This is a genomic window from Komarekiella delphini-convector SJRDD-AB1 (assembly GCF_014831675.1).
Classification (GTDB): domain Bacteria; phylum Cyanobacteriota; class Cyanobacteriia; order Cyanobacteriales; family Nostocaceae; genus Komarekiella.
Genome location: NZ_VJXY01000021.1, coordinates 57,672 through 115,342 on the forward strand (window position 1 = coordinate 57,672; position 57,671 = coordinate 115,342).

Below are 57,671 nucleotides of genomic sequence, written 5' to 3' on the forward strand. Positions count from 1 at the left end.
ACTGTCGCCTTTGAGCAAATGCGGCAGGTAATGTACCAAAATCATCCCTATGCTATGTCGGTGCTAGGAGATGAAACAACAATGGGCAGTATAACTCGTGCAGACTTAGTCCAGTATCATCAAACTTATTTCCGTCCAGATAATGTGGTAATAAGTATTGCTGGTCGAGTCACACTAACAGATGCAGTTGATTTGGTAAAAAAAGTTTTTGGGGATTGGCAAATTCCACCACAAACGCTACCTGTACTAAATTTGCCTGACATTAAGGTAGAACCGCAACCAAGGCTCAAGCCTATACATACACAACAATCAATTGTGATGCTAGGTTACTTAGGCCCATCAGTGAGTTCTCCTGACTATGCCCCACTGAAGTTACTTTCTACCTACTTGGGTAATGGGCTTTCTAGCCGCTTGTTTGTCGAATTGCGGGAAAAGCGAGGCTTAGCTTACGAGGTATCTGCATTTTACCCAACAAGACTGTTTCCAGCCTCATTTTTAGTTTACATGGGCACAGCAGCAGAGAATACCAGTATAGCTCTAGAAGGACTGCGGACAGAAGTAGATTTACTATTTACTACAGAAGTATCAGAAAGTGCACTGCAATCAGCTAAAAACAAGATATTGGGGCAGTACGCCTTGGGTAAACAAACGAACGGACAAATTGCTCAGATATACGGTTGGTATGAAATTTTAGGCTTAGGAATTGATTTTGATAAAAAGTTTCAAGAGTTGATTGCAGCTGTTAGTGTTAAAGATGCCATCGCCGCCGCTGGTAAATACTTAAAGGAACCTTATTTGTCTTTAGTTGGTCAAGAAGAAGCAATTAATAGTGCGATAGCTTAGGGTAAATTATATGCGATCGCAATATTATCAGCTGTTTTCTCAACCAAGCGGCTGTACCATATAGCATCAGAAGTTTCCGGTGGAAATTCCATGAAAGGCAGCCTGAAAGCAAGTATCGTGAACTACTTACGCACACTAGACCCCACTGTAATTTGCCGTAGAATGGAAAACGGGCAACAAAACAGGTGGACAAAGAGCTCTAAATTTCTATCAAAGATTGAAATAGTCCTGTTCTCCTGTACGCCTCTACTCATTGGCTCAACGGCAGTTGCTCTTGGAGAGCCACCCCCTTGCGGAGGTTCCCTCAGTTGTGGGGAGTGGCGTGGAAACCCCCTTGGCGTAGCCTCTCGTAAAGAAGACCGCACTGCCTCCTTTGCTGTAGTGTCAATTGCAGCGCCACAAAAAATTGCCCAAGTAAGTTCTGGAGATAGCATTAACCGCCCTACTCTGAAAGTTGGTAGCCAAGGAGAACGTGTGTCTGAACTTCAAGCCGCTCTTAAACTTTTGGGCTTTTACTCAGGTGCAGTAGATGGCATCTATAACGATAATACGGCTAACGCTGTTTCCCGGTTTAAGCAAGCAGCTGGCTTGAGTCCAGATGGTATAGTTGATGCCAGTACTTGGCAAAGACTTTTCCCTAACGAACCGATAGTGACATCAACCACCTCTTCACCTCAGCCAACATTTAACTCAGCAACTAATTTTCCCGTTCCAACCCAGCCTAGCAATGTCACTAGAGTTGTAAATTCCAGTCCAAACCCCCCCAGACAACCTGCAAGTCAACTTGTGAATTCCAGTTCGGAGCCAAAACCTACTAACCCCAGACAAAGTACAACTCCAAAACCACAGAAACCACCGCGTCGTACTACGTCTACTACTGCGAATTCTAGCTCAGAGCCAAGGCCTGCTAACCCCAGACAAAGTACAACTCCAAGGCCACAGAAACCCCCGTCTCGTACTGCATCTACTACCCGTCAGTCAGCCAGACGTACTGGGCAGACTACACCAATTCAGCCAACCCCAAGTAACAAGCGAACCCCAGGTATTCAATACACCTCAGAAGGATGGCCAATTTTGCGTGTAGGAATGCGTGGTTCTGAAGTTACTAAGTTGCAAGAAAGATTGCAAAAGCTTGGTTTTCTGGATGGAGGTATAGATGGAGATTTTGGCGAGACAACCGAGGCGGCGGTGAAAGCCGCACAAAAGCGCTATGGTTTAGAAGCTGATGGCGTAGTTGGTGGCTCCACCTGGGAAATTCTTTCGCGGCGTTAGCTGTTGGCGTAGTCTTAACCATAGAAGATGGTCAGCCTTTCATAGAAGAGTTATCGAAAGCGGCGTGAGAACCTTTCTTATGACATTCTCTTCAAGCTACTTTGCCGCATGGGACATAGGAGGGCATCGAAAAGAGTCTTCAAGAGCAGAGTGCTGCTCTTGCAGAGGAGAAAACTCTTCTCCCTTGCTCCTTTTTCATGCCCAAAAACGTAGTTTTTTATTTTAGGGTACATCCTACAATACGATAAAGATACACCGATTAAGAAGTATCACCCAGTGCCACTGCTGAAAAGTTACATTACTTTTGGGCTGACAAAAGAGAAAGGCAAATATCGGAGTCTTAAACGGTAATCTTTGTAAGACTTACGCATTAACAGAGACAATCAAGTACGCTATGTGGATTTATCAGATGTTAAAGTTTTATTTTTGCATTCTTAGCAAGCAATGTCTAAGAACAGGCTATTTATGTGATGGTAGTCGCCAATAGTTTTAACACACATAATGGTTGGTCTGTATAGTGCGTAAGTCTTAGCCTGAGAGTGTTTCACCCCACATCAGGCAATAATGAAAGTAATTAAACTATTGTTAATTTATCTAAAAATCTTATGCGGCACTTTTTATTCACTTGGCTCGGTACTGCGGTGGCGTTATTGATCACTGCTAATATCGTTCCAGGATTCATTGTCAAGACTTTTGTGGCTGCCCTTGTTGCCGCTATTGTTATAGGTCTAGTTAATGCATTTGTTCGACCAATTTTACGTATTTTAGCGTTTCCAATTACCTTACTCACCTTTGGTTTATTTACATTTGTACTCAACGCCTTGACTCTTTGGCTAGCGAGTGTTTTGACTCCTGGTTCTGGTTTTGAAATTAAGGGTTTTTTACCTGCTTTGTTGGGTTCCATCGTGCTAGCGATTGTCTCTAGCATCATCAACTATGTTTTGAGAGTGGTTGATTAGGAAAATAATAAAATGTAGTGGGACGCCAGAGTAAGAACGTAGACGCCATACTCGTCTCTACAAACTTCGTCCTTTATCTAATTGTTGGGCAACAGCTACCGTCACCGCGCCTAGTTGCTCTTGCAACCGGAAAATTTGTTTAGGAACTAAGCAAGCCACCCTCAATACCTCTGTATTTGCAAAGAAAGGAAATGTTAAGGACGGGGTAAGTTGAGAAGCCGCCAGAATAGCAGCTGCTTCTGCTACGCTAGGAGTTCCCACTGCTTGATCAATGATTGTGGCAGGGTTGGGGACAGAAACGGTGCAAAGGATTTCCGCAGAAAAGGTTTTTAAAGTCCAATTGCGTAGGCGGCAAATTTCTAATAAGCCAACTTCTGAGGCTTTAGTGTTTATGGTAGCAATACCTGCGATCGCACTTTGGGAAAGTTGGTTTTCTTGAAATATTTGCCCAATTGCTTTATCAATCAATTGTCCAGAGGTTCCCCGTTGACAACCAATTCCCACCCACAAAAGCTGCTGATGTAACTGCACTTGGTGCAATTTCTCATTCACTACAGCGTTTCTACCAAATTTAATTTTTTATTTATTGTTTCTTTGAATATTCGCAACAATCCTGGAAATAGCCTCAAATCAACGTTTTTTAAGGACTTGCTGATGTTTAGCGTTCAGTATGATACATAAAAACTGATCTTTAGAATACTTTTCCCTCCAAGTAAAAACTATATTTTGTACATAGCACAGTAGGAAACGCCAAGGGGGAGACAAGGCACAAGGTAAAAGGTAAAAGGTAATTTCCTTCTAAGTTTTTTATCCCTTTCTATCCTTGTGGCGCAAGCATTTTGCCTGCTCTCTTTTGGTATTCCAATTTTTATTCTCTCCGCCGCAGCAAGCTCACAACAGCTGCGACGGAGTTTTGCTCTCTTCATCTCTTACTTTTGGACTCAGATCTCTTTTACCTCCTTGGTATTTAAGTTAATAACTTTCATTTGATTATTTGTCAAGATATTTTTGAAAAAAATTCTCTAAAATTTTTCTTCAACAAACATGCCTGTATATTTTATACTTATTACCGCAAATTTATTTCAATTATACTACACAAAAGTTACAGAACTATTTTAGCCTCATCATCCCAAAATTGGCGTTTAGACTAAAACAGCTATATACACATTCTGCACTAAAGTGATAGGCGATCGCCGCGCCTAGATGTAGCTCACAAATTACTCGAATAGGTTTTAGGCATTACCTATTCAAGTAATTTGTCTAATCAGTCAAGCCTATCTTCGCAAGCTACGGGGGTCTAGCGCATCTCTTAATCCATCACCGAGTAAGTTAAATGCTAGTACTGTGAGGATAATTAGCACTGCTGGCGGCCAGATTAGCCAAGGTTGCAGTACCAAAATCGAAGCATTGCTTGCTAAAGAAAGCATATTACCCCAAGAGGGGTCTGGTTGCTGAATGCCCAAGCCGATTAGACTTAGTATTGCTTCTGCGCCAATAAAGCTGGGAATCGCAAGAGTAGCAGAGATAACTATATAAGTAGCTGTTTGCGGCAAAACGTGGCGGAGGATGATATAAAGTGGGTTTCCACCCATTGCACGCGCCGCTTGGACAAATTCTCGCTCTTTTATTGATAATACCTGTCCGCGAATTACTCTTGCTAAACCAGCCCAGCCAATAACCGAAGTAATCACGACAATCAGCAAAAAGCGCTGGGTACTACTTAAACCAGCTGGTAAGACTGCTCCCAAAGTAACCAAAAGATAAATACTAGGGAAAGTCATTAGCACTTCTGCCAAACGCATGATGATGCTATCGGTTACACCTCCAAAGTAGCCGGAAATTCCACCTATCAACAAACCGAGGGGATAGGTAATGATAATACCAAAAATCCCAATAAACATACTAATGCGACCACCATGCAGCAGGCGACTAAATTGGTCGCGGCCTTGATCATCAGTCCCTAAAAGGTTGAATTTTGCTGTGCCTATTGCGCCAAACAAATGCCAGTTCAAGGGAATACCGGGAATAATTGTGACTTCATCCCAGCTGGGAGGTAATGGCAAACTCACTTGCAACAAACGGTATTCTGGGCCAGAAACAAACAAACGCAAAGGTGAGGGTTTTGTGAAGTCTACAATCAGTTTGCGATCGCCTGTTTCTAGGTTTGTGTCTCCTTGAGTCGTCGGATAAATATGAGGCCCGATAAACTGCCCTGATTGAGAAGCCCAGTATACCCTAGTTGGTGGCAGCAGCGAACCATTGGGCTGAGAAGCATAAGGGTCGTAAGGGGCCACGAAATCAGCCGCAATTACTGCAAAATAGAAAACTAACAGTAAAATTGCTCCAAATCGTGCCAAAGGATTTTTCTTAAGTCGTCGCCACCAGTCCATAATTTGTTAATTGTCATTTGTCATCTCTTGCAAAATTCTGATCAGAGGAAGCCTCTGCTTAGACTTTGCGCTTTGTCATTTGTCAGTTGTCAAAGGACTAAGGACTAATGACAACTAACTAATGACTAATATTTAAGCATGTAGCTGCTCAACTAAATACCGCTGTTCTTCCTGTTGTTTTTCGTGTTCTACGACAAACACGTTTGAGTATAAATTAGCAAGAATTTGTTTTCCTTGCTGTGTTAGTGATAAGTAATGTAGTCCATCTTTGATATAAGGATAGACACCATGCCAGTAAAACTTGGCATAGTTATAGCGTAAATCGGCAGGCGTTTGATAACCCAAAACCTTATTCATACCTGTTTCTTCAAACTCGTAGAATAAAGAAGTAATTTTCTTTAAATAACGCGGATCACTTAATTGCCCAATTAAATCGGCAGCACGTACTAACCCTGCAAAACTATTTGTATCTTGATGATCCTCTGCTCTAGGTACGGGGAACCGAGTCCATTCAATATTGCTCTTAATTACCTCACCATCTATCAATTTGTGACCGCCAAAACGTTCATCAATAAATAGCTTAGCCCTATCTACATGATATGGTGTCAGACTGGCATCAGAAGCGCCGGGAGTTAGAGAAATCATTCTGTCATTTTTGCCTGTGGCATACAAGCCTGATGCTTCCCGGTCTTGTCGGCAAACTCCCTTAACATAGCCAATATCATGGCATACTAAGGAAATAATAAAGTGCAACCAGTCTTCACTAGATACACCACCTTCTCTAATGTGTTTGCCACGTAGAATTTCTTGACCTACAAGAGTGACTAGTACAGTGTGTTCAACATTATGATAAAGGGCGTCACTATTAGCAATGTTTTCCAAAGCCATGTTGCCAGCCCAAGCTATAATATCCTCATATTCGTTTTTTAAGCAGCCATAGGTGCGACGATAACCTTCACGAATTTGATTTACAAAGGCGTCAATTAAAATTTCAGTGGCATTGAACATATCTGGTTACTCAAGTAGATAGTAATTGTTTACTGATTTTATTGATTGATTTCAAAATTGCATAACTTAGGTTCGTCCTTGCTGGAGTTTAAGACAATACAGATTGCTCATTTGTAACTCAGGTATAGGTGTAGACGCTAGTTTTCTGTATACTTAGATTGCATGATAGACTTGTTTTCCTTGTGGCGCAAAGCTTTAAAAGGGATTGTGGAGTGAGTAAATTCAAGAAAAGGCTAGTATAGCAAAAGACATTACTGCTGTATTACTCCAATTGCATAAATGTACATTAGCTTAATCAGTTTTTCATATTTAATCAGTGGTTGACGGTGATCTAGATACACATGCTGTGTGACTTAGAAAGGGTAGGGTGAGCAGGTTATTTATATAAATAAATTATCGATTTTAGTATAAAAAAATACTTATAATTGAATTACAAACTCAGATTTGAATCATGGTATATACTGAAGAAAACTGTATAAAATATCATCTTTAAAGTACGAATGTATTAACTAAGCTCATTTATTAGCCCTCTTTTGTTACCTTCGGCAGAGAATAATCTGAAACACCCATGTTTAAATCTCTTTTCAACAGAGGAATGTAAATGACAAAGTTGGAATGCGATCGCATAATTCATTACTTTGTCTAGTTTTCAGAGTGGGGGCAGTATTTTTCTCTCCTCGTAGTAACAAAAGAGGGATTAAAGCGCGCTACTTAATTGAGTTTTTCCAGCTACCATCGTCAGCAAAATCAAGCCTTGGCAGTAAACTACCAAACTTATTGCTAACGAAAATGAAGTTATTAATCTGCCGCCTACCAGCGAAAAACCTGCTTCTTAAAATCAGTAAGTTCGCAAATCAGTGATATGATAACTATTGGTTTAAATAAAGCCAATAGCTATCTGCGGGTGTAATTCAGTGGTAGAATGTCACCTTCCCAAGGTGAACGTCGTGGGTTCGAGTCCCATCACCCGCTTTGACGAAAAGCTTTATCTAATGGGCGATTCAAGTTTTTTACCCGCTTTAGAAAGCTTTTAATCATTAAAATTGTTTTGTCCGTTACCAACAATACCTAAGACATTCATCGGGGAAATTTTCAGGTGATCTAAAGCTTGTTGTATTTTTGAAGAATCTGTTTTATCAATCCTTACTACTAATAAAATCCCATCAGTATTTGGTGCTAACAAGCTAGCATCAGCTAGTCCCAGCAGGGGGGGTGTGTCATAAATCACTAAGTCAAAGCTATTATGAAAATCTGCCATCAGGCGTTTCATTTTTTCAGACGAGAGCAACTTTGTGGGATCAGGGGGTATGGGCCCAGATGTGATCACAGATAATTGGCTCATGGAAGGAAACTTCCGAATTACTTCCTCTGGTGGCAAATTTGTAGAAATTAAATTACTCAATCCCCAGAGGTTATTTAACTCTGCAAGGGTGTGAATTACAGGTTGACGCAGATTTGCATCTATAAGTAGCACTCTTTGCCCCATTGTTGTAGCTATTTGAGCTAGATGGAAGGCAACTGTAGACTTGCCATCACCAGACACAGCTGAGCTAATAATGATAGAACGTATTTGGCGATCGCAACTGAGCAGTTGAATGTTTGTATAAAGTAACCGAAAAGCTTCTAGAAATTTTACAGAATGGTTGCTGTAGTCTTGCTCCGGTATGATCGCCAATCCCAGATTACTGTCATGTGGCAAATCTGAGATTCGTACTAGAGGAATATTTCCTTTGGAAGTAGAGGATTTACTAATCTGGAGCTGCTTTTCAAATGGAATATTTCCCAACAATGGTAGTTTCAGCTTGTCCTTGAAATCATTAGCACTATGGTATGTATTGTCAAGTTTTTCAATCAGTAAGGCGATACCAATTGCCAATACTAAACTTGTGACCAATCCTACTATTAAGTTTCGTTTAATATCAGAAGAAGTTACAGGTTTTTCAGGCTGAATCGGTTTCTTAAGCAACTGCCATCCTAGTTCTGTTTGGGATACTTGAATTTGGAGGTTTTCGCGGGTAGATAAAAACCTATTTAGGCTCTCTGTAGTAATCTGTAACCTTTGCTGTAGTGCTTTATATTGTCTTGCCAGTGCTGGTAATCTTTTGCGTTTTTGTTCAAGCCTTTGTATAGTTTTATCTATCTCTTGTATTTGCACTTCTAAAGTCTGAACTTGAGCACCTGTTTCTGAAAGTTTTACATCCAAAAAGCGCTGCGCTTCATTCTGTAGCAAAGGCAATAGGCTGGCGCGTTTTTCTTTCAATGTTTGGATAGTAGGATTGTCTTGTTGCAGACGTGTTGACTCCTGAGCAATCAGAGAATCTAACTGACGAATCTGGGTGAGTAACTGCTGATATAACAAAGCATTGTTCAGTACAGCAGCGGCTCCATCTTTTCCCTTTAAAATATCAACATTGGAGCGAGTTTGCCCCAACTGCATATCAACCTTTTCTCGTTGCTCAGACAAAGTTGCGATTTGCTCATCAATCTGTTTGGCCTCGGCTTCTGGATCGTTAAATTTATAATTTAGCCGAAAAGTTTGCAATTCTCTTTGGATTTGATCAACCCGACTTTGCACAAAAGGCAGTTGTTTTTCAATGTAATTAATCCCCTGACGTAATTTAGTTTGCCGTCTTTCCTGGCTATACTCTATGTATTCGCTAGAAATTTTGTCTAAAACTACTTTAATCTTCTTGGGATCGTTACTACGATACCTTACCTCTATAATCTTGGTTTCACCTAAACGATTAATCTGCAAAGCATTAATCAAATTATCATAACTGATGTCTGGATAAGATACTTGCAACTGTTGAATCAGGCTATCCATCAGTTCAGGACTTTTGAGAACCTGAATTTGACTATCATAATCTAGACCACTGGTTGTAGTTGAGTTAGTATCTTTGACGACATCCACCACTTTGCTGTCATCATTTACAGGTTCCACTAAGAGCTGAAAACTGCTTTCATATTCTGGTTGCTTTTGGTTAAACTTTAGACTAACGACAAAAGTTACCATTACAACAGTAGCTACCCCAGCAATTAGTAGCCCTCGTCGTCTCACAAGACCAAGAAATTCACGAAAGCTCCAATTATTTCCCGAATCTTCACTTCCCAGAAAAGGTTGTGGCTGGAGAGATGTCGGTACAGAGTTACTACTGCGGTCATAACCTGAAAATTGATAAGAATTATTCTCCATTATTTATTGATACTTATTAATTAGTATTAAAACTTGGTAATTAGTCATCTAGAATTCTGATCATTGCTTGAGAAAATATTTAATATCCAACAACTCAAAGCTTAGTTAAACATCATACTTCTAACGGTTGAGGCTTTCCTAAAACTGCAATAACTTTATCAAAGTATTGATTGTAACCTCATAACATTTAGTTTCTTCTCGTTATTAGTAAATATATGAAGCAACTCTTTTTAATGTATTGAGTAGTTAAAATTACTTACTATACTTAGAAGATTACTAGCGATGCCTACGTTATGCGTAGCCATTGGCATTCAGAAGAAACTTTTTGGCTTACTGTTTTATAGATAAATCATACTTCACTCTTATCTGAATTAATACATTAGTTTTATAAGTCTCATGACAAATGTCAGAAATATAGATGAGTTTGATAGATCGATTGTGATATTACGGTTATTACGAATTACTTATAAATAGTTTTAGTATTTAATGTTGCTAAAATATTCAGTATTATATTTAAATTTATGATAGCCTTTAAAAAAGGCAAGTTCCATCAAAGATAAATCAGTTGCATTAATAAGTGATTTTTTGTACAAAGTTATATTTTATTTTGTAAAGAAAATATATCAATAGGAGTATGAATTTTTTATAAAGATTATATGTAAATATGTTGATAGCACATGAATTTATAATGAAGTACGCAAGTAAATTAGAAACATGATATTCTAATCAAGTATTGGATGAAATAAGCAATTAAAAGCACAAAAACCTTAAGTTTTTGTGAAGGTTTGTTAATTGTTAATGACATCAAAAACGTAGTTTTACAACTGGAATTGTTGTTTGGAAACAATCTGGGAGTCGAAATTGCATTTACGAAAGGAGGTAAAAGTTTAAAGCCTTGCCCCCGTCTTGAAAAGTTTCCTACGGTAGGAAGCTCGTTTACATAACTTTTCGCTTGTGGGCAAAAAATCCTTATATTGGGGAGCAGATTGAAGCCTTGCCTCGTACTTGGCTTAGCTAAACTACTGCTACCATAAAGAAGGCAGAAAACAAGAGGCAGAAGGTTGCAATAAGTGTAAGCTGTCGTTTGTTGCTTGCCCGCTTTGTCAACAGTTCTATACTGATTGCAGGACTCTAAATTCAGAGATTTGGAGTCAGATTTCAACCCTTGTGTACAAGTAGTCACGGCAGAAGGTAGAGTGCAGTATTTCTCATGCCTCCTGCTCTCTTTACCTTTCTAACTAACGTGGGCGATCTACTATTACTTATCTTTCATGGGCAGGTTTTTAGAGCAGTGCCTACTTTTTGAGTTTTAGAATCACAATGCTCATCTGCAAACTTAAAACTACGTTCAATAATTGAGAATTTTCCCAATTATTTTTTGGCAACCTAAATATCTACCCCTGAAAGTTGTTCTCTGTTCCCTTTCATTCAAACATAATCAACAGAGACTAATGATGTAAATAAATAAAACAAAATTAAAATTTGATTTGCAATTACTGTATATATATTAATCTGATAAGTAATTGCCTTTAAAAGTCTAGAGAAGTAAGGAGCGAGATAGAGGAAACTGCATTCCTAGCAAAGATTTTTTGTGAATAAACAGAATTCTCCTACTCCAATTTATTCTTTGATTTAGGATTCGGTTTTTTGCTATGGGACTCTTATTTGATTTTTGAAAAAACTCAGTATGCATCTTTTCCCTTCTTTCGTGTTCCCTGTATCCTCACTACGTAAGTAATTTCATCAATCAAATCAGATTACTCATAGTAAATTTAGTAAATAATTTTCTCAACTTACCTCTTCGGAAACGTAGGTAGAGTTCAATTGTTTTCTTCGCATATTTTTTTGTGCTATCTGTGTGATTTCAATCACATGGCTTGAAGAGATACCTGTATGTATATGCATAAATATTTTTTACACCTGTTAATTAATACACTAACCTGGAGCGGATTGACGATAGTTATCAAACCAGGTGGGTTTGTACGTGAATTAATGGCTTCAGTAGCCCTCTCAAGTAAGATTTATACTGTAGGACACAACCGATGAGACTTAATGAATGGATTAATCAAAAATTGTTTCTATCCATTTCTACTCAATTAGAAGCGAGAGATCAACATTCTTTCAAGACTCAGAAGTCCTTGAAATTGTCTGTGATCACGCAGTTTTTTCCCCCGGACTATGCAGCTACGGGACAGTTAATAGAAGAACTAGTGAGGCATTTAGACCAACAAGGAATAGATGTTGAGGTTTTTACCAGTCAACCTGGGTATGCGTTTAAGTCAGCTAATGCTCCATCTATTGAACGTTTAGGTAGAGTCCGAATTCAGCGATCGCGCACAGCTCAACTTTGGCCTGGACGAATTCGTGGTAAAGCCATCAATGGTGTCTTATATACTTTGCGTGCAGCACTCTATCTGATTAGAGGCTGGCGTCGCAGTAATCTATTGTTGTTGACTACAGCTCCCCCATTTCTACCAGTCATTGGATATCTAGCTTATATCTTTTTCCGACTTCCCTATGTCTGTATACTCTATGATCTATATCCAGATATTGCGATCGCTCTAGGGGTCATCTCAAAACATAATTGGATGACGCGGTTCTGGCAAAAACTCAATCAACAGATTTGGCTTAACGCCAAGGGGATCATAGTTCTGAGTCCTGGTATGAAACAGCAAGTCGTGGCAAATTGTCCACAAATAGCTGATAAAGTATCTGTGATTCACAGTTGGGCAGACCCGGAATGGATTATGCCAATTGCCAAGCATAAAAACTGGTTTGCTTGGAAGTATAACCTTGTTAAAAAATTTACCGTACTATACTCCGGTAATATGGGTCGCTGTCATGACATTGGTACTATCCTGCAAGCGGCTCAATATCTGCAAGATGAGCCAATTCAGTTTGTGTGCATTGGCGGTGGAGCAAAGCGCAGCGAGCTGATTGAGCAAGTGAAGCTATTGGGATTGAGCAACTTCTTGTTTTTACCGTATCAAGATCAGCAAGTGCTTCCCTATTCCTTAACTGCTTGCGATCTATCGCTGGTGAGTGTGGATGCATCTACAGAGAGTTTGGTCGTTCCTAGCAAGCTGTACTCAGCTTTAGCATCAGGACGGCCAATAGCAGTGATTTGTTCACAAGATTCATACTTAAGAGAAATGATTGCAGAAGCCAACTGTGGCGGCACATTTGACAATGGAGATGGTCATAGTTTAGCTCAATTTATTCGCTTACTCCGTAATGATCGGCAGCTAGGGGATCGTATGGGTAGGGCGGGTCGTCAATATTTGCGATCGCATTTCACACCAAAAATTATTTCTAAACAATACCTTGATGTTTTGCATAAAGCGATATTGGCTGAAGGTACGGTAACTATGTCAGAAAGCCATACAAAGTAAAAGTTTGTATTTTCCAAAATTAGATAATTCAATCAACTTTTACTTATTAATAGCTGAATATAAAGATTTTCTGCTGTCGTGCTCACTCTATTTTTAACTGAAAATTGCAAATATGAGGTCTTTGCTTATGCCAGAACACTTTAAATAAAAGCTTACTACATACTAGGACGATCCAAAGGAGAGTAACTTATCATTAAAAATACCCAAAAAGCATAATTCATCAAATTTTTGACTTGCGTGTAACAGCATTAGCTATAGTTACGTTAAAGTCTTGATACAAAGGCGTTTTAAATGTCAGTTAAATTAAAATAAGGTTCTAAAATAAGCATTTTAGAGCTTATTTATGATTGGCAACATTTAATGCAATATTTTATGTTAAAAATCATGCATTAATATCGGCAAAATATGTTATATTGCTGTATGTTGTAAACAAGTAAATATCATTATGTTGTAAAAATAAAAAGTTATTTAGTTTCAACAACTAACATCTATTGAAAAAAGCCAATTAGAATTTGCTCAATTAATTTGATCAAGTTGATTTACATTTATCAACCAAGTAACTCTGATAACAGAGTAATTGAATAATTTATTTTTTATCCGGGAGATGGGCTTTGATGGTCTTATTGATCTCAGTCCCTCCGATACAACCTTTTTTCATCGTCTATTTGATGTGGGAGGTCAAATTGCAGAGAAGGTGTGAGCGAAATCGGAAACGTTCAAAACGACGTGATATCTACTGTCCATATCACAGTTGCTATATTGATAGCGTCAGTCAAAAATATCAACTGTTTGCCAATCAACCAGGACAGTTGCAGCAACGAGGTATAAGTCGGCGGAATGCTCTGATATTAGTATCCAATCAAAGTAGCGTGCCGCTAGAGGGAGAATGGTTAGAGGCTTTTTGGTGTGACGAGTGCCAGCAAACAAGATGGTATCACGTCCATAGGTGCGATGAGCGTACCTATAAACTTTCATTAGCCCCACGAGAGCTTTGGCAGCAAGTAACAGGAGTAATTAATCCTGAAGGAAACCCTTCTGTAGGAGAATTTACTCGCAGACAAGCCAGACTACTTGGCTATAAAAGTATTCAGGATTTCCATCTTCTGGGTCAAAATTAAAAGTCTTCAATCAATACTTAATAACTAGTCAAATGACAGATTCTCAGCCGGAATTACTGATTGAAGCTGGACGTACAGAGCAACAGTATTGGAAAGACCTGTGGCGCTATCGTGAGCTATTATATTTTCTTGCTTGGCGTGATATTCTGGTGCGTTACAAACAAACCTTTGTTGGTATAGCCTGGGCACTTATCCGACCATTTTTGACGATGGTGGTGTTCACAGTAGTGTTTGGTAATTTAGCGAAATTACCTTCGCAAGACGCACCATATCCAATTTTGGTGTTTGCTGCTATGCTACCTTGGCAATTTTTTTCCAATGCTTTGGGTGAGTGCAGTAACAGTCTGATTAGTAATGCCAATTTGATATCTAAGGTCTACTTCCCACGTCTGATTGTACCTATCAGTGCAGTAACCGTCAGTTTTGTTGACTTTATGATTTCTGGCATGATTCTGCTAGGGTTGATGATTTGGTATAATTTCGTGCCTAGTTGGCAGATATTAACGCTGCCGTTATTTATTATTATTGCCTTTGCTGCTTCTATGGCAGTAGGGCTGTGGCTAGCAGCATTAAATGTAGAATACCGAGATTTTCGCTATATCGTGCCATTTATTATGCAATTTGGGCTGTATATATCACCAGTAGGGTTTAGTAGTAGCGTTGTGCCAGAAAAGTGGCGTCTACTTTATTCTTTGAACCCAATGGTGGGGGTAATTGATGGTTTTCGCTGGGCTATTATAGGTGGGAATTCAAAAATTTACTGGCCGGGATTTATATTATCTATGGGATTGGTTATCTTTTTGCTGATCAGTGGTATCTGGTATTTTCGCAAAATGGAACGGACGTTTGCTGACGTAATTTAGGAAGGAGCAAAGCAAATGTCTGATACTGTCATTCATGTAGATAATCTGGGTAAAAAATATATTATTAGTCATCAGCAAGAAAGTTCTGGCTTCTATCGCTATAAGGCTCTGCGTGATGTAATTGCTGATGGAGCTAAATCTCTCACTCAAAAATTTATCAAGCCTGCGGGTAAAAAAGTGCCCAATCCCAGTCGGGAAGAATTCTGGGCACTGAATGATGTGTCTTTTGAGGTTAAACAAGGTGAAGCTATTGGTGTCATTGGACGTAATGGCGCTGGGAAATCAACACTATTAAAGGTTTTGAGCCGCATCACCGAACCAACGACTGGACGCATTGCCATTAAAGGGCGAGTGGCAAGCCTATTAGAAGTAGGTACGGGGTTTCACCCAGAACTAACTGGGCGAGAGAACATCTACCTCAACGGTTCTGTTCTAGGTATGAGTGGAGTTGAAATTCGGAAAAAATTTGATGAAATAGTTGCTTTTGCCGAAGTAGAGAAGTTTTTAGACACACCAGTAAAACGCTATTCTTCTGGAATGTATGTGCGCCTTGCTTTTTCTGTAGCAGCTCATTTAGAGCCAGAGATTTTAATTATCGATGAAGTTCTAGCTGTGGGCGATTCTGCTTTTCAAAAGAAGTGCTTGGGAAAAATGGAGGATGTAGCAACCAAAGAAGGACGCACAGTCTTATTCGTTAGTCATAGTATGCAAGCGATCGCCCAACTAACAAAACGTTGTATTCTACTTTCCAAAGGTCATATTCAGTTTGATGGCAATACCAGCAAAGCTGTGCAATTATATCTAGCTGGGCATAAAGATGATGCAGTACAATCTGCGTATTATCAAGCACCCACTAACAAAACTGGCAACTACATAGCTTGGGCAAAGGTAGATACCTCAGAGGGACAAGGTATTCACTGCTGGGGAAAACCAATTACGTTTGAGTTCGCTTTTCACATCGAAAAACCTCATGAAAGTCTGCGTTTTTCCTTTCAAATAGTCAGCGCTTTGCAACAGCCAATTGCTATTTTCTGGTTTTTTGAACAAGATGTGCCGTTTCAGCGAGAAGCAGGAACTCATATTCTCCGCTGTGAAATCCCTAAATTACGACTTTACATGGGTTCTTATACCTTAACAACATGGTTTGCCGAGCGTAGCAGCGAAACGCTATTAGAAAATCTCAGAGAAATTTGTCAGTTTGAAGTTAGTATGCACCAGATTGAGAGGCTAGATTATCCTTGGCAAGGTGATGAGTGTACTTACTTAGAAGATGCAATTTGGAAAACAATTCAATAATTGCATTAGCACTTCGATTATAAATGTAAGTTTCCTACAGGATTTGATCAAATATATTGATCAGCAAAAAAATATCAACAGGTTGATTATGCCAGTAAATGATGATGTAAAAATAGGCAGTAACGTCAAGATTTTCCATCCTAATTTAGTTAACCTCTACGACTGTGAAATTGGTGATGAGACAAAGGTTGGTACCTTTGTGGAAATTCAAAAAAATGTCATTGTTGGTAGTCGGTGTAAGATTTCATCACACAGCTTTCTTTGTGAAGGCGTCATCCTTGAAGATGAAGTTTTTATTGGTCATGGAGTGATGTTTACTAATGACCTTTACCCCCATGCCGCTAATGAAGATGGTAGTTTGAAAACCGATGCCGACTGGTATGTACTCAAAACACAAGTTAAACGCTGTGCCTCTATTGGTAGCAATGCTACCATCTTGCCAGGGGTGACTATTGGAGAAAAAGCCATTATTGGGGCTGGAGCAGTAGTTACTCGTGATATCCCTGATTATGCAATTGCAGTGGGCGTACCTGCTCGTGTGATTGGCGATGTCCGCGATGAAACAAAGCTCCCACACGAAGGAACACGCAATTCAATCTTAGAAATATCAACTACTAGTTTAAGTTAAACAACTAAAGCTACTTTCCTCTCAGCCAAAGTTAGGAACCTAAGTAAAGAATAAAAGATTGGAGATTTTTAGGCCATTTCAACTCATAAGCTGACTCAATAAAAGCTTGTAAAACCTCAATTTTTTTCAGGTTAAAGCCTAATATTATTAAACTCAAAAGCTACCGTTATTTTTTGAATAGCAGCACTTTGTAGTTCACAAAAAATAGATTCTGATTAGTTAAAACCAATGGAAAGTAATATTAATATCGGTGTAATCGGTTATGGTTACTGGGGGCCAAATTTAGTCAGAAATTTCTCGGAAATTCCAGGAGCGCAGGTCAAAACAGTCAGCGATTTTAAACCAGAATTGCTCGCAAAGGTGCAGGCAAGATATCCTAAAATTAATGTGACGACAGATTGTCGAGACATATTGACAGATCCGAAGATTGATGCAGTAGCGATCGCCACACCTGTTTCTACTCACTTTGATTTGGCCTTAGCTGCATTGCAGGCTGGCAAACACGTGCTCGTAGAAAAACCCATGACCACCACCTCAGAACAGGCGATGCGCTTGATTGAAGAGGCAGAAAAACGTAATTTAGTACTAATGGTGGATCATACCTTTGTCTATACGGGTGCTGTACGCAAAATGCACGACCTGATTGCCACTAATACTTTAGGGAATGTTTACTACTACGATTCTGTACGAGTCAACTTAGGACTTTTTCAGCATGATGTGAATGTCATCTGGGATTTGGCAGTTCACGACCTCGCAATCATGAACTATGTATTGCCATTTCAACCTTATGCTGTATCCGCTACAGGCATCAGCCACATACCTGGAGAACCAGAGAATATAGCTTACTTGACCTTATTCTTTGAAAATAACTTGATTGCTCATCTTCATGTCAATTGGCTAGCACCGGTAAAAGTTCGTCGCACACTGATTGGTGGTAGCCAACGCATGATTGTTTATGACGACTTAGAACCTAGCGAAAAAGTCAAGATTTACGACAAGGGAATTACTATTAATGGCAATTCTGAAAGTGTTTACCAGATGATGATTGGTTATCGCACAGGGGATATGTGGTCGCCCAAGTTAGATATGACAGAAGCGCTGCGGACAGAAGGATTGCATTTTATTAATTGTATTCAACAAAGCGATCGCCCGCTTACCGATGGAAAGGCAGGACTGCATGTAGTGAGAATTCTAGAAGCTGCAAGCCAGTCTTTGAAGAAGCAAGGTCGATTAATTGAACTGAATATAGCAGAGGTAGCGGCATGATTCCATTTGTAGACCTCAAAGCTCAGTACTTGAGTATCAAAGATGAAATTGATAGTGCTGTTTTACAATTACTGGCAAGTACACAATTTATCTTAGGGAATGAAGTTAAATCTTTAGAAGAGGAATTTGCAGATTACTGCAATGCTGATTATGGCATAGCTGTGAATACAGGTACTAGCGCCCTCCACTTAGCGTTACTAGCTGCTGGTATCGGTGCTGGTGACGAAGTAATTACCGTACCTTTTACTTTCGTAGCTACGGTAGCAGCAATTATTTATACCGGAGCCACCCCTGTTTTTGTAGATATTGACCCTATTTCTTACACCATAGATATCAACCAAATTGAAAAAGCTATAACTGATCGTACAAAAGCCATTCTGCCTGTACATTTGTACGGTCAATCAGCAGACATGGAACCTATTCTAGAAATTGCTCGCCGTTATAATTTGACTGTAATTGAAGATGCAGCCCAAGCTCATGGGGCTGAGTACAAAGGGCAGCGGTTAGGTAGTATCGGCGACATTGGTTGTTTTAGTTTTTATCCAGGTAAGAACTTAGGAGCCTACGGTGAGGGTGGGATGGCAATTACCAACAATCCTGAATATGCCCGTACTATGCAGATGTTACGCGACTGGGGACAAGAGCGCAGATATCATCATGTTCTAAAAGGCTATAACTATCGCATGGATGGCATCCAAGGAGCGATTTTACGGGTGAAATTACGCTACATTGAAGCGTGGACAGAAGCCAGAATCACACATGCAGCTAATTACGATCAACTCCTGGCAAAATCTAGTCTGACTTTACCTAGGGTGATGCCTTATAGCCGTCACGTTTACCATGTTTATGCAGTGCGAGTGCCCGTAGGGCACGCTACGCGAACGCCACAACGAGATGCTCTGCAACAGAGCTTACAAGAGCAAGAAATTCAGACAGGTATTCATTACCCAATTCCTGTCCACCTCCAGCCAGCTTATGCTGATCTGGGTTATAAACTCGGAGACTTTCCGCACTCAGAAGCAGCATCTAGGGAAGTGTTATCTCTACCGATGTATGCAGAACTGACAACAGAAGCACAAACTCAAGTCGCAAAGGCAGTAATTGCCTCATTATGATAGCTGAGGAAATTAATGTCTGAACCAGCTATGACTAAGATCATCAAAGCTGTCCACGGCTTAAAGGAATTGCAGTTAGACCCTGACTTTGAAATTCAACTAGCAGCATATCTCAATACTCAGTATGAACTCCAACCATTAATTGAATTGTATGCACGCTTTGCCATTAGTGATGGAGAATTTGATGCGCTGATGCGACGAACCATTTGGCGTGCAGTAGCACGTAAATTCGGTCATGGAGTTCGCATTGGCAGTGGTGTAGGTTTTAAACATCCTGAAACATTTGAGATTGGGAATCAAGTATTTATTGGTTCCCAAAGCTATATTCAAGGGCGGTTCGATGGTACTTGTATTATTGGTAACAACGTTTGGATTGGCCCGCAGAGCTACTTCGATGCCCGTGATTTAATTATTGAAGATTATGTGGGATGGGGCCCAGGAGCAAAAGTACTGGGTTCCACACATACCGGATTGCCAATTGATGTTCCTATCATTCAAACAGACCTAGAGATTAAATCAGTAAAAATTGCAACCGGAGCCGATATTGGCATGAACGCAGTTATCCTGCCTGGGGTAACAATTGGTCAAGGAAGCATTGTTGGCGCTGGAGCCGTTGTCACTAAAGATGTACCAGCATTTGCGATAGCAGCTGGTGTACCCGCCAAGTTTTTACGCTGGCGGGAAGGATATGAACCATCAAATAACACTTAATAAATATGCAAAATAAACGAATTTTAATCACAGGTGGTGCAGGCTTAGTTGGCTCCCATATTGCCGATTTATTAGTCAAGGAAGAAGTTTCTGAGATTATCATTCTTGACAACTTCACTCGTGGACAACTGAAAAACCTCGCTTGGGCAAAAGAACACGGCCCTTTAGTAGTTGTAGAAGGCGATATCCGGGATCAAAAACTTCTTGGAGAAGTCATGCAAGGAGTGGATATAGTCTTTCATCAAGCAGCAATTCGGATTACTCAATGTGCTGAAGAACCGCGTTTGGCATTGGAAGTTTTGGCTGATGGTACTTTCAATGTTTTAGAAGCAGCAGTAAAAGCTGAGGTAAAAAAGGTAGTTGCTGCTTCATCAGCATCAATATACGGTATGGCGGAGGAGTTCCCCACAACTGAAGCTCACCACCCTTATAACAACCGGACAATCTACGGTGCAGCCAAGATTTTTAATGAAGGCTTATTACGTAGTTTTTATGATATGTATGGGCTGGACTATGTAGGGTTGCGCTACTTCAATGTTTACGGCCCACGTATGGATATTTACGGTGTCTACACTGAGGTGTTAATTCGTTGGATGGAGCGCATCGTCGCTGGACAACCACCCTTGATTTTTGGTGATGGTAAACAGACAATGGACTTTGTATACATCGAAGACATTGCTAGAGCCAATATCTTGGCAGCCAAAACAGATGTCACTGATGAGATTTTTAATATTGCTAGTAGTGTAGAAACCAGTTTAAATGACTTAGCCTATAGTTTGGCTAAGGTGATGGAATCAGACTTGCAACCAGAATACGGGCCAGAGCGCAAAGTCAACCCCGTGCAGCGGCGACTTGCTAATGTGAGTAAAGCTAAGAAACTGCTGGGTTTTGAAGCACAGGTGTCGTTAGAAGAAGGATTGCGTCGGTTGGTTAATTGGTGGCGCGAACAAAAGCTGACAAAGGAAGCAAGCAATGTCTGAGAAAATCCATTATGTCCCGATCGCCAAACCGTGCATGGGTGAACCCGAAGCTGAAGCAGCTAGCCGTGCTATTATGTCCGGTTGGGTTACACAAGGGCCAGAAGTTGCTGCTTTTGAGCAGGAATTTGCAGCTTATGTAGGAGCCAACTATGCTTGCGCTGTCTCCAATTGCACCACAGCATTACACTTAGCGCTGTTAGCTGTAGGTGTGCAACCTGGGGATGAAGTAATTACTGTTAGCCATTCTTATATTGCTACCGCCAACAGTATCCGTTACTGTGGGGCGATACCTGTGTTTGTGGATATTGAACCTCAAACATATAATATTAACCCTTTGTTAATTGCAGATGTGATTAGCGATTCCCTTCGGGATAGCTCCGCTTCACGCACCCGCGCCATTCTCATCGTCCACCAAATGGGGATGCCTTGCGACCTCAAAGCCATTTTAGATGTTGCCCATCAACATAATCTACCAGTAATTGAAGATGCAGCTTGTGCGATCGGCAGTGAAATTCTCTGGAATGGTGAGTGGGAGAAAATCGGCAAGCCACACGGGGATATTGCTTGTTTTTCCTTTCATCCCCGCAAAGTGATTACCACTGGTGATGGTGGAATGCTTACTACCAACAACCCCGAATGGGACAAACAATTTCGCCTCTGGCGACAACATGGGATGAGCGTTCCCGACACCGTACGTCACGGGGCAAAACAAGTAATCTTCGAGTCATACCCGATGTTGGGCTACAACTACCGGATGACTGATATCCAAGCAGCAGTTGGACGAGAGCAACTCAAACGCCTATCGGAAATTACTGAACGTCGGCGTTATTTGGCACAGCAATATCAGCAAATGCTGGCAGATGTACCAGGCTTGAAATTGCCCACAGAGCCAGATTGGGCAAAAAGTAATTGGCAAAGTTACTGTGTACGCTTACCAGAAAAATGCGACCAACGGCAAGTCATGCAAGTGATGTTAGATGCTGGGGTGGCCACAAGACGAGGAATTATGTGCGCTCACCGCGAACCTGCTTATCAAATTGAAGCTTGGTTGTGTGGGAGCAGAGAATGCCAGTGTGAAAAAGCAAATTGCGATCGCCTTTGTGAGAGTGAACAAGCCCAAGATCGTACTATCTTACTACCCTTGTTTCATCAGATGACTCAACACGAACAGGACTATGTAGTAAAAGTTTTAAAAATGGCTTGTCAGGTTTAAAGAAAATAATTCCTTTCGTAGAAATTGCTTTTAGTCAAGTTCATCAAGTATTCGTCGAGCAGCTTACTCCAAGGCTGTTCAGTGTTCCTAATTAAGGAAGTGACTTTTTATGACCCGTAGTAATTAAATTTTATAGGCAATAGCTATGACTATCCTCTTTACCAATCAAGTACCGAGCATTGCAAATTTCACTGATAGCGTTCCCTACGAATTAGGCATGAAATTCCGCAGCGCTACTGGGGGACAGATTACCGCCATTCGCTTCTGGAAAGCTCCTAGCGAGACAGGAACTCATACTGGCAAGCTTTGGACGGCAACGGGAACCCTATTGGCAAGCGTTACCTTCTCTAATGAAACAGCTTCCGGCTGGCAGGAGCAGCTTCTAGCAACACCAGTTAACATTCAAGCTAATACGACCTATGTAGTCTCCGTTAACGTAAATGCTTATTATGTCGCCACTTACGATCAACTGGGCAGCCCCATAGTTAATAGCGATCTTAGCTCAGTGGCAGACGGTAATAATGGGGTGTTTAATGGAACACCTGGAGCTTTCCCAACCGGTTCTTACCGCAATACTAACTATTTTCGTGACATCAACTTTGTTGCTGTTGCCCTGCCGACTATTACTAAAGTTAGCGGCGACAATCAGACTGGTGCAGTCGCAACTACCTTACCTAACCCCTTGGTTGTTCAGGTCAAAGCCAGTGCTGGGAATCCCCAATCTGGGGTCACGGTAAACTTTGCCGTTATCAGTGGCGGGGGGTCAGTCTCGCCCGCTAGTGCAGTAACTAATGCTAGCGGTCAGGCTAGTACTACCTTAACGCTAGGAGCTAGTCCTGGTGCAACAAGTCCTGTAACTAATAATGTAAGTGCCACGGCAAGCGGAATAGGTAGCGTTACTTTCTCAGCCACAGCTAATCCATCAGGAAACGCACAAACAGTTTTGACGACTCAAGTACCGAGCCTTGCAAATTTCACTGATAGTGTTTCCTATGAATTAGGCATGAAATTCCGCAGTACTAGAGGGGGACAGATTACCGCCATTCGCTTCTGGAAAGCCGCTAGCGAGACAGGAACTCATATCGGTAAGCTTTGGACGGCAACGGGAACCCTATTAGAAAGTGTCACTTTTACTAACGAAACTGCTTCTGGTTGGCAAGAACAGCTTCTAGAAACGCCAGTAAACATCTTATCTAATACAACTTATGTAGTCTCTGTCAACGCAAATAGCCATTATGTGGCAACCCAAGATGAATTAGCCAGTTCTATCGTTCAGGGGGATCTTAGCTCAGTCGCAGACGGCAACAATGGGGTATATAATTTAAACCCCAATTCTTTCCCAACTGGTTCTTACCGGAATACTAACTATTATCGCGATATCGCCTTTGTCGTCGGTAGTAGCTTGGTTAAAGTTAGTGGAGACAATCAGATTGGCACAACGGGATCAGCGCTGCCCAATCCCTTAGTAGTGCGAGTTGTAAACGCTCAAAATAATCCTCAGTCAGGGGTAACGGTGAACTTTGTCGTTAGTAGCGGTGGGGGGTCAGTCTCACCCGTCAGTGTAGTAACTAATGGTAGCGGTCAAGCAAGTACTACCTTGACCCTAGGGCCAGTTCCTACCGCACCCGGAGGGGTAGTAGTAACCGCGACAGCAGATGGCATCGGCAATGTCACCTTCTCTGCTTCAGCAACTCCGGCGAACCCCAATCCAATCTATTTGGAAAACCTCAATCCCGGTACAACTAACTGGAAACTTGTTAACCGTGGTAGTGGTGAGATTGCTGGCTACGCCTCAGCAACCAGTGTCAATAAAGGGGAATCGCTAGACATCAAGGTTTCTCTTGGACAAGCTGGACAGTTTACCATTGACGTATATCGCTTGGGCTACTATAGTGGCACGGGCGGCAGGCTGATGGCGAGCAGCGGCTCACTCAATGGCACAACCCAATCCGCCGCTACCTTAGACCCTGATACCCGCTTGGTCGAGTGTAACTGGACAACATCCTACGTCTTACAGGTAGGCAATAACTGGACTAGTGGTATTTATATAGCAAAGCTCACTGATCAGGCGAGTGGCAAAGTAGCGCACGTGTGGTTTGTCGTCCGTGATGATAGCAGCACTGCCGATATCTTGTTCCAGAGCGCCGTTTCTTGTGTTCTGGCTTATAACACGGTCGGAGGTCACAGCTTGTACAACTTTAACAGCAACGGCCCAAGAGCTTTCAAGGTTTCCTATGACCGGCCCATATCCCAGGCAACTTCTCAAGAGTCCTACGAGGCCGACACACCCCTGCGATGGGAATACAATATGGTGCGCTGGCTGGAATCTCAAGGTTACGATGTTACCTACACCGACAACATGCAGGTTCACACCAACGGACAAAGTTTACTCGATCACAAAGTATTCTTGTCTGTGGGTCACGATGAGTATTGGTCTAAGGAAATGTACGATGCCGTTGAGGCTGCTCGTAATGGCGGAATTAATTTGGGATTTTTCTCTGCCAATACTTGCTATTGGCGAGTAAGGTTTGAAAATTCCACTCTCGCTGCTGGGCAAGTGAAGCCCAACCGGGTGATGGCATGCTACAAACAAGATTGGGCATCAGATCCAGTCGCCCAGCAGCAAGGGCCATCAGCAGCTACTAATAAATTCCGCAGCGTTCAGAACCAAAGGCCGGAAAACGCTTTGTTAGGAGTCATGTACGGTAGCGACCTGGATCTCTACGGTGGTTTTAATTTTGTTGTTACCAACAGCAGCGATCCTTACTATGCGAATACGGGACTTCAGAATGGGGATCAGCTGGCTCTGTTAGTAGGCTATGAATGGGATTTTATTGTTAATAATGGGTCAACTCCTCCCAACCTCGTCATGTTGTCCCAGTCACCAGTCCAGCCTGCTGCCTTATTGCCAAACTTTGACGAACCGCCTGGAGAACAAGCCCTCCCTGCCAACCAGGATTTTACCAAAGCCCACTCAACTCGCTACACCGCTAGTAGTGGGGCTAAAGTCTTTGCCTCTGGCACGATTCAGTGGGCATGGGGTTTAGACAGTGCCGATGTTAGCCCAGCGCGGGAAGATCTTCGCGTCAAGCAAATAACTGTCAACATCTTAGCAGACATGGGAGCTAGACCCCAGGCACCAAATGCAAACCTGATTGTTCCCTAAAGCATCCCACAAGGAGTAAAAGAATGACACCACTGCAACGCCGACAATTTGCCAAGTTAGTAGCAGCTAGTTTCACTACCACTGTTGTTGCCGACCTCTCTAGTAAGGCGCTTGCTCAGAAGAGTGAGCCGAGCAAGGAGGTTCTTTATGGAATAAATCTCCTTAAGACATCTAATAGTCGAAACCGGGAAGACCAAACTCCGCCAGTAGAATTAAACACTGCTGATCTGACGGTAGGAAAAGTTATTTCTGCTGAACTGCTAGATCTGAAGGTTCTTTCTAAGGTGAATTTGCCAGTTCTATCTGTTGAGAATCTGTCACCTGTACCGAAAAAACCTCGGGCTTTTTTCTTACCCGACTCTGATCGAGTTACGAAAGCGATAGTGCTTGGAGATAAAACTGTTGTAATTTCTACTGTCTCTAGTACAAGAAATGGTTATTTCAGTCATCTCATATCTGCTATCGGTGGTGCTACTAACCGTCAATTCAGAGCAAAAAAAATTCTCGGCTTAGAGAAATCTAATCAGACTGTTGAAAGTTTGGTCAGCCTTCCCAATAATCAAATTCTGTGCTTGGTTGGAAATGAAGGCATCCCACCTTTTGCTTTCAAAACACTCGATTACAGAACAGGTAAAATTATTTCTAAAGATGAACTGGCCCTACCTCCACTACCACTCACTCATCGATTCGCTAACCTATGCCAAGATCAGAAGGGAAATATTTTCGCAACTGAGATTGGCTCAGAAAATGTTCCCATTTTAATCACGATGAACTTGCAGGACAAAGCCATAGTTACCGGCAAAGTCAAAATCAAGAGACTGGCCCCACTGACCGTTGAAGGACGCCCTCTGTTCAACGATGTTAAAGACTTGGGCTTCTCTGCCTCTGGGCAATTGTATGCGCTTGCTGCTGACAAGAATGGCAAAAACAATGCCTTGTTTACCGTGGACGTGAAAACTGGCAAAATGGGTCTAGTTAAGAGCTTTGTCGCGGAAAAGTTTGCGTTCTCTCTCTAATGTTACAACGAAGCTTTGAATAATCTCCTGCTGTACATTCTTCCATGTTCATGTGGAAAATAGATGAAATTCAGAAGCATCAACTTTTGAATGAGAGATGTAACTAGATGCGATCGCGCGACGGTTTTGATTCGCGCGATCGCTTTAGTAATTGCTTTTTATTAAAGGAATAAAGCGCTCAGAGAATCTAATGCTAACTATTGAGATTAATGTTATTTTTTAGATCTAATTATCGTATCAAGCTTTACTGAATATAAGCATAAAGTTCTAAAGTGTAATAATTTAAATTCTTATACTCCCAGCTTTTACGTTCTTGTATGAAGCTCATTATATATGTTCACTCAGCAATGCCGATATCCATTACAGCTAAGCAGAATTTAGCAAACAATTGTATGCAAAAAATAGCTAACCATACACTCCAAACTTTGCATAAAGAAGGCTACCACCTAATTCAAAAACGTTTCGATGTGTTCCGCAGTCTTGTTTCACAGACAAAAGACTTAGTAGAACGCAATGATTACAGTGCAGCAGCCGTATATGCGGAAATTGCCGCTTTATACGCGACTTTTCAACATTGCGGTCTTTTTGTTAGCCCAGAATTAGAGCAACTTCTGCTCACAATTGGACGAAAGGTTATACCAAACAACATTTGTTCTTCCAATTCAACTGCTTTATTACCTGGAACACCAAATAGAGTACTGCATATCGCTACCCATCTTCCACCCATTGGTGGACATGCCAAAATGCTTTATCGTTGGATTCAGCAGGATAGTGAGCGGATACACTCCATTGCTATCACTCGACAGGGACTAGATGATGTGCCCAGTTTTCTGAAAGAAGTTGTAAATAATAGTCAAGGCAAGATATATTCATTAAGTGAAAGCATTGGCAGCATTATTTCTTGGGCAAAACGACTCCGAGAAATTGCCACATCAGCAGACTTGGTTGTACTACATACCCACCAAGAAGATGTTATTCCTATTATTGCCTTTGCTAATAGGGAGCAATCTCCACCAATTATCTACGTAAATCAAGCCGATCAATGCTTTTGGCTAGGATATAGTATTAGTGATGTTGTGGCTAATCTCCGCGAATCTGGTCAACGTCTCTCACAAGAGCGCAGAGGTATTGCAGTGGAGCGTAACTTACTACTTCCTATTATTTTAAATTCTATTCAGAGAAAGCTTTCTCGCACAGATGCAAAACAGCAGCTTGGTCTTGCTGAAGACAGCATTGTAGTGCTTACCATAGCTAGAGCACTTAAGTACAAAACAACAGATGGAATCAGTTATGCTGATGTACATCTTCCTGTGCTGCAAAAATACAAGCAAGTGATTGTGATTGCCATTGGTGCAGGTAACAACGACGAAGATTGGTCGGTAGCCATTGAGCAAACACAAGGAAGAATCAGAGCACTGAATGAGCGTCAAGATACCAGTATTTTTTATCAGGCTGCTGATATCTATGTTGACACGTTTCCCTTTGTCTCGAATACATCACTGTTGGAGGCTGGAAGCTATGGTTTGCCTTTGGTGAGCCGCTATCCATTTTCCGATGTATGTAGCATAATTGGCGCTGATTCGCCAGGACTGACTGGCAATCTTATCTATGCACGGGATCTTGAAGAGTACACAGCAATCTTGTCAAATTTAATTGAAGATCTGGAATTCAGGCTATCTGTTGGTGAAGCAACCAGAACAGACATAACAGAGATACACATGGGCATAAACTGGCAACAGTCCCTAGAAGATATGTACTTCCGTGCTGCCACTCTGCCTCGCGTATCTATGATGCCCACAACAGATCAGATGTCTAGCAATGAGCCGGACACCCTATTAACCCGTATTTTTTGCCAAAAAGACATTGATCTTGACAGGATAATTCAAAGCCGTATGAGGAAGATGCCATTCAATTACCGTTTGCACAACTTAATAAAGCTGATAAAAATACATGGTTTTAGTCGCTTTGACTCGTTTAAATGGTTTACCTTATTGCTACCTGAGTGGTTTTACTCTCGGATGAAAAACTTGTTGTTTTGAGCTTAATATTAAGCAGTAATATCAATTTTAGATTGATACTCAAAAACTTACAATTTTTCACATAATATAAAAACTGATAATTTAAACACAGTTAGTTTAGTTGATATATAAACTATTATGAAAATTGAGAAAATTATTACTCTGGCTAATAATAAGGTAAGACTGCGCTTTCTCGCAATGGAGCGTTCCTTACGTGCAACAGGTTGCCAACTGCCCCTTTTGGTAATTCCGTATGATGACAAGCTTTTCGATCTGCCAAATGGATCTACCTGGTGGGAAGTACCTGAAATTACGAGTTGGTTAAAAAGTGAAAAATCTCATTCGGTGATGCGAAAATATCAGTGTTTAACAGTAGCAAATTACCAGTTTGTAGATGCGGATGTATGTTTTTTAAAGAATCCAGAAGAAATATTAAAGCCTTATTCTGGCTTCATTACTTCTTGTGGACATTGGCATAATCCAGAACAGACAATAACACAAGAATCAAGAGAAATAATTACAAAAAAAAGCACTATTTGGCAGAAGAATGTATTTAATACCGGGCAATTTGCTTGCGATCGCACAATTTTTGAAATTGAACAACTGAAGTACACAGCGATGCGACCAGATTTTGTAAATACCTGTATTCGAGATCGTTTTCACGAACAACCCGGTCTTAACTTGCTTGTATTTGCATCTGGAGTAAAAGTTACAAATTTAACATTACCTCCCTTGAGCATGGAATCAACATGGGCGGGAGACTATCCAGATGAATTTGAACATTATTGGAGTGAAACATCACGCCAACCTTATTTAATTCACTGGGCAGGTATACGTATGGATGTACCTCGACCAATTCATCAAATTTTCTATAACTTTCTCACTCATGTAGAGAAAGCTGAATGGGATGAACAGGTTAGACAGTGGAGTTTGTCATATCAAAGAAATAATCGATCCGTAAGAGGAATAGCTCGTCGATTTAAACGCGCCTTTCAAACTGTTGTACAACAATGAAATTTAGTCCTTTATTTACAGTTATTATTCCAACTTATAATCGTAATGATTTGCTAGCAAAATGTTTGGATTGCCTAGTACCTGGAATTCAGACTTTACCAAAGGAGCAGTACGAGGTAATTGTGACAGATGATAGTCCTGAAACAACTGCTGAGGAGATGATTCAGCAACGCTATCCTTGGGCAAAATGGGTGGCGGGGCCGCACAAAGGGCCAGCTGCTAATCGTAATAATGGAGCAAGCTATGCTCAAGGAGAATGGCTGGCTTTCACAGATGATGACTGCTTGCCAGATCCTCAATGGTTAGAAGGGTATGCTCAAGCTCAAATTAATCAACCCTCTACTCTAGTTTTTGAGGGGAGAACTTATGTTGATCGTCCCAAAAATACTTTAGGTGAAACATCGCCTATTAATGAGTCAGGAGGATTTCTATGGTCATGTAACTTTGCTATTCAACGCCAACTTTTTGAGTCTTTAGGTGGTTTTGACGAGCGATTTCCCTACGCTGCTATGGAAGATGTAGATCTGAGACTAAGACTCATGAAAATGGGAAACAATTTTTTATTTATTCAATCTGCTTCTGTATGTCATCCGTGGAGATACAATGGAGGCTGGAAAAAGCTGAGACAGCATCAAGAATCAACAATAATTTACTTATCCATTCATCCAGAAGAATTAGCCACAATCAACTATAAAACTTACCTTATTTATACTCTGCGTGGTTTTATTAAAACTACAATTCCAGGATTATTAAAATTTAGATACTCTGGCTTTAAAGAAGCTTTCTTAGAGCATATATCATTTTTATATATGGCTTTAAAATTATATTTCATATTTAATTTTAGATAAATATGAAATATAACTTTTAAAAAAATTAATTTTGTATAAATCCAACTATGAAAAAAATTACACCAGAATTAACTTGGCATGAGAGTTGGCAATCTAGCTATCAATACGATCTGTTAGAAATCTATAAAGAAACGTCTTTTCCTAGATATCTTGGATATGTCTATGCCTATGCTTATCGTCGTAAGCATATATTAGATTTAATAAAAAAAGTTGCCAAGCCGGGAGCAAAAGTCTTAGACGTAGCTGCTGCTCAAGGAAACTTTAGTTTATCTTTGGCAGAAATAGGCTATGAAGTTACTTGGAATGATATGCGTGAGGAGTTAGCAGATTATGTCAAACTGAAATGGGAATATGGGAATATTAATTACATAGCGGGAGATGTATTTACACTTGGTTTTGACTCAGAGTTTGATGTTGTATTAATTGCTGAAATTATTGAACACGTTGCTCATCCTGATGAGTTTATAAAGAATATTGCCAAGATGGTTAAGCCTGGTGGACATATTGTTATGAGTACTCCTAATGGAGAGTATTTTCAAAATAATTTGCCTAAGTTTTCTGAATGCTCTGATCCCAGCCAGTTTGAAGTAATACAATTCCAGCCTAACTCAGATGGTCACATTTTTTTATTACATCTAGATGAAGTTGAATCTTTAGCTCAGCAAACTAATTTATCTATTGTGGAAACTCGGCTTTTTAGTAATACATTAACAAATGGCTATTTAAAGTTAGGAACTTTACTTGACTTACTGCCTAGTAATTGGATTGATAATTTAGAAAATTTTACTAACAAAACACCTTTATTTCTACAAAGGAAACTTCATACTAGTATGGTTGTTTTATTTTCTCGTTGTAATTAACTTATTAAATTCATCAAAAACCTAATAATTCTACTATGTTGAAATAATAACAATTTAAAAAAGTACGTGAAGCTAAAAAATAATTCTATTCAAGTTATTCAAATTGTTCCCCAACTACCGCCATCAATCAATGGGTTAGGCGACTATGCACTAAATTTGGCTCGTCAGTTGCGGAAACAGTACAATATCGAAACGCGGTTTATCGTAGGCGATCGCAACTGGCAAGGAGCTACTGAAATTGAAGATTTTCCGATACAACAAGTAACGGCTGATTCTGCGGAAGCATTGTTCTCTATTCTATCATTTGACAAGAACCAGTCAGTCTCAGTCTTACTACATTATGTAGGTTATGGTTATGCCGAAAGAGGCTGCCCAGTTTGGCTAGTTAAAGGTTTAAAACGCTGGAAAGCTAACAGTGCTGACTCATGCTTGGTAACAATGTTTCATGAAGTTTATGCTTATGGATATCCAATATGGACTAGTTCTTTCTGGTTATCACCTTTACAAAAACAATTGGCCGAGCACTTAGTGAATATGAGCGATCGCTGCATCACCAGTAAGCAGAGTTATGCTGAAATTCTGTACAAAATGAGTCGAAATAAAACTCAAATTACTCATCTACCTGTTTTTTCCAATATTGGGGAACCAGAGTGTAACCCACCTATAATAGAACGTACTCGACGACTAGTTTTATTTGGACATAAAAACAGTAAATTGCAAGTTTATCAGCAAGGCCGTCAAGCTTTGGAACTAGCTTGCAAAACTTTGGATATTAAAGAAATATACGATATTGGTACTCCTACTGGGTTACAAATATCTGAAATTAATGGCATTGTTGTTATGGAAACAGGAGTCATTAAAACAGTAGAAATTAGCAAAATAATGCTAGATTCTATTGCCGGGTTTTTAAATTTTCCTCCACCTGCATATCTAGCAAAATCAACTATTTTTGCGGCTTTCTGTGCCCATAGGCTAATTCCTTGTATGGTTACTCATAACGCAATGTTAACAGATGGTCTTCAAAGCGGTAAGCATTACTGGTCTGCTAGCGATAAAAACAGCCAGTTATCTCTAGAATTAGGACAAGTAATTGCTAACAATGCCTATACTTGGTATCAAACCCATAACCTATCTGCACAAGCAAAAATTTTTATTAATCACCTTAATTATTCAAATTCAATAATTATGAAAAATTAAGTTGAGAGTCGTTAGAGATTATTCTAACCTTAGTCAATATGAATACACGTAAGTATAGAGTCTTGGTTGTTACTGCAAATCCTGTGCAGTATTCAACCCCAATTTTTCAGTTAATGGCACAAAATCCCAGGCTAGATATCCTAGTAGCTTATTGTAGTTTGCAAGGTGCTGAATCTGGGTTTGACTCTGAGTTTGGTCTAGAAGTCCAATGGGATATTCCATTATTAGATGGCTATCCTTGGATTCAACTCTCCAATCAATCTCCTCAACCCAGGTTAGGTAAGTTCTTCGGTCTAATTAATTTAGAGTTATGGAAGCAAGTCCGCACTGGGAAGTTTGACGCTGTAATAGCATACACAGGCTATGCATATGCTAGTTTCTGGATTTTAGTAGCGGCTGCAAAAGCTAGTGGAACTGCGTTGTTATTTAGTACAGATGCTCACGATTTGACTCCTCGCAACGGCTCAGCTTGGAAAGTCCATCTGAAGAAGTTGTTATTGCCTTGGATCTTTGGCTTAGCAGATACCGTCATTGTCCCCTCGTCGCCAGGTGTGAAGTTTGTCAGTACTTTAGGAATTCCTGAGCAACGGATAGTATTGACACCTTTTGTTGTTAATAATGAGTGGTGGCTAGCTCATGCAAAGCAGGTGAATCGAGCCGCAGTACGACAACGGTGGCAGATTCCAGAGGATTCGCTAGTTGTCCTTTTCTGCGCCAAACTCCAACCCTGGAAGCGCCCACAAGATGCTCTACGAGCATTTGTCAAAGCTAATGTGCCAGATAGCTATCTCGTATTTGCTGGTGAAGGGCCATTGCGATCGCAACTTGAAGTTGAAGCTAAAGCTTTAGGAATAGTAGAACGAGTTAGGTTTCTGGGTTTTGTCAATCAATCGCAATTACCTTCAGTTTATTGCTCTGCTGATTTATTCGTTTTTCCATCAGAACATGAACCCTTCGGTGTTGTTGTCAATGAAGCAATGCTGTGTGGTTGTCCTGTAGTAGTAAGCGATCGCGTAGGCGCTCGCTACGATCTGGTTCAAGAGGGCAAAACTGGATTTGTTTATCCCTGCGGTGATATAGATGCTTTAGCACAAATCTTACAGACAGTCTTAGGCAATCAAGAACTTTTACACAAAATGGTTGCTGCTACTACTAAGCGGATGGAATCTTGGTCTGTGCGGGAGAACGTGGAAGCTTTAGTACAGGCTTTAGAAAAAGCTATTGTATACAAGTCTGAAAAAATTTCAGATAGATAAGAAATCAGATCTGAAATGTAGGAGAAGGATAGAAAACACCAGACAATGCCTATATCTTTTTATTCAGCAATAATATTCCTTTAACATAGATGATTAATATTTATTAAACTAGTCTTATTTCATAATATACATTGGTCAAAATAAAGTTTAGAAAATGATTTTTGAGGTAAATAGAATGGATTTATTTAAGCAATTGCATATAATGATTTCTCAAATGGGATTTTGGGCGGTTATAACTTATTATATGCAAAAAAAGTTTTTTGACCTATTGGAAAATAAATTTGAATTTTCTGCAAAAAATAAGTATATTCTTTTACACGTGAAAGGTTTTAAACATCCTATTTGGGCTAGATACGGAACAAGTGACTCTCAAGCATTTCATCAAATTTTTATTCGACAAGAATATTCTTCTTTAAGTGATTTAAAGTCTCCTAGTCTGATAGTAGACTGTGGTACCAATGTGGGTTATTCCGCCATTTATTTTCTCAATAAATATCCAAATGCCCATTTGACTGCTGTTGAGCCAGATGTTAATAACTTTAAAGTTTGTGAAAGGAACCTCTTAGCTTATAACAGTCGCGTTTCATTGCTTAATTCAGCTATTTGGTCTAATCAGGCAGGACTTATAATTTGTAAAGGTCAGTATAGGGATGGTCTTGAGTGGTCTACGCAAGTACGAGAAATTCAAGGAGACGAAGAACCAGATATATATGCGATAGATATCAGTAGCTTATTAGAAAAATCAGGTTTTGAAAGTATTGACATCCTTAAAATTGATGTAGAAAGAGCAGAAATTGAGATTTTCTCACGTAATTATCAGAATTGGCTTAATAAAGTCAAAAACATTATTATTGAACTGCATGATGAAGAATGTGAAAAAATATTTTTTGAGGCTTTGTCTATGTATAAATATGATTTATCCAGAGATGGTGATTTGACAGTATGTAAAAATATTTCATTCAAATCATAGCTAGGCTTTAACGTCACAAATTTTATTTGCATATTTCATTTACGGTGTGCTGCTAGCTAATTGCTTGCATTTTTTATATTTTACGCAAGAATTGACAAATGAAAAACAAATGTTCCACAACAGTATTAATACTGACCTGCAATCGAAGTAACTATTTGTCAAAAGCATTAGCTTCAGTATACGCTCAGACATACAAAGACTACAAAATTGTTATTTCAGATTGCTCAGATGATCTACAGGAACGGGGAAAAATCAAAGAAATTGTAAATGAATATAAAACTTCTTTTCCTAACAAAGAACTATTATTTATCCAACAACTTTCTCGTCTTCCTCAAGCATTACATTTAGAATTAGTAATGAAAGAGGTTTCAACTCCATATGTTGGATTATTAGATGATGACGATATATGGCAGTCTCATCATTTAGAGAGATCAATTGAATATTTAGATAACCATGAAAATATTGGAATTACTATTAGTAATGGTATCTCAATTAACGAAGAAGGGGAAATTATTGGATTTACAAATTCATTAGATCATGAACCTCCAAATTGGACAAATCGTAAGGAATGTTTTAATTTATTGATGAAAACCTACTATGGGTCTACAAGTGGCTATATTTTTAGGATAAAAGCTATTCAAAACCATAAATTTTACAATACTCCTTGTGTAGATGTACATTTAGCAATTACGATTATTTGCAATAATTTTGATGTCAAATTTTTTAAAGAAGCAAGCTATTTTTACCTAGTTCATAAATCATCTTATTATGGGCATAACCCTTTTAAGTATAAAATTCATAGACACACTTTACGTTTATGGTTATTCAAAAATCAAGGGCTGCAAATAATAACCAAGTATCCTAATTTTACGTTGCTTTTTTTTAAAAGTATTTTTGAATTAGCAATTCTCAGATATAAAAAACTATAGAAAAATCCATATGAAAATTTTGTTGTATTCTTCAGTATTCTGGCCATCTTTAGGTGGAATAGAAACTATTACTGCTACACTTGCCGAGAATATTGCTCAATTGGGACATGAATGTATAGTTGTCACTGAAACACCTTCAAACAGAGAAGAACCACGTCGTAGCTATCAGGTAGTTCGGCAACCAACATTTCAAGAGCGGTTGAGTCTTACTCGTGAATGCTCTTTAGTACACTCCAACGGAGCAAGCGTTGCAATGTACCCCTTTGCACGATTAGCAAATAAACCCTTTATATGGACGCATAACGGATATCAAGTTTCTTGTGTGGATGGCTTAGGCTGGTTTGATGGTGAACCAACTCCTATGACTCCTACAGCATCTTTAAGCTATTATCTGCGAAAAAAAGGTTTTATTTATTTTTTGAAAGAATCTTTAAAACTGGCTATCAGGAGATATGTTGCAGAAAATGTGGATTTGAATATTGCTGCTACTCATTGGGTTGCTAAAAGACAACCCTTAAGGAACCAAATTGTTGCATACACACCTTATCCCATTTCTCAATTTAAACAGGTAAAGCAAGTTTACCCAAGAAAATATGACTTTATATATGTTGGTCGATTAGTAAGTGAAAAAGGGCTTCCAGAACTTATACAAGCCTTTTATGCTTTAGTTTCAATATCTGATTATCAAAATATTAATCTAGCGATAGTAGGTGATGGCAATATGAGGAAGTCATTAGAAAAAATGGTTACAGATTTACAACTATCTGATAAGGTACATTTTTTAGGTTCCAAACATGGTACTGAATTGATGGAGGTGATAAGTCAAGCTGCAATTGGTGTTGTTCCCTCTGCCTGGGAAGAACCAATGGGAGGAGTATCTTTGGAGCTTTTAGCAGCGGGTAAAATTGTTATAACATCTGAGTTTGGTGGACATGCAGAATGCATAGGTGATGCCGGACTGAAATTTAAAAATAGAGATTATCAATCTTTATTTGAGTGTATGAATAATTTAATAAATAACCAAAATCTAGGTAAGAAGCTATTAAATAATTCTTCTAAGATAATAGAAAAGTTTGATGATATAAAGTTAACTACAAAATATATTGAAATTTATGAAAAAATTCTTAATCGCAAGTATGTAAAATGAACTGTACATAATGAATTAAGTATTCTATTGATATATGTTAAGGATAAATTCTAATTTTATGCAAATAAATTACTATTTTAATTAGATACTATAGAAAATAGTCAAATTGCATTTATATAGTCATTTAAATCAAGCCATTGATTGTTAAATATACTTAGCACCTTAAAGAGGATAATGGTTTAATGCAGCAGCCGCTCATTGCTTTAATAGCTGTGATAGTTTTAATCGGTATAGTTTGGTTATCTGCTCTCAATTGGCGACTTACTGTTAAAGTTACATTAATTATTGTCATTTTTGAAGGCGTGCTGCGAAAGTGGGTACTACCACAAGCTACTGAACAGATTTACTTTCTCAAAGACTTACTCCTTTTAGTAGCTTATTTAAGCTATTATTTTAGTCCGGAACCAAAATACCCATTTAAATGGAGTATTTTCAATATTGTTTTAATTATGGTATTAAGCTGGTCTGTATTTCAAGCTTTTAATCCCAGCTTAGGCTCACCAATAATTGGTATTTTTGGGCTTAAAGCCTATTTCTTTTATGTACCCTTAATGTGGATATTACCCAGCTTATTTCAGTCGGAAGAAGAACTATACAAATTTTTACGGAACTATTTGTTACTAGCAATTCCAGTCTGCCTTTTAGCTACAGTTCAATACTTCAGTCCACCATCAAGTCCAATTAACATTTATGCAGGCGGGAAAGGAGCAGATGCCCTTGCTGGTGGTGCTGTTAGGGTTACTGGTACTTTCCCCTACATTGCTGGTTATTCTACTTATCTGTCGTTTTGTTTCAGTATACTAATCCCTTTGTTAACTCTGCCACAAAAACCACTCTGGCGTTTGCTGACATTGATAGAAGCGTTTTTAGTTGTTGCTACTTCCTTTATGACAGGCGCTCGTGGTTTACTTGCGTTTGAAGTTTTGTTTTTACTGGGATATGTATGTATCTTGAGTTTTACACATTTGTCGGAATTTATCCGTTCTGTTAAGTCATTATTAATACCAATTATATTGATATCAGCTTTAGTGCCTAGATTCTTCGGTAAGGCAATAGAAACATTTTCCTCGCGCCTAAATGATGAAGGCGCTCAGCAAGAGTTTTCTAGCCGCGCTTTGTCTTCTTTTTCAACACCTGATAAAGCAATGCAAGAAAAGGGACTTGATGGCTATGGCATAGGAGCAACTCATCAAGGATCTGGTGCTTTGCGTAACGCTTTCAAACTACCGATTGGTGAGCCTCCTCCTGTAGGAGAAAAAGATGCAGAGAGGGTTTTAATAGAACTAGGGCCATTTGGGTTACTACTATGGTACGGACTACGCTTAATTATACTTTTTTCCACTTTTCAAGTTTTACTGAAGCTAAAAAATCCCTTTCTACAACAGTTAGGGACTGCCTCTTTATTGTTTCAAGCTATTAACTTCCCTGCTCAACTTGCCTTTAACAATACTTATGCAATTTACTACTGGTTCTTAACTGGTTTTATGCTCTTACTTCCAGAATTGGAATATAGAGAGTTTTTCTACTCCAAATACTGGACACAGCAACAACAAGATATCTAACTAATATAAAGTCTTTCAATAATTTTAACTCTTTAGATAATAGAGGAAGCAATAGGATGTCTAAACAAAGTGTTTCATTGGCTCATCAAATTAATCCTTCCTTTGCTCGGAACGCTGCCTTAGCTTTAGCAGAGGCTAATTTATTGAAAGAGGTAATTACCCCGATCGCCTATGATCCAGAAGCACCTATATGGAAGTCTTTAAGTTTGCTGCCTAAAAATCTAAAAACTACTATCGCTAATGAGTTGAGCAGACGGACTTGGATTTCTCCTAATGGTATACCAATTCAAACATATCCGTGGAAAGAAATCATCCGCATATTTTTATCTCTGACTAAGCTAACACCTAGATTAGGTTTCAGCGACATGCAGTTAGTGGATTGGGTATATGTATCTCTTGATCGCCAAATAGCCAAACACCACCTTGACGGCTTAGATGCAATCTACACCTATGAGGATCTGGCTGCAAACACCTTTGTCAAAGCTAAACAGCAAGGCATTCTTTGTTTGTACGATCTGCCTATTCCCTTTTATAAAATGACTCATCGCATTATGCGGCAAGAAGCTGAGTTATTTCCGACTTTAGCCACAGCAGTTCAGACTATTCAAGATCCTACATGGAAACTTGAGCGCAAAGACCAAGAAATCAAACTAGCAGATCATATCTTTGTCGCTTCTTCAGTAACAAAACAGTCATTGCTAGAAATTGATGTAGAACCAGAAAAAATCACTGTCATTCCCTATGGCGCACCTGTAGACATATTTCAACCCCAACCAAAAACTAGCGATCGCTTCCGTGCTATGTTTGTTGGTCGTCTTTCTCCCCGCAAAGGAGTTCATTACCTCATGCAAGCTTGGCAAGAATTAAAACTAAGCTATGCAGAGTTGGTATTAGTCGGGACTAACCTCTTCCCTTCAGGCTGGCTAGAACAGTACAAAGACATTTACCGTCATATCCCTTCTGTACCTCATCTCCTCCTCAATCAGTATTACAGTAGCGCTAGCGTTTTAGTTTTCCCTTCTTTGGTAGAAGGCTTTGGTTTGGTGATATTGGAAGCAATGGCCTGTGGAATTCCTGTGATTACTACACCTAACACAGGCGGATTAGATGTCTTAACTGACGGTGTAGAAGGATTTATAGTGCCTATCAGAGATGTAGAAACGCTTAAGGAAAAACTGGAGTGGTGCTACTCTCATCCTCAAGAATTAGCAGAAATGGGACGAGCAGCTAGACGCAAAGCTGAACAGTACAATTGGAGCTTATATCGTCAAACATTAACTAGTAAGGTCAAAGATATTTTAAATCACAGTTAAAGTTTATAAAAAGATTATGAAATGAACATGTTTCATTCCCTATGTGTAAAATAATAAACTAACTAAATTAATATTAAAAATATGCTCGCAAATAACAACAGCGGTTAAAAACCTTAAATAGCGAATACAAAGTAATTACAAAAAGTTCGGTTAGATTTTTGCAATCCGACCGAACAGATAAAAAACTTCGATACTCATTTAAAATGTCAAATATGTTTTATTTGATGGCTTGTTTTTGTTAAAAATTAAGCCCCGATTAAGCTTGTTTTGTTTTGTTTTGTTTTGTTTTGTTAATATTATATGTTGTATGACTTTTAGAGTCTAAGTGTAAGCTTAAAAAGTTTATAAATTAAACAAAACTGAGATTTCAAAATATCTAGTATAGTATTATTTTATTAATAGTAAAAAAATAATATTAGTCAAGTTTTTTATGTAATATTATATCCATTACACCATGAAAAAGTATGTTTAATTTATCATTTTTAAATAGCAGTACCAGTCAAATAGTTAGTGACTTAAAAATTAAGGGATATTTTATTTTTGACCAAGCTTTAACTGAACAGTGTGTAGAAGAACTACTTAAAGAAGTAGATTTCGATAATATATTGGTTAATATCAATGATGTTGGTACAGTTATTGCTTACAATCAGAGATTTTTAACTCATTGTTTGGCTAATTCAAAAAAATCTTTCGACATCATCACTTCCCAAAAGGTTTTAGATATTTGCAAAGAATACTTTAATGACAGATATAAACTTACAAATCATAGAATTTATCAAACCAGTAAAGTAGGAAACATGCCTTGGCATACTGATAACAATCTTCAAATTGGTAAAAAACTAGCAAGCAAGCATAATATGCCAGGTTTATTGTTTTTATTTTATCTGTCTGACGTAACCAAAAATGCTTTTCAGTTAGTCAAAGATTCTCATCTATGGTCGCCTCAATTCGATCACGAAATTTACTTGACTGAAAGTTTTATCGACAGTAAATATAAAAAAGATATATTAACATTTTCTATGAAGAAAGGAAGTCTGATTTTATGTGATATCCACGCAGTTCATCGAGCTGAACCTTTTCAAGATAAAACATATACTAGGAGAACATTACTCTTTCAAATCGATCAAGTTGGTAATGAATATATAGGTCATGGCGAAAAAAATATAGTAAATACAGAGTATCTAGATAATCTAAATCCAGAGATTATGGAATACCTGGGATTTGGTTTCAAAAGAAATTATCCTGCATTTCCTAGCACTTCAGTTGCCACTATGACACCTGAAGAGATATTAAGCTTACAAAAGCAATTGCTACCTCAAATATTAAACGCTTTTACGAAAAAGGTAGTAACAACTCTGATACCTAGTACAATGGTGCTTAATATAAAGCGCATGTTATGGCAGTTCAAAACTCACAGAAAAACACCTAAAAATAATTGAGATGTTTTTAGTTTAATGAAAGTTTTGTTAATAGGTAATTATCAACCAGATGCTATTCAAAGCATGGATCTATTTTCGGTCATGCTGGAAAATCACTTAACACAGTTGGGCCATCAAGTACGTGTCATTCGCCCCACGCCATATCTAGGCAGCCTTCATTTATTCCCAAATGTCTTTAAAAAATGGTTTGGTTACATTGATAAATTAATCATTTTCCCGTTAAATTGGCGTTCAGTAATTTCTTGGGCAGATGTAGTTCATATATGCGATCATGGCAATGCCATTTACGCTAGATATCTACAAAACATACCCCATGTTGTAACTTGTCATGATTTATTGGCAATTCGTTCTGGTTTGAGAGAATTTCCAGAATATAAAACAGGATGGACTGGTAAAATATTACAACAGACGATTGTGAAAGGACTTAATCAAGCTCAAAAAGTTGCTTGCGTTTCCGAACAGACTAGAAGCGATTTGACACGTTTAAGTACTCTTGATGAGAAGGCTGTAACTTTAGTTCCTGTGGGTTTGAACTATCCTTATACCCCTATGGCAGCCTTAGAAGCTAAACAACGCTTAAAAGCTTTAGGAATCTCTCAAGATTGTCGCTTTATTCTTCATGTGGGAGCAAATCACTGGTATAAAAATCGTTTAGGAGTTTTAGCTATCTTTTATCAACTAATGTTAAAACTTAATCAATCAGAATGGTATCTAGTGATGGCAGGTAAACCTATGACTGATGAAATGCATAAGTTTATTCAAAGTCATAACTTAGGTCAAAAGGTAATAGAACTAGTGGAAATAGAACATGAAAATTTGCGAGCTCTTTATTCTTCCGCAACTGCTTTGCTATTTCCTTCTTTACATGAGGGTTTTGGGTGGCCGATTATAGAAGCTCAAGCTTGTGGTTGTCCTGTTTTTACTTCAAATCGTCCTCCAATGAATGATGTAGGAGGAGAAGCAGCTGTATACATAGATCCAAACAATCATGAAGATACAGTAGAGAAGATTGTTTCATCTCTATCTAAACTAGAAATGTTGAAGTCTAAAGGATTTATTAATTCGCAAAGATTTACAGCACAGAACATGGTTTCTCAATATATTGAGCTTTATCAGTTAGCCATTGAGGAAAAATCTAAAATAAAAATTACAAACTAATTTATATTAATAAATTTTATAGTTAATTATACTTAATAAATGGGAAAAAATAGATTTTAACAAACATAATAGTTTACAGAATCTTTGTAAAAGCATCATCTTGAACTAATCAACATAATGTAAGGTAAAGTTTTCAAATATAATTCATATTAAAAGCAATTTTATATTATTTAATATAATGTGTAAATCATGTTAGTAAATATATAAAGGATTTTAAACATGCAAAAACTTCTAAAAAAAGGTACTTTAAATTTATGGTTTCCTAACTTATTTGAGTTCAAAGGTGGTATACAAGTTTACTTACAAAACATATTGGAAACCATCCAAGAAAGACTACCTAATTCCTCTCTCTGGATTTTAGATAAGCTCGATAAAGATAAGCCGAAAGATAAATTTAATTCTAATAATTATTCATTTTTTTTTAGCGGTCATTTACCCAAGTATTTACGAACACAACATTTTGCTTTTAACTTAATCAAAACAGCTATACTTAGTCAACCAAAGTTTATTTTATGTGGTCATATAAATTTTGCACCAGTAGCACTCTTAATTCGTAGGCTTACAGGTATTCCTTACGGAGTTATTGTTTATGGAGTTGATGCTTGGGAAATTCAAAATAAATGGCAAATTAAAGCACTACATGCAGCAGAAATAGTAATATCGATTAGCATGTATACACGCGATCGCCTAATTAATGAGCAGAATCTCCCTACCGATAAGATAAAAATATTACCAGTTACATTTGATGAGAATCGTTTTCAGCCTAGTTCTAAACCAAAATATTTACTAGAGCGTTATGGCTTGAGGTCTAATCAGCCGATTATTTTCACTGTGACTCGTTTATCAAGTGAAGACGGCTATAAGGGATACGACAAAATTATTCAAGCGCTACCGAAAATTAAGTCTCAGATTCCAGATGTTCACTACATACTAGGTGGTAAAGGCGATGACCAACCCCGGATTGAGCAATTGATTGCTCAACTCAACCTGCAAGACAGCGTTACCCTAGCAGGTTTTATTCCCGATAGCGAACTCTGCGATTTCTACAATCTTTGCGATGTGTTTGCCATGCCTAGTCGAGGCGAAGGATTCGGGATAGTCTACCTAGAAGCACTTGCATGTGGCAAACCCACAGTGGGTGGTAATCAGGATGGTGCAATTGATGCTCTTTGTCAGGGTGAACTAGGGGCCTTGGTCGATCCTTTGGATGTGAATGCGATCGCTCAAACTCTCATCCAAATTTTGCAAGGTACTTATCCAAATCCTTTAATTTATCAACCTGACGCTTTAAGGCAAAAGGCGATCGATAAATTTGGCTTTGAACAATTCAAACAAACTCTGACAAAACTCATGCATCATTTTTTTGCTATCCCTGAATAACTTTAATAATGACACTTAATCCTTTAGCAGTAAAATCGCTAAAAACATCTACAGATAGACCTCAAGTCTGTCATGTAATTGACAGTATTAATGAAAATACTGGTGGTACTGCTTTTTTAGTCGCAAGACTAGCATCAATTGTTGCAAATCAAGAAATTACATCTCATCTATTCACACTAGATTATCAACAACTTGGTAGCCAAATTGCAACTGAGAATGTCAAAATACATAGCTATCCTGCTAGTTTCTTGGCTCGACGGATGCAAGGATTTGCTCCCAAAGCTAATCATGCTCTGGAGTGCTTAGCATCAACAGAATTAGATTTGATTCATAATCATGGCTTATGGTTGTTTCCTAATATTTACGCTCGACAAGCCGCATTAAACAATCGCCTACCTTTAGTAGTTTCGCCACACGGAATGCTAGAGTCTTGGTCTTTAAAGCATAGTCGAATGAAGAAGTGGCTTGCCTGGTTAGTGTACGAACAGAAAAATTTGATGAGTGCTACTGTTTTTCATGTAACTTCGGCTGAAGAAGCAATGTCTGTTCGTCGTCTTGGTTTTCAACAACCGATCGCACTCATTCCAACTGGTGTAGATCTTGCTGATTTCAATGAACAACCAAAAAAAGAAGTATTAACACAATTATTTCCTCAACTTAGTGATCAAAAATGGTTACTTTTTCTGTCTAGACTGCATTCTAAAAAAGGTATAGATAATTTACTCCAGGTTTGGCAAAAATTAGAATCGCAATTTTCTGACTGGCATCTGATTTTAGCTGGGCCTGACTTAACAGGCTACCAAGCAAAGTTAGAACTACTAGTAGAACAATTAAATTTGAGCCAACGGGTGACTTTTACGGGTATGCTGTCTGGAAAGGCCAAGATATCTGCACTTTGTAATGCTGATTTATTTGTTTTGCCAACTCACTCAGAGAACTTTGGGATTGCAATAGCAGAGTCTCTTGCTTACGGTGTGCCTGTTATCACTACAAAAGGTACTCCTTGGCAGGATTTAGAACGCTATGAGTGTGGTTGGTGGATTGAGGACAATCAACAAGCACTTTTAATGGCTTTAGTTGAGGCAATGAAAATGCCTGCAAGTGAGCGGCAAGTAATGGGTTTGAGAGGGAAAAATCTGGTAGAAACTAAATACTCTTGGAACGCGATCGCTGAAAATATGGCAAGTGTTTACCACTGGATTCTTAGTGGAGGTGAACCGCCTAGTTGTGTTCAGTTTTATGGTTATTAATTAATTTACATTGAATGCTAGAAGAAATTACTCCACTGATTCTTACCTATAACGAAGCCTTTAATATTGAGCGCACCCTTCAGTATCTTACTTGGGCCAATAAAATTATTGTGATTGATAGTTATAGCACCGACGAAACTTTAGAAATTTTACATTCTTATTCTCAAGTTAAAGTATTTCAACGAAAATTTGATACCCACGGTAAGCAATGGAACTACGGCTTAGAGCAAGTTGAATCTAAATGGGTGCTTTCTTTAGATGCAGATTATGTTGTTACAGATAATTTAAGAACTGAAATTATAGATTTGCCAGCAGATGGCCAGATAAATGGTTACTTTGCCAGATTTAAATACTGTGTGTTTGGTAAACCGCTCAGAGGTACAATACTTCCCCCTCGTCAAGTTCTCTTTCGCAAAGATAAAGCTGTATACATAGATGATGGTCACACTCAACTTTTACAACTTGCTGGTAAGTCTGCAACGCTTACTGGTTATATCCATCATGACGATCGCAAACCTCTAAATCGCTGGTTGTGGGCACAGGATCGCTATATGGTGATTGAGGTAAAAAAATTATTAGAAACACCAATGAGTGAACTCAGTTGGGGCGATCGCATCCGTAGACAAAAAATTCTAGCTCCTTTCATCATTTTGGTCTACTGCCTCATCGTTAAAGGCGGTATTCTTGATGGTTGGCATGGTTGGTACTATACATTTCAGCGCGTTCTGGCAGAAATTCTTCTAGCTATTCGTTTAATAGAAGCTGAAAAAATTAAAGTTTAATTATTGTGGTATGAATAAATCATTTGCTTTTTGAATTTTCATTATCAAATCACTTCAAAGAGAATTATATTATTACAAGTATAGGTGTATGCTCCTTTGGAATTTACCTCATACATCACCTAATTCTCGAATTTATTCGACCTATTGTTATTAACATTTATCCCGCATCTGTAGATACTGTTCCAGTTTTAATCTGTAGTATATTGAGCTTTTCGCTGGCTTGGATAATTGTTTTTTACTTGAGAAAATCTCAAAAATATAGAAAATTATTGTTTGGAGGTTAAGTTATTACATTTTGCAAAATCAAAAAATATTGGATACTTTTTTTAGTAGGTTTTATCCTTTTCCTGCTGCTAATGATTCCTGTGCGTGTGGCGATCGCACTGTACCAAGCTCCCCAACCGCAAGCCATTCTCACCCTTGGCGGCGAATCATTAGGAGAGCGAGAAGCATTTACCGCCGAATTCGCTCACTGGTATCCAGCCTTAGAAATTTGGGTTTCTTCTGGTGTAGTTCCCAACGAAGGGCGTAGAATTTTTCGAGATGCAGGTATTTCAGATAGCCGTGTTCACTTAGACTATCGGGCTGTTGACACAGTTACTAACTTTACTACTCTCGTCACAGATTTTAGTCAACGCAAGATACAGCACATCTACCTGATTACTTCTGACTATCACATGCCTAGAGCCAAAGCGATCGCAACCCTGATTCTTAGTAGCCAAGGCATTGCTTTTACTCCACTCTCTGTACCATCTAACCATACCAAAGAATCCTTCCTCCCCATTATTCGTGACATTGCCCGCTCCCTGCTGTGGATTTTCACAGGCCATACAGGAGCAAGTCTTAAGCCTGCTGTTAATTCACCATAATATGCGTTTAGATAGCTATACTTTAGGTACTTATACCCCAGGTGCACCGTACTGGAAACAACTTGTGTGGTATTTTATCGGGTCGCCCTTAGTAGAAAGTTATTGGCTCCCGATATCAGCCTTAAAAATTTGGATACTCCGCTGCTTTGGAGCGCAAATTGGTCGAGGCGTCCGCGTTAAGCCAGGAGTAAAAGTGAAGTTTCCCTGGCGGTTAACTGTAGGCGATTACGTTTGGCTTGGGGAAGATACTTGGATTGATAACCTAGCTCCTGTCACCATAGAAAGTCATGTTTGCTTATCTCAAGGGGTCTATCTCTGCACTGGGAATCATGACTGGAATCATCCCAATTTTCAACTAATTACTGCCCCAATTCACATACAAGAAGGTAGTTGGATTGCGGCCAAGTCGATAATAGGCCCAGGTGTGACAGTAGGTAGAGGTGCAGTACTAACCCTCGGTGGAGTAACTGGGCGTTCTTTAGATCCAATGATTATTTATGCTGGTAATCCTGCTCAGCCCATCAAGAAAAGATTGAATTCTTAATATCTGACATACTCCTACACTGATGCTGACGCATATAGGTACTAAGTATTAAGCTCGACTTTATCCATTTTTGCTTTCCGCAATTTTATGCACTAAAACCCTTATGGAAGTTAGGTTTTGACTTTTTCGATTGCATCAAAACTAATCACTTATGGAAAAGTTTTTGCCACAAAGCTAAAACTTTTGCAAGATTTCAAGGGTTACATTTTTGGGTTTGGATAAAGTCGAGCAAAAGAGCGATCGCTAATCCCATCTATTAAGCAGCAGTAGTGTAGAACAGCGAATGCTGCAAAAGATTCTAGCAACTCTAAATTGGGTGTAACGTTTGTAAAAAGCCTATAAATATAGTCACGAGATAGTTATCACTTTTCCAAGGTAAACGTTGTGGGTTCAAGTCCCATCACCCTGTTTCAAAAAATTGGTGATTGCTATCTAAACTTAGATAGGGCATTTAACTCACTACTGCACTAACCCAGCACGTAAAGCAAGTACAGCAGCCTGCGTACGGTCAGCAACACAGAGTTTATTTAGAATACCTCGAACGTGAGTTTTTACAGTACCGACAGTTAAATAGAGCCTTTTAGCGATTTCTGCATTGTCACACCCAGCGACAATCAACTCTAAAACATCCATTTCTCGATGAGTTAAGGGGTAGCTCTCTATAGTTCTTTCTATTTCTGGGTCAATACCGTCAATCAGCACTCTTTTTCCAGCTGTTCCACTATTGCCATCAGGAAAATCCTGTCGTATTTGTCGCAGTACGAGATCGGCGATCGCTGGATCGATCCATGAGCTACCTGCATAGGTTGTTTGCACTGCCTCTACCAATTTCTCACTTTCGATATCCTTCATGCAATAAGAGTCTGCACCTGCTGCGAAAGCTGCTAAAACCGCCTGCTCACTACTCTGCATTGTTAAAATCAGCAGCTTTGTTGTGTAGTCTTCTGTTTCCGCCTGGTATTGCCTAAATGTGCGCGTCAGTTCTATACCATCCATGTCAGGCAAACCAATGTCAATGGTGGCGACATCTGGCTTGAGAGTTTTCAGAAGCTCTATTCCCTCTGCTGCATTAGCTGCTTCCCCAACAATGTTCATTTCTGACTGGGTTTGTAAAGCAGCCCGTAAGCCGATTCTGGTAAGGTTGTGATCTTCAATTACGAGGATCTTTATTTCACTCATGGATGGTTATCTTTACTGTTATCTATCTAAAAGTACAGATGAAAATAGCTTTGTTCTTCTATTCGGGATTTTATCCGAAAAGAAAGGCGTTTGGTATTGTTCACAAAACTTCATCTATCATCAGTCACAAACGACCTTATTTTCAAATTTTTTTTAAGAGGTTGTTTGAATATGAGAATTTAATTTCCTAAAAAAATCTTTTTATACATTATCTTGATGGGAAGCGATTAGAAATCGGTGACTATTAGTTATAGTTATAGTTAATTTTGCAGCTATCAGATCATGAATAAATAATCGTTTGCGCTTCTGTGCAACACAACTGATAGAGTTGGGGTAAAGGGGAAGGGCAAAAGGAGAAGTCAATTTATTTTATACTAAGCATTAAATTTTTGTAGTGTAATTACTGATAAAAACAATATCCTGAATTCCAAAAATTTTAAGCAAACATGTGAATCATGATGATCTTAACGCTGGTGAAGTAAGCTATTACTAGATTTGCTAGGGATAGCCAAGCACTTCTTTTTTATTAACCATGTCTTTAACTAAAACTTCCAAAAAAGATAGAATTCTCGTTGTAGATGACGTTTTTGATAATTTGCTGATATTAGAAGCAGTCCTAGAGGACAAGGACTATGAACTCAGCTTAGTGGAAGATAGCAAGACAGCTTTGACTATGGTAGAGCAATCGCCGCCAGACTTAATACTGTTAGATGTGATGATGCCTGAAATAGATGGCTATGAATTCACTCGACGCATCCGAAAGAATCAGACGTTACCTTTTATCCCCATTTTACTAATTACGGCTCACTATGAGTCTAGCGTTGTGGAAGGACTCGATGCTGGTGCAGATGACTTCATCCGTAAACCATTCGATCCAGATGAGCTACATGCACGGGTACGATCGCTCCTGCGCCTCAAGCATAGTATCGACGAACGAGATCAAATGGCTAACCTACGAGCCGATTTTGTCTCGCGTTTTACTCATGATTTACGTATACCTCTGGTAGCATCCAACCGGATCTTAAAATTATTGATAGAAGGTAGGTTTTGCGAAGTTTCACCACAATTGCAAGAAATCATTAGTACCATGATTGGCAGTAACCAAGACCTGCTGGAAATGGTAAACACCTTACTAGAAGTTTATCGTCATGAGGCTGGCTGTAAAACTTTAAAAATTTCTCCTTGTAATATTCAGGAGTTAGTTAGTGAAGTTGCTCAGGAGTTAACTCCCTTAGCAGAAGAAAAAGGATTAGCCCTAAATCTTAAATTGGCATCAGGAACAACCGGTAACAGCGAAACTGAAAGCATTGTTATGAGCGATCGCGTAGAGATGCGGCGAGTTCTGACAAATATTGTCGGCAATGCCATCAAATTTACAGATAAAGGTTCTGTAGATATTCACTGCCATCTCACTCCGGCCAATGTAACCATTGATGTTCAAGATACAGGGCCGGGAATTTCCAAACAAGACCAGGCAATATTATTCGAGCGATTTCGCCAGGGTAAACACCAGCGTTCCGGTAGTGGTTTAGGGTTATATTTATCTCGCTGCATTGTCGAAGCACATCAAGGCACAATTAATGTGATATCTGAGCCGGGACATGGTAGCACATTCACTATACGTCTACCTGTGACTACCAACAAATAGAAATATCCAAGTAAATATACACTGCACTGATGAATCAGTGTGGAAATAGTAATTTAAGCCCCAAGGTAGTGTGTGTCTTACCACAGAACAATTTAAGCTTGGCGTAGAAGTTTAGGGAAATAGTTATGAACAAGGAAACAGTTCCGAGTCAAGCTGAAAAGATGAACTCAGAAGGTGATGCATCGCAATTAAGCCCAGAGGTACTCGACAAAATCAAACATCCTCCAAAAATGGATGATGTTATCCGAGAGCAATCACCAGCAGAACGTAGGAGTAACCCAGCCTTAGTACCCGAAATGCTTGATGAACCAAATGATGAAATGACTGGATTAACCGAAGAATAGAGATACTAGTGAGGATACAATGGCATTCAGTATCCTGCTAGCAACCGTTTTCGCCCTATGCTACCAGTCATTTATTCTGATGAATTTCTGGATCACAAGACTGGAAAATACCATCCAGAAAACCCAGAACGCTTGACGGCGATCGCTAACGCCTTAAGAACATCTGTGTTTGCAAATAAAATTGAATGGCGATCGCCAACACCAGTAGCAGAAAGTCCGTCATTAATGCCTGTATTGGTCAAGGCTCACACCCCAGCATACATCAAGAAAGTTGGGGAAATTGCCTCTACTGGCGGTAGTTATTTGGATGGAGATACGCCTGTTTCCCCGCGCAGCTATGATGTGGCATTGTTAGCAGTAAGTGCTTGGCTGGATGGAGTTGAGACTGTGCTAGCAACAGCAAATCCGGCTTTTGCGCTGGCGCGTCCACCGGGACACCATGCTGAAAGTGATGCAGGGATGGGCTTTTGCTTATTTTCTAACGCAGCGATCGCTGCATTGTTTGCTTTAGAACAACCTGGAATTAATCGCGTCGCCGTTTTAGATTGGGATGTGCATCACGGTAATGGTACACAGGCGATCGTTGAAACTCATCCGCAAATTGCCTATTGTTCTCTACATCAATACCCTTGCTATCCTGGTACTGGGAGAGTTACAGAGCGCGGCTTTCATAATAATGTGTTAAATTTGCCCGTACCTCCTGGTAGTAATATCTCTGTATATCAGCCATTACTGGAAAAAAAGGTAATGCCATTTTTAGCAAATTTTCAACCAGATTTACTAATTGTGAGTGCGGGTTACGATGCCAATGCCGCAGATCCTTTGGCAAGCATCAATTTGCAACCAGCAGATTATGGTTTATTTACCGATTATTGTCTAGGACTAACTCGTAAAATTTTATTTGGTTTGGAAGGCGGTTACGATTTTGATACGCTTTCTCAATCAGTTGTTGCCACAATTGAACGCTGTTTACTTTAGGGCTTACCTGAGTTTGCAAGTTAGATCCGCATAACCCCACTTTGCAAGCAAGAATTATCAACGAATAAAGGTTATATGGTAACTTGTTGCAAATAATTACTGTTAATTTAATTTGTGCTAGTGCGATCGCTAGACAAATAAGCTGTCGCGCATATAATCTGCACATCTTTTCGTGTTGGCTGTTGACGGTTGACAGTTAACCGTCAGCGATTAACGAACTTCATGAGTGACTGTGCAATTTAAAAGCGTAATAGCTTATTTCATGTTCAGACGAATTTGGGAATTTGAGTATTTGCTTTTACTACTAGATACTTTGCTTTGCACGAGCACAAGCAATTCTATACTCTACTAAATGTAAAACTTTACCGCTCAAATTTGTCTGTTCATATTCCCTAAATATTTGTCCACCAAGTTTTTCTGGAATTCTACGACTGGCTATATTTGCTCGATCTACAGGATACAGAAGATACTCGTAATCTAAGTTACTCTGGGCCCAATCCTTAAGGGCTGCGATCGCCTCTATTCCATAGCCACTACCATGTGCTGATTTTTTCAGCCAAATACCTGCTTCTGGATATTTACTATTAATTTTGTGTATGCCACTACACCCTAGAAATTCTTGAGAATTTTTCTTTAAAATCACAAGTATCAAGTCATCCCCATTTTGGATTTTTAGTAACGATTCACTAATAAATAATTCTGTTTCAGAGATCGACTGAGGTGGACGAGGATGCATATAAGTAGTAATCTCCTCAGTAAATTCTCTAAAAATATTTTCTTTGTATTTTATCGATATAGGTTGCAACAATAAGCGATCGGTAAATATTTCTAAGAATAATAGTTTCATCATCTCTATTAGAGCTTATGTGTTAATACGGTTGTTTTAACTCTTGTAGTTGATAATTTTATCAATAAACTGAAAAGCCAATGACGAAATAATAAGATTTTCACCTCTTCCTCAGCTCTAGCTCATCAATAAATTAACCACATTAGGTTTTGCATAACTAGATACCAGCTTAATAGCTAAACTTGCGTAAGTTTTAGATAGTTAACTTTGATATTAATATCAGCCTCAGTACTTTCTTTTACAAATGACTGGTGAAATTCATTGAATCTTCAAAAATAAAAAGTTTAAGGAGTGTTCTGAAAGAGCTAAAGTTTTGTTAAGATGCAATTGCTAGCATTTTCTCAGCGAAATTCACCTATCGAGGTGTGGAGAAATAAAAAGTACTAGCAGCACAAACCTCAAAAGGTGAAGCCAATGACCACCTACATTTTCTTCGATGAAGCCCTACGGATGTTTGCCAACGCTTATTTGATATCAGCAGTACTGTTAATAGCCGCTTCTGGTATAGGTTTGGCAGTAATTGAAACAATGGAAAAGACAGGAGAACCCTAACTTCACAGATGGCAATATATTTATTGCCGAAAACCATTGGGTACAAGTGTTCGCCATAAAGAAATCCTGGGAACACTAGACTATGAAAGTCTCACAGCGTTGCAGCATTACCTGACATCACAGAATACACAGGTAGCTGTACCGCTATTGAGGCGCAAACCAAGGAGCTACTACTACAATGGGTCTATTCGACGCTGTTTTGGGCACTGAAATCCAAGCCCAAGCATCACTCAATCCAGCGGAAGCTTTTGCTGTGATAATTTTGGCTGCAACAGCCTCAGATGGTTATCTTTCTACCGAGCAAACAAATTGTATCACTTCTGTGCTGTCTCGGATGAAACTTTTTAAAAGTTATTCTAATGACCTGATGAACAGGCTGTTTGATAAAATTTTGAGCATTCTCCAGCGGGATGATTTTAATTTCTTATTTAATGCAGCTAAAGAATCTTTGTCTCAAGACTTGCGGGAAGCGGCTTTTGCAGTAGCCACCGATTTAGTCTTAGCTGAGGGCATAGTGAACGAAGAAGAAAAAAACTTTTTAAATGATTTATATCAAGCTTTAGGTGTTTCTAGTGAGATAGCAATACAAATTGTACAAGTAATCTTGATTAAAAACCGGGGATAGGTTAGCATTTTCCATGCTAGATCAAACTATATAAATAGTTTATAAACAAAGCGTGCCAAAAGAGTTAAACTCTTTTGGCACTACTTTTAATGTTCTTGTGACTGTGTGTAAAAAGATTAACTAGAATACTTTAATATTTCTTTGCTCACAAGAATTACCTATTACAATTCGGTTTTACTATTTTGAATTGCTTATGCCTTTTTCTGCCACCCTAACCCAACTGGTTGAAATTCTTTTGTCTAGACCTGTAAATTTATCTGAGGCTGCTTTAGCTCAAGTAAGCAGTGGTATACAAACAGATACCCGGATAATAGAGCCAGGTGAAGTATTTTTGGCTTTACGAGGTGAAAAGTTTGATGGACACCAGTTTGTGCCAACAGCGATCGCCAAGGGTGCGTTAGCAGCCATTGTGGATTTTGAATACGAAAATTCTGGGTTCCCCGTATTACAGGTAAAAGATACCCTCCAGGCATATCAAAAAATTGGCAGATGGTGGCGCGATCGCTTTGAGATTCCTGTGATTGGGGTAACGGGTTCTGTGGGCAAAACTACAACTAAGGAACTGATCACCGCAGTTTTGGCAACACAAGGAAGAGTTCACAAAACTTATGAGAATTACAACAACGAAATTGGTGTCCCAAAAACTCTCTTAGAACTTGGCGCAGAACATGAGTACGCGGTGATTGAAATGGCGATGCGAGGTAGAGGACAAATTGCCGAATTGACACAAATAGCGCGTCCGACGATCGGCGTGATTACTAATGTCGGGACGGCGCATATTGAGTTACTGGGTTCCGAAGCAGCGATCGCCGAGGCAAAGTGTGAGTTATTGGCTGAAATGCCTGCTGATAGTGTGGCGATTCTCAACCACGATAATCCTCTATTAATCGCCACAGCGGCGAAAGTTTGGGCTGGACAAGTTGTGACTTATGGCTTTTCTGGTGGCGATATCCAAGGGTTACTAATTGATAACGAGACTGTGGAAGTAGCAGGAATCCAACTACCCTTACCATTGCCTGGTCGTCACAATGCAACTAATTTCTTGGCGGCTTTAGCTGTGGCAAAGGTGTTAGGAATTGATTGGTCGTCGCTAAAAGCAGGTGTGATGGTGAATATGCCCACAGGGCGATCGCAGCGATTTGCTTTACCAAATGATGTTTTAATCTTAGATGAGACTTATAATGCTGCACCAGAAGCTATGTTAGCAGCATTGCAGTTGTTGGCAGACACCCCCGGAAAACGCAAGATTGCTGTGTTGGGTGCGATGAAGGAATTGGGAGAGCGATCGCAGCAGTTGCACTCCTCAGTCGGAGAAACAGTCAAAAAGTTGAATTTAGACGGTTTGCTGGTTTTGGTAGATGGACAAGACGCCGAAGCGATCGCTCTTAGTGCTGAGGGAATACCATCTGAGTGCTTTGCAACTCATGCTGATTTGGTGGCTAGGTTGAAGACATTTGTGCAAGCAGGCGATCGTTTATTGTTCAAAGCTGCTCATTCAGTGGGACTAGATCGGGTTGTCAATCAGTTGTGTGCAGAAATTTCAAGTTAAGCTTATCACACTCTTAAAAGGGGATGGATTTCACGTTGACAGTTGACTGTTAACCATCAACTGTCAACTGTCAGACGTGATATATCTCGTCTCTACAAAGGTTTTGACATCAAATAAAATCATTTTGATAACTCTAATATCCGCTTAAATAGTTGTCATTCTAAGCGAAACGTAGCCCTACTATTGCCTCAAGTTTAAATTGATGAATAAGCAAGTTAGTAGTCAGAACTAAAGTCCTAATTACAAACCCTCAAAACTAACTTGACAAAGTACTACTTTAAAGAAAGCTACGTCTTGGTCTTGCAGAGAATAATCTTATTAACAGATATTTTTTTATAAGTAATTAATCAGACGCAGCTAAGTAATCACCGTAGTCATGTATTGCTTGAGCAAAAAATCATACTTAATAATTGAAACTATTGCCTGTGATCAACAGGTGTACTCTATACCGTATAAATACAGAGCTTATAACTATGCTTTGGCATCATCATATGCTACTGTTCATTTAACCTTGTACTCTTGAAAGCAAGGTAATATCAGGAGCTAGGAGTCTGAATACAATAGCCTTCTGACGACTGATTGGCTTTGGAAGCTGACACATTTTTAATGTCTCAAATATGAATTCATGAGTGAAACCTGGGATATTTACGGGCTAGCTCTTGCTCAGAGATTTAAATTATTTTATGTATTTTTTCTAATGATAAGTAGATAAACTTATCAAAGGTAGCTGGGATATTTACGGACTAGCCTCTGCTCAGAGATTTAAATTATTTTATGTATTTGCTCTGACGGCAATTCGTTTTTAAAGTTTTTATGATAGGGCGTAACGTACATCAAGTGCTAAGTCATCCAGTGGGTTGTGAGCTAGATAGTTATCAAAAAATATTGGTAATTAACCAACTATAATTGGCAAGCTCAACCGTAAACTCTAACTTTTGACTTATTTAATACAGGAAAAGTTTGCAGCCAAATTCAACGACATATCCACCATTATTTGGTGAGAAAATGGACACGCAAAATCGTCGCTAATGGCGGCAAAAATCATCTATTAGAACCTTGATGGGGACATCAGGGGCAAGATTTGTTTGCGAAATATTTGCCAGATTGGTTTAGAAGACAAGTCAGCTGAGTTCCTTTAGAGGAGCAATGCTTGCTCAACTTTGTTATGGCAATTACAGCTTTGATGTGCTGTTGAAAAATTAGTTTTGAATCTTTCTCTCAGCAAACAGATAGGTTATGTCTGCGTGATTCCTGAGTAGCAAGAAACAGTTAACCAAGCATAATGTAGAGGAATTCTTGAATGTCTACTATCACCGTCAACAATACCAAAGATAGTGGTGCTGGTTCGTTGAGAGATGCGCTCGCCAAGGCTAAAACAGGTGACACGATCGCATTTGCACAAAATCTGGCGAACCAAAAGATTACTCTTACCAGTGGTGAATTGTCTGTTAAAAAGAGTATCACAATCGATGGTGCGGGAGCAGAGAACTTAATCATCAGTGGCAATAAAGCTAGTCGAATATTCTTCACAGCATACGGAACTGACGTTACTCTGAAAAATTTGAACCTTACCGATGGACATAACACAGGAAAAGGCGGTGCAGTTAGAGTCAGTTCCTACAGTAAAATAACTGTGGTCAATGTTCAGTTCAACAATAATGTTGGCGGTCAAGGTGGAGGAATTCACGTTGGTTATCGTAGTGATGCCACAGTAATTGATAGCATCTTCAACAATAACGATGGTACTATTACCAAAAATGGCTTTAGTGCAGGTGCGATCGCAAACGACAATAATGGATCACTAACTGTCAAAGGCAGTCGATTCACCAATAACCGTGGTCAAACAGGTGGTGCAATTTACACTCAACTAGGCCCCCTGACTGTAGAAAATTCCGTTTTCCTCAACAACCGCTCAAAAGATGGAGCTGCGGGAATTTTCGCAGATGGCGCCAGTAATGGTGGCCCTAGGGCAAGCGCTGACGCATCAGGTGGCACAATTAAAGTCAGTGGGAGCTGGTTTGAGGGAAATCAGGGAGCTGGTGCAGGCGGAGCACTTTATCTGTATACCTATGGCAAAGATAAGACAATTGTCGAAAACAGCACGATTCTTAACAATAAGGTAACAGCCAATTATAAAGGCCTTGCTATGGGAGGGGGAGCACGGCTTAATGGTAATGTGACGGTTCGCAATGTCACCTTTGCCAATAACACTTCTGAAAGACAAGGTGGTGGGTTGTGGTTAGATGGGGATACAACCTCAAAAAATGCAGTCATCAATATTGAGAACAGTACCTTTTCTGGGAACAAAGCAACTAGTGAGAAAGGTTATGGTGGCGCAATAACCATTAATCCCAGTGCATCTGCTAGCCTCAACGTTGTCAACTCTACACTTGTCAATAACTACGCCCAAAATAACGGAGGAGCGTTTTGGGTTGTTGGTAAGCAAACCGTGACACTCACCAATTCAATCGTTGCCAACAACACAGCAAACAATCTCTTGGGATCTGGTCAACAGAGCGCATTCCAGTTGCGTGATGGCGGTGGGAATATCGAGTTTCCAGCTCCACCAAATAGCAAGAGTCCTAGAGTTACGGCTAATTCCCTTATTGCTGACCCTAAACTGGGTTCTCTGCAAAACCTGAATGGTGTCTTAGTGCATCCACTGCTAGCGGGTAGTCCCGCCATTGATAAAGGTGTTGCCGATGCACCAACAATTGATGAGCGCGGTTTTAGCCGTGATAGCAAACCTGATATTGGGGCGTTTGAAGTTGGCGGTAAGAATATCGGCGGTGTCACGACGAATATAGACAAACTCAATGGCACTTCAGCGCGAGATGTGATAATTGGTACTTCTAACCACGAGCGTATCACTGGCTTACAAGGTGCAGATACACTCACAGGGGGTGGCGGTAATGACCAATTTATCTACACTAATGTACGCGATCGCGGTGACACAATTACTGACTTCGAGGTTGGCAAGGACA

General features: G+C 39.3%; 46 protein-coding genes and 1 tRNA gene (2 of these 47 cut by a window edge). 41 read left to right on the forward strand and 6 right to left on the reverse strand.

Annotation, left to right across the window (positions count from 1 at the left end; genetic code table 11):
• The 3 genes from FNW02_RS19310 to FNW02_RS19320 form a co-directional block, all read left to right on the forward strand.
• Positions 1-843: the 3' portion of a M16 family metallopeptidase gene (locus FNW02_RS19310; RefSeq protein WP_191759121.1), read on the forward strand. Its footprint begins 429 nt before the window's first position; 843 of the gene's 1,272 nt are visible here — the last part of the coding sequence; its start codon lies beyond the left edge, outside the window; it ends in the stop codon at positions 841-843.
• Between the two features lie 90 nt (positions 844-933).
• Positions 934-2,115, forward strand: a complete 1,182-nt coding sequence (locus FNW02_RS19315; protein WP_191759122.1) for a peptidoglycan-binding domain-containing protein — start codon at positions 934-936, stop codon at positions 2,113-2,115.
• A 605-nt stretch (positions 2,116-2,720) separates the two neighbouring features.
• On the forward strand, positions 2,721-3,074 hold the full coding sequence (locus FNW02_RS19320) for a phage holin family protein (RefSeq protein WP_191759123.1): 354 nt from the start codon (positions 2,721-2,723) through the stop codon (positions 3,072-3,074).
• 57 nt (positions 3,075-3,131) lie between these two features.
• Here the strand turns inward: FNW02_RS19320 and FNW02_RS19325 are convergent, their stop codons facing one another.
• From FNW02_RS19325 to FNW02_RS19335, 3 genes are all read right to left on the reverse strand, one after another.
• A complete protein-coding gene (locus FNW02_RS19325; RefSeq protein WP_191759124.1) occupies positions 3,132-3,626 on the reverse strand; it encodes a cobalamin biosynthesis protein in 495 nt (164 codons plus the stop codon).
• Between the two features lie 722 nt (positions 3,627-4,348).
• The gene (locus tag FNW02_RS19330) at positions 4,349-5,464 is read right to left on the reverse strand and encodes an ABC transporter permease (RefSeq protein ID WP_191759125.1); all 1,116 of its coding nucleotides are present in this window, start codon (positions 5,462-5,464) and stop codon (positions 4,349-4,351) included.
• A 132-nt stretch (positions 5,465-5,596) separates the two neighbouring features.
• Positions 5,597-6,472: an Npun_R2479 family HD domain-containing metalloprotein gene (locus tag FNW02_RS19335; RefSeq protein WP_191759126.1), complete on the reverse strand. Its 876-nt coding sequence runs from the start codon at positions 6,470-6,472 to the stop codon at positions 5,597-5,599.
• 900 nt (positions 6,473-7,372) lie between these two features.
• On the opposite strand from FNW02_RS19335, the gene FNW02_RS19340 reads away from it, so the two are divergent.
• Positions 7,373-7,444: transfer RNA gene (locus tag FNW02_RS19340), tRNA-Gly, on the forward strand.
• A 58-nt stretch (positions 7,445-7,502) separates the two neighbouring features.
• Here FNW02_RS19340 and FNW02_RS19345 read toward each other — a convergent pair.
• Complete coding sequence (locus FNW02_RS19345) at positions 7,503-9,665, reverse strand: GumC family protein (RefSeq protein ID WP_191759127.1); 2,163 nt, start codon at positions 9,663-9,665, stop codon at positions 7,503-7,505.
• Between the two features lie 2,042 nt (positions 9,666-11,707).
• Between FNW02_RS19345 and FNW02_RS19350 the strand changes: the two genes are divergently transcribed.
• The 30 genes from FNW02_RS19350 to FNW02_RS19495 all read left to right on the forward strand — a co-directional run bounded on the left by FNW02_RS19350 (position 11,708) and on the right by FNW02_RS19495 (position 46,965).
• Positions 11,708-13,057, forward strand: a complete 1,350-nt coding sequence (locus tag FNW02_RS19350; RefSeq protein WP_191759128.1) for a glycosyltransferase family 4 protein — start codon at positions 11,708-11,710, stop codon at positions 13,055-13,057.
• 683 nt (positions 13,058-13,740) lie between these two features.
• Complete coding sequence (locus FNW02_RS19355) at positions 13,741-14,175, forward strand: hypothetical protein (RefSeq protein ID WP_191759129.1); 435 nt, start codon at positions 13,741-13,743, stop codon at positions 14,173-14,175.
• A 32-nt stretch (positions 14,176-14,207) separates the two neighbouring features.
• On the forward strand, positions 14,208-15,038 hold the full coding sequence (locus FNW02_RS19360) for an ABC transporter permease (protein ID WP_225225772.1): 831 nt from the start codon (positions 14,208-14,210) through the stop codon (positions 15,036-15,038).
• Between the two features lie 15 nt (positions 15,039-15,053).
• Positions 15,054-16,334: an ABC transporter ATP-binding protein gene (locus FNW02_RS19365; RefSeq protein ID WP_191759130.1), complete on the forward strand. Its 1,281-nt coding sequence runs from the start codon at positions 15,054-15,056 to the stop codon at positions 16,332-16,334.
• A gap of 88 nt (positions 16,335-16,422) precedes the next feature.
• Entirely contained in the window at positions 16,423-16,962 is a 540-nt protein-coding gene (locus tag FNW02_RS19370) for an acyltransferase (protein WP_191759131.1), read from the forward strand.
• A 228-nt stretch (positions 16,963-17,190) separates the two neighbouring features.
• Positions 17,191-18,228, forward strand: coding sequence for a Gfo/Idh/MocA family protein (locus FNW02_RS19375; RefSeq protein WP_191759132.1), 1,038 nt, complete (start codon positions 17,191-17,193; stop codon positions 18,226-18,228).
• Positions 18,225-19,343: a DegT/DnrJ/EryC1/StrS family aminotransferase gene (locus tag FNW02_RS19380; protein WP_191759133.1), complete on the forward strand. Its 1,119-nt coding sequence runs from the start codon at positions 18,225-18,227 to the stop codon at positions 19,341-19,343. Before FNW02_RS19375 ends, FNW02_RS19380 begins: the two co-directional genes overlap by 4 nt.
• Positions 19,344-19,358: 15 nt before the next feature.
• Complete coding sequence (locus FNW02_RS19385) at positions 19,359-20,054, forward strand: acyltransferase (RefSeq protein ID WP_191759134.1); 696 nt, start codon at positions 19,359-19,361, stop codon at positions 20,052-20,054.
• Between the two features lie 5 nt (positions 20,055-20,059).
• Complete coding sequence (locus FNW02_RS19390) at positions 20,060-21,034, forward strand: NAD-dependent epimerase/dehydratase family protein (protein WP_191759135.1); 975 nt, start codon at positions 20,060-20,062, stop codon at positions 21,032-21,034.
• The gene (locus tag FNW02_RS19395) at positions 21,027-22,247 is read left to right on the forward strand and encodes a DegT/DnrJ/EryC1/StrS family aminotransferase (protein ID WP_191759136.1); all 1,221 of its coding nucleotides are present in this window, start codon (positions 21,027-21,029) and stop codon (positions 22,245-22,247) included. The genes FNW02_RS19390 and FNW02_RS19395 overlap by 8 nt, the downstream gene beginning before the upstream one ends.
• 145 nt (positions 22,248-22,392) lie before the next feature.
• Complete coding sequence (locus tag FNW02_RS19400; RefSeq protein ID WP_191759137.1) at positions 22,393-25,413, forward strand: N,N-dimethylformamidase beta subunit family domain-containing protein; 3,021 nt, start codon at positions 22,393-22,395, stop codon at positions 25,411-25,413.
• Between the two features lie 23 nt (positions 25,414-25,436).
• Positions 25,437-26,429 (forward strand): hypothetical protein, encoded by a 993-nt coding sequence (locus FNW02_RS19405; RefSeq protein ID WP_191759138.1) that lies wholly within the window; start codon positions 25,437-25,439, stop codon positions 26,427-26,429.
• A 392-nt stretch (positions 26,430-26,821) separates the two neighbouring features.
• Complete coding sequence (locus FNW02_RS19410) at positions 26,822-28,468, forward strand: glycosyltransferase family 4 protein (protein ID WP_191759190.1); 1,647 nt, start codon at positions 26,822-26,824, stop codon at positions 28,466-28,468.
• A gap of 117 nt (positions 28,469-28,585) precedes the next feature.
• Positions 28,586-29,461: a hypothetical protein gene (locus FNW02_RS19415; RefSeq protein WP_191759139.1), complete on the forward strand. Its 876-nt coding sequence runs from the start codon at positions 28,586-28,588 to the stop codon at positions 29,459-29,461.
• Positions 29,458-30,309, forward strand: a complete 852-nt coding sequence (locus FNW02_RS19420) for a glycosyltransferase family 2 protein (protein ID WP_191759140.1) — start codon at positions 29,458-29,460, stop codon at positions 30,307-30,309. Before FNW02_RS19415 ends, FNW02_RS19420 begins: the two co-directional genes overlap by 4 nt.
• 47 nt (positions 30,310-30,356) lie before the next feature.
• Positions 30,357-31,169 (forward strand): class I SAM-dependent methyltransferase, encoded by an 813-nt coding sequence (locus FNW02_RS19425; protein ID WP_191759141.1) that lies wholly within the window; start codon positions 30,357-30,359, stop codon positions 31,167-31,169.
• 66 nt (positions 31,170-31,235) lie between these two features.
• A complete protein-coding gene (locus FNW02_RS19430) occupies positions 31,236-32,366 on the forward strand; it encodes a glycosyltransferase family 1 protein (protein WP_225225773.1) in 1,131 nt (376 codons plus the stop codon).
• Positions 32,367-32,404: 38 nt separating this feature from the next.
• Positions 32,405-33,622 carry a glycosyltransferase family 4 protein gene (locus FNW02_RS19435; RefSeq protein ID WP_191759142.1) on the forward strand — a complete coding sequence of 406 codons (1,218 nt, stop codon included), beginning with the start codon at positions 32,405-32,407 and terminating at the stop codon, positions 33,620-33,622.
• 175 nt (positions 33,623-33,797) lie between these two features.
• On the forward strand, positions 33,798-34,592 hold the full coding sequence (locus tag FNW02_RS19440; RefSeq protein ID WP_191759143.1) for an FkbM family methyltransferase: 795 nt from the start codon (positions 33,798-33,800) through the stop codon (positions 34,590-34,592).
• 98 nt (positions 34,593-34,690) lie between these two features.
• The gene (locus tag FNW02_RS19445; RefSeq protein ID WP_225225774.1) at positions 34,691-35,521 is read left to right on the forward strand and encodes a glycosyltransferase family A protein; all 831 of its coding nucleotides are present in this window, start codon (positions 34,691-34,693) and stop codon (positions 35,519-35,521) included.
• Between the two features lie 10 nt (positions 35,522-35,531).
• Entirely contained in the window at positions 35,532-36,668 is a 1,137-nt protein-coding gene (locus FNW02_RS19450) for a glycosyltransferase family 4 protein (protein WP_191759145.1), read from the forward strand.
• Positions 36,669-36,850: 182 nt separating this feature from the next.
• On the forward strand, positions 36,851-38,230 hold the full coding sequence (locus FNW02_RS19455) for a hypothetical protein (protein ID WP_191759146.1): 1,380 nt from the start codon (positions 36,851-36,853) through the stop codon (positions 38,228-38,230).
• A gap of 56 nt (positions 38,231-38,286) precedes the next feature.
• Positions 38,287-39,543 (forward strand): glycosyltransferase family 4 protein, encoded by a 1,257-nt coding sequence (locus FNW02_RS19460; RefSeq protein ID WP_191759147.1) that lies wholly within the window; start codon positions 38,287-38,289, stop codon positions 39,541-39,543.
• A 464-nt stretch (positions 39,544-40,007) separates the two neighbouring features.
• Positions 40,008-40,982 carry a phytanoyl-CoA dioxygenase family protein gene (locus FNW02_RS19465; RefSeq protein WP_191759148.1) on the forward strand — a complete coding sequence of 325 codons (975 nt, stop codon included), beginning with the start codon at positions 40,008-40,010 and terminating at the stop codon, positions 40,980-40,982.
• Between the two features lie 15 nt (positions 40,983-40,997).
• A complete protein-coding gene (locus tag FNW02_RS19470; protein WP_191759149.1) occupies positions 40,998-42,140 on the forward strand; it encodes a glycosyltransferase family 4 protein in 1,143 nt (380 codons plus the stop codon).
• 219 nt (positions 42,141-42,359) lie between these two features.
• A complete protein-coding gene (locus FNW02_RS19475) occupies positions 42,360-43,520 on the forward strand; it encodes a glycosyltransferase (RefSeq protein ID WP_191759150.1) in 1,161 nt (386 codons plus the stop codon).
• An 8-nt stretch (positions 43,521-43,528) separates the two neighbouring features.
• On the forward strand, positions 43,529-44,770 hold the full coding sequence (locus tag FNW02_RS19480) for a glycosyltransferase (protein WP_191759151.1): 1,242 nt from the start codon (positions 43,529-43,531) through the stop codon (positions 44,768-44,770).
• A gap of 14 nt (positions 44,771-44,784) precedes the next feature.
• Positions 44,785-45,552 (forward strand): glycosyltransferase family 2 protein, encoded by a 768-nt coding sequence (locus FNW02_RS19485; protein WP_191759152.1) that lies wholly within the window; start codon positions 44,785-44,787, stop codon positions 45,550-45,552.
• Between the two features lie 356 nt (positions 45,553-45,908).
• Complete coding sequence (locus FNW02_RS19490) at positions 45,909-46,421, forward strand: YdcF family protein (protein ID WP_191759153.1); 513 nt, start codon at positions 45,909-45,911, stop codon at positions 46,419-46,421.
• Between the two features lies 1 nt (position 46,422).
• On the forward strand, positions 46,423-46,965 hold the full coding sequence (locus FNW02_RS19495; RefSeq protein ID WP_191759154.1) for a WcaF family extracellular polysaccharide biosynthesis acetyltransferase: 543 nt from the start codon (positions 46,423-46,425) through the stop codon (positions 46,963-46,965).
• Positions 46,966-47,424: 459 nt separating this feature from the next.
• On the opposite strand, the gene FNW02_RS19500 is transcribed toward FNW02_RS19495, so the two are convergent.
• Positions 47,425-48,144, reverse strand: a complete 720-nt coding sequence (locus FNW02_RS19500) for a response regulator (protein WP_191759155.1) — start codon at positions 48,142-48,144, stop codon at positions 47,425-47,427.
• A 532-nt stretch (positions 48,145-48,676) separates the two neighbouring features.
• On the opposite strand from FNW02_RS19500, the gene FNW02_RS19505 reads away from it, so the two are divergent.
• From FNW02_RS19505 to FNW02_RS19515, 3 genes are all read left to right on the forward strand, one after another.
• Positions 48,677-49,792: a hybrid sensor histidine kinase/response regulator gene (locus FNW02_RS19505; protein WP_191759156.1), complete on the forward strand. Its 1,116-nt coding sequence runs from the start codon at positions 48,677-48,679 to the stop codon at positions 49,790-49,792.
• A 125-nt stretch (positions 49,793-49,917) separates the two neighbouring features.
• Complete coding sequence (locus tag FNW02_RS19510; protein WP_191759157.1) at positions 49,918-50,136, forward strand: hypothetical protein; 219 nt, start codon at positions 49,918-49,920, stop codon at positions 50,134-50,136.
• 57 nt (positions 50,137-50,193) lie between these two features.
• Entirely contained in the window at positions 50,194-51,114 is a 921-nt protein-coding gene (locus FNW02_RS19515; protein ID WP_191759158.1) for a histone deacetylase family protein, read from the forward strand.
• A gap of 304 nt (positions 51,115-51,418) precedes the next feature.
• Here FNW02_RS19515 and FNW02_RS19520 read toward each other — a convergent pair whose 3' ends face one another.
• Positions 51,419-51,964, reverse strand: coding sequence for a GNAT family N-acetyltransferase (locus FNW02_RS19520; RefSeq protein WP_225225775.1), 546 nt, complete (start codon positions 51,962-51,964; stop codon positions 51,419-51,421).
• A 411-nt stretch (positions 51,965-52,375) separates the two neighbouring features.
• Between FNW02_RS19520 and FNW02_RS19525 the strand changes: the two genes are divergently transcribed.
• The 4 genes from FNW02_RS19525 to FNW02_RS19540 all read left to right on the forward strand — a co-directional run.
• Positions 52,376-52,513 carry a hypothetical protein gene (locus FNW02_RS19525; RefSeq protein ID WP_191759159.1) on the forward strand — a complete coding sequence of 46 codons (138 nt, stop codon included), beginning with the start codon at positions 52,376-52,378 and terminating at the stop codon, positions 52,511-52,513.
• Between the two features lie 178 nt (positions 52,514-52,691).
• The gene (locus tag FNW02_RS19530; protein ID WP_191759160.1) at positions 52,692-53,138 is read left to right on the forward strand and encodes a tellurite resistance TerB family protein; all 447 of its coding nucleotides are present in this window, start codon (positions 52,692-52,694) and stop codon (positions 53,136-53,138) included.
• A 193-nt stretch (positions 53,139-53,331) separates the two neighbouring features.
• The gene (locus tag FNW02_RS19535; RefSeq protein ID WP_191759161.1) at positions 53,332-54,687 is read left to right on the forward strand and encodes a UDP-N-acetylmuramoyl-tripeptide--D-alanyl-D-alanine ligase; all 1,356 of its coding nucleotides are present in this window, start codon (positions 53,332-53,334) and stop codon (positions 54,685-54,687) included.
• A gap of 1,300 nt (positions 54,688-55,987) precedes the next feature.
• Positions 55,988-57,671, forward strand: partial view of a choice-of-anchor Q domain-containing protein gene (locus FNW02_RS19540; protein WP_191759162.1) — the 5' portion only. Its footprint extends 227 nt past the window's final position; only the first 1,684 of its 1,911 coding nucleotides appear in the window; it begins with the start codon at positions 55,988-55,990; the stop codon falls past the right edge of the window.

Bases quoted from the DNA above. Each gene is read 5' to 3' on its own strand.
- FNW02_RS19315 (WP_191759122.1), top strand. From the start codon at position 934: ATGAAAGGCAGCCTGAAAGCAAGTATCGTGAACTACTTACGCACACTA.
- FNW02_RS19320 (WP_191759123.1), top strand. From the start codon at position 2,721: ATGCGGCACTTTTTATTCACTTGGCTCGGTACTGCGGTGGCGTTATTG.
- FNW02_RS19330 (WP_191759125.1), bottom strand. From the start codon at position 5,464: ATGGACTGGTGGCGACGACTTAAGAAAAATCCTTTGGCACGATTTGGA.
- FNW02_RS19335 (WP_191759126.1), bottom strand. From the start codon at position 6,472: ATGTTCAATGCCACTGAAATTTTAATTGACGCCTTTGTAAATCAAATT.
- FNW02_RS19345 (WP_191759127.1), bottom strand. From the start codon at position 9,665: ATGGAGAATAATTCTTATCAATTTTCAGGTTATGACCGCAGTAGTAAC.
- FNW02_RS19350 (WP_191759128.1), top strand. From the start codon at position 11,708: ATGAGACTTAATGAATGGATTAATCAAAAATTGTTTCTATCCATTTCT.
- FNW02_RS19360 (WP_225225772.1), top strand. From the start codon at position 14,208: ATGACAGATTCTCAGCCGGAATTACTGATTGAAGCTGGACGTACAGAG.
- FNW02_RS19365 (WP_191759130.1), top strand. From the start codon at position 15,054: ATGTCTGATACTGTCATTCATGTAGATAATCTGGGTAAAAAATATATT.
- FNW02_RS19370 (WP_191759131.1), top strand. From the start codon at position 16,423: ATGCCAGTAAATGATGATGTAAAAATAGGCAGTAACGTCAAGATTTTC.
- FNW02_RS19375 (WP_191759132.1), top strand. From the start codon at position 17,191: ATGGAAAGTAATATTAATATCGGTGTAATCGGTTATGGTTACTGGGGG.
- FNW02_RS19380 (WP_191759133.1), top strand. From the start codon at position 18,225: ATGATTCCATTTGTAGACCTCAAAGCTCAGTACTTGAGTATCAAAGAT.
- FNW02_RS19385 (WP_191759134.1), top strand. From the start codon at position 19,359: ATGTCTGAACCAGCTATGACTAAGATCATCAAAGCTGTCCACGGCTTA.
- FNW02_RS19390 (WP_191759135.1), top strand. From the start codon at position 20,060: ATGCAAAATAAACGAATTTTAATCACAGGTGGTGCAGGCTTAGTTGGC.
- FNW02_RS19395 (WP_191759136.1), top strand. From the start codon at position 21,027: ATGTCTGAGAAAATCCATTATGTCCCGATCGCCAAACCGTGCATGGGT.
- FNW02_RS19400 (WP_191759137.1), top strand. From the start codon at position 22,393: ATGACTATCCTCTTTACCAATCAAGTACCGAGCATTGCAAATTTCACT.
- FNW02_RS19405 (WP_191759138.1), top strand. From the start codon at position 25,437: ATGACACCACTGCAACGCCGACAATTTGCCAAGTTAGTAGCAGCTAGT.
- FNW02_RS19410 (WP_191759190.1), top strand. From the start codon at position 26,822: ATGCAAAAAATAGCTAACCATACACTCCAAACTTTGCATAAAGAAGGC.
- FNW02_RS19415 (WP_191759139.1), top strand. From the start codon at position 28,586: ATGAAAATTGAGAAAATTATTACTCTGGCTAATAATAAGGTAAGACTG.
- FNW02_RS19420 (WP_191759140.1), top strand. From the start codon at position 29,458: ATGAAATTTAGTCCTTTATTTACAGTTATTATTCCAACTTATAATCGT.
- FNW02_RS19425 (WP_191759141.1), top strand. From the start codon at position 30,357: ATGAAAAAAATTACACCAGAATTAACTTGGCATGAGAGTTGGCAATCT.
- FNW02_RS19435 (WP_191759142.1), top strand. From the start codon at position 32,405: ATGAATACACGTAAGTATAGAGTCTTGGTTGTTACTGCAAATCCTGTG.
- FNW02_RS19440 (WP_191759143.1), top strand. From the start codon at position 33,798: ATGGATTTATTTAAGCAATTGCATATAATGATTTCTCAAATGGGATTT.
- FNW02_RS19445 (WP_225225774.1), top strand. From the start codon at position 34,691: ATGAAAAACAAATGTTCCACAACAGTATTAATACTGACCTGCAATCGA.
- FNW02_RS19450 (WP_191759145.1), top strand. From the start codon at position 35,532: ATGAAAATTTTGTTGTATTCTTCAGTATTCTGGCCATCTTTAGGTGGA.
- FNW02_RS19455 (WP_191759146.1), top strand. From the start codon at position 36,851: ATGCAGCAGCCGCTCATTGCTTTAATAGCTGTGATAGTTTTAATCGGT.
- FNW02_RS19460 (WP_191759147.1), top strand. From the start codon at position 38,287: ATGTCTAAACAAAGTGTTTCATTGGCTCATCAAATTAATCCTTCCTTT.
- FNW02_RS19465 (WP_191759148.1), top strand. From the start codon at position 40,008: ATGTTTAATTTATCATTTTTAAATAGCAGTACCAGTCAAATAGTTAGT.
- FNW02_RS19470 (WP_191759149.1), top strand. From the start codon at position 40,998: ATGAAAGTTTTGTTAATAGGTAATTATCAACCAGATGCTATTCAAAGC.
- FNW02_RS19475 (WP_191759150.1), top strand. From the start codon at position 42,360: ATGCAAAAACTTCTAAAAAAAGGTACTTTAAATTTATGGTTTCCTAAC.
- FNW02_RS19480 (WP_191759151.1), top strand. From the start codon at position 43,529: ATGACACTTAATCCTTTAGCAGTAAAATCGCTAAAAACATCTACAGAT.
- FNW02_RS19485 (WP_191759152.1), top strand. From the start codon at position 44,785: ATGCTAGAAGAAATTACTCCACTGATTCTTACCTATAACGAAGCCTTT.
- FNW02_RS19490 (WP_191759153.1), top strand. From the start codon at position 45,909: ATGATTCCTGTGCGTGTGGCGATCGCACTGTACCAAGCTCCCCAACCG.
- FNW02_RS19495 (WP_191759154.1), top strand. From the start codon at position 46,423: ATGCGTTTAGATAGCTATACTTTAGGTACTTATACCCCAGGTGCACCG.
- FNW02_RS19500 (WP_191759155.1), bottom strand. From the start codon at position 48,144: ATGAGTGAAATAAAGATCCTCGTAATTGAAGATCACAACCTTACCAGA.
- FNW02_RS19505 (WP_191759156.1), top strand. From the start codon at position 48,677: ATGTCTTTAACTAAAACTTCCAAAAAAGATAGAATTCTCGTTGTAGAT.
- FNW02_RS19510 (WP_191759157.1), top strand. From the start codon at position 49,918: ATGAACAAGGAAACAGTTCCGAGTCAAGCTGAAAAGATGAACTCAGAA.
- FNW02_RS19515 (WP_191759158.1), top strand. From the start codon at position 50,194: ATGCTACCAGTCATTTATTCTGATGAATTTCTGGATCACAAGACTGGA.
- FNW02_RS19520 (WP_225225775.1), bottom strand. From the start codon at position 51,964: ATGATGAAACTATTATTCTTAGAAATATTTACCGATCGCTTATTGTTG.
- FNW02_RS19525 (WP_191759159.1), top strand. From the start codon at position 52,376: ATGACCACCTACATTTTCTTCGATGAAGCCCTACGGATGTTTGCCAAC.
- FNW02_RS19530 (WP_191759160.1), top strand. From the start codon at position 52,692: ATGGGTCTATTCGACGCTGTTTTGGGCACTGAAATCCAAGCCCAAGCA.
- FNW02_RS19535 (WP_191759161.1), top strand. From the start codon at position 53,332: ATGCCTTTTTCTGCCACCCTAACCCAACTGGTTGAAATTCTTTTGTCT.